The sequence below is a fragment of the Paenibacillus sp. EB106-05-06-XG162 genome, from assembly GCF_058791655.1.
Map to the genome: position 1 here is coordinate 115,344 of NZ_JBYTDT010000009.1, position 57,671 is coordinate 173,014.

General features: G+C 44.6%; 58 protein-coding genes and 1 riboswitch (2 of these 59 cut by a window edge). Of the genes, 50 read left to right on the top strand and 8 right to left on the bottom strand.

All coding sequences use genetic code 11. From position 1 onward, the window contains the following. The 3 genes from AC3WU2_RS19085 to AC3WU2_RS19095 all read left to right on the top strand — a co-directional run. Nucleotides 1-757, top strand: partial view of a DUF5704 domain-containing protein gene (locus tag AC3WU2_RS19085; protein ID WP_492456672.1) — the 3' end only. The gene continues 2,609 nt to the left of window position 1, outside the view; only the last 757 of its 3,366 coding nucleotides appear in the window; its start codon lies beyond the left edge, outside the window; it ends in the stop codon at nt 755-757. Between the two features lie 174 nt (nt 758-931). Further along, nucleotides 932-2,491 carry an ABC-F family ATP-binding cassette domain-containing protein gene (locus AC3WU2_RS19090; RefSeq protein WP_492456673.1) on the top strand — a complete coding sequence of 520 codons (1,560 nt, stop codon included), beginning with the start codon at nt 932-934 and terminating at the stop codon, nt 2,489-2,491. Nucleotides 2,492-2,600: 109 nt separating this feature from the next. After that, nucleotides 2,601-3,320 (top strand): response regulator transcription factor, encoded by a 720-nt coding sequence (locus AC3WU2_RS19095; protein ID WP_492456674.1) that lies wholly within the window; start codon nt 2,601-2,603, stop codon nt 3,318-3,320. A 49-nt stretch (nt 3,321-3,369) separates the two neighbouring features. Here AC3WU2_RS19095 and AC3WU2_RS19100 read toward each other — a convergent pair whose 3' ends face one another. Then, complete coding sequence (locus tag AC3WU2_RS19100) at nt 3,370-3,900, bottom strand: C40 family peptidase (RefSeq protein ID WP_492456675.1); 531 nt, start codon at nt 3,898-3,900, stop codon at nt 3,370-3,372. 358 nt (nt 3,901-4,258) lie between these two features. On the opposite strand from AC3WU2_RS19100, the gene AC3WU2_RS19105 reads away from it, so the two are divergent. After that, a complete protein-coding gene (locus tag AC3WU2_RS19105) occupies nt 4,259-4,714 on the top strand; it encodes a hypothetical protein (protein WP_492456676.1) in 456 nt (151 codons plus the stop codon). Nucleotides 4,715-4,779: 65 nt separating this feature from the next. Here the strand turns inward: AC3WU2_RS19105 and AC3WU2_RS19110 are convergent, their stop codons facing one another. Next, nucleotides 4,780-5,433, bottom strand: coding sequence for a thiamine diphosphokinase (locus tag AC3WU2_RS19110; RefSeq protein ID WP_492456677.1), 654 nt, complete (start codon nt 5,431-5,433; stop codon nt 4,780-4,782). Nucleotides 5,434-5,611: 178 nt separating this feature from the next. On the opposite strand from AC3WU2_RS19110, the gene AC3WU2_RS19115 reads away from it, so the two are divergent. Both AC3WU2_RS19115 and AC3WU2_RS19120 read left to right on the top strand, forming a co-directional pair. Further along, on the top strand, nt 5,612-6,250 hold the full coding sequence (locus AC3WU2_RS19115; protein ID WP_040674614.1) for a trimeric intracellular cation channel family protein: 639 nt from the start codon (nt 5,612-5,614) through the stop codon (nt 6,248-6,250). Between the two features lie 31 nt (nt 6,251-6,281). Next, the gene (locus tag AC3WU2_RS19120) at nt 6,282-6,758 is read left to right on the top strand and encodes a low molecular weight protein-tyrosine-phosphatase (RefSeq protein ID WP_492456678.1); all 477 of its coding nucleotides are present in this window, start codon (nt 6,282-6,284) and stop codon (nt 6,756-6,758) included. Nucleotides 6,759-6,847: 89 nt separating this feature from the next. On the opposite strand, the gene AC3WU2_RS19125 is transcribed toward AC3WU2_RS19120, so the two are convergent. Continuing rightward, a complete protein-coding gene (locus AC3WU2_RS19125; RefSeq protein WP_492456679.1) occupies nt 6,848-7,576 on the bottom strand; it encodes an alpha/beta hydrolase in 729 nt (242 codons plus the stop codon). A gap of 249 nt (nt 7,577-7,825) precedes the next feature. On the opposite strand from AC3WU2_RS19125, the gene pdhA reads away from it, so the two are divergent. The 10 genes from pdhA (at nt 7,826) to AC3WU2_RS19175 (ending at nt 19,215) form a co-directional block, all read left to right on the top strand. Continuing rightward, the gene (pdhA, locus tag AC3WU2_RS19130) at nt 7,826-8,893 is read left to right on the top strand and encodes a pyruvate dehydrogenase (acetyl-transferring) E1 component subunit alpha (RefSeq protein ID WP_492456680.1); all 1,068 of its coding nucleotides are present in this window, start codon (nt 7,826-7,828) and stop codon (nt 8,891-8,893) included. Between the two features lie 90 nt (nt 8,894-8,983). After that, the gene (locus tag AC3WU2_RS19135; protein ID WP_379347660.1) at nt 8,984-9,961 is read left to right on the top strand and encodes an alpha-ketoacid dehydrogenase subunit beta; all 978 of its coding nucleotides are present in this window, start codon (nt 8,984-8,986) and stop codon (nt 9,959-9,961) included. A gap of 34 nt (nt 9,962-9,995) precedes the next feature. Then, nucleotides 9,996-11,276: a dihydrolipoamide acetyltransferase family protein gene (locus tag AC3WU2_RS19140; protein WP_492456681.1), complete on the top strand. Its 1,281-nt coding sequence runs from the start codon at nt 9,996-9,998 to the stop codon at nt 11,274-11,276. Nucleotides 11,277-11,279: 3 nt separating this feature from the next. Further along, nucleotides 11,280-12,695, top strand: coding sequence for a dihydrolipoyl dehydrogenase (gene lpdA, locus AC3WU2_RS19145; protein WP_492456682.1), 1,416 nt, complete (start codon nt 11,280-11,282; stop codon nt 12,693-12,695). Nucleotides 12,696-12,797: 102 nt separating this feature from the next. Further along, nucleotides 12,798-13,271 carry an acyl-CoA thioesterase gene (locus AC3WU2_RS19150; RefSeq protein WP_018755649.1) on the top strand — a complete coding sequence of 158 codons (474 nt, stop codon included), beginning with the start codon at nt 12,798-12,800 and terminating at the stop codon, nt 13,269-13,271. 112 nt (nt 13,272-13,383) lie between these two features. Continuing rightward, nucleotides 13,384-14,178, top strand: a complete 795-nt coding sequence (thyA, locus tag AC3WU2_RS19155) for a thymidylate synthase (protein ID WP_492456683.1) — start codon at nt 13,384-13,386, stop codon at nt 14,176-14,178. Nucleotides 14,179-14,191: 13 nt separating this feature from the next. Further along, nucleotides 14,192-14,683, top strand: a complete 492-nt coding sequence (locus AC3WU2_RS19160; RefSeq protein WP_492456684.1) for a dihydrofolate reductase — start codon at nt 14,192-14,194, stop codon at nt 14,681-14,683. Nucleotides 14,684-14,801: 118 nt separating this feature from the next. Next, nucleotides 14,802-16,289 carry a glutamate synthase subunit beta gene (locus AC3WU2_RS19165; protein ID WP_492456685.1) on the top strand — a complete coding sequence of 496 codons (1,488 nt, stop codon included), beginning with the start codon at nt 14,802-14,804 and terminating at the stop codon, nt 16,287-16,289. Between the two features lie 129 nt (nt 16,290-16,418). After that, nucleotides 16,419-18,686, top strand: coding sequence for a type IA DNA topoisomerase (locus AC3WU2_RS19170; RefSeq protein ID WP_492456686.1), 2,268 nt, complete (start codon nt 16,419-16,421; stop codon nt 18,684-18,686). Between the two features lie 13 nt (nt 18,687-18,699). Further along, entirely contained in the window at nt 18,700-19,215 is a 516-nt protein-coding gene (locus tag AC3WU2_RS19175) for a DUF1648 domain-containing protein (protein ID WP_492456687.1), read from the top strand. A gap of 24 nt (nt 19,216-19,239) precedes the next feature. Here the strand turns inward: AC3WU2_RS19175 and AC3WU2_RS19180 are convergent, their stop codons facing one another. Both AC3WU2_RS19180 and AC3WU2_RS19185 read right to left on the bottom strand, forming a co-directional pair. Then, complete coding sequence (locus AC3WU2_RS19180) at nt 19,240-19,986, bottom strand: HAD family hydrolase (RefSeq protein WP_492456688.1); 747 nt, start codon at nt 19,984-19,986, stop codon at nt 19,240-19,242. A gap of 52 nt (nt 19,987-20,038) precedes the next feature. Further along, on the bottom strand, nt 20,039-20,953 hold the full coding sequence (locus AC3WU2_RS19185; RefSeq protein ID WP_492456689.1) for an ArsR/SmtB family transcription factor: 915 nt from the start codon (nt 20,951-20,953) through the stop codon (nt 20,039-20,041). A gap of 126 nt (nt 20,954-21,079) precedes the next feature. Here AC3WU2_RS19185 and AC3WU2_RS19190 point away from each other — a divergent pair, with 126 nt between their 5' ends. The 9 genes from AC3WU2_RS19190 to AC3WU2_RS19230 all read left to right on the top strand — a co-directional run bounded on the left by AC3WU2_RS19190 (nt 21,080) and on the right by AC3WU2_RS19230 (nt 31,663). Then, on the top strand, nt 21,080-21,808 hold the full coding sequence (locus AC3WU2_RS19190) for a phosphonate ABC transporter ATP-binding protein (RefSeq protein WP_492456690.1): 729 nt from the start codon (nt 21,080-21,082) through the stop codon (nt 21,806-21,808). Nucleotides 21,809-21,961: 153 nt separating this feature from the next. Further along, nucleotides 21,962-22,930: a polysaccharide deacetylase family protein gene (locus AC3WU2_RS19195; RefSeq protein WP_492456691.1), complete on the top strand. Its 969-nt coding sequence runs from the start codon at nt 21,962-21,964 to the stop codon at nt 22,928-22,930. Nucleotides 22,931-22,962: 32 nt separating this feature from the next. Beyond that, nucleotides 22,963-24,243, top strand: coding sequence for a hypothetical protein (locus tag AC3WU2_RS19200; protein WP_040674431.1), 1,281 nt, complete (start codon nt 22,963-22,965; stop codon nt 24,241-24,243). Nucleotides 24,244-24,249: 6 nt separating this feature from the next. After that, on the top strand, nt 24,250-24,951 hold the full coding sequence (locus AC3WU2_RS19205) for a response regulator transcription factor (protein ID WP_018755660.1): 702 nt from the start codon (nt 24,250-24,252) through the stop codon (nt 24,949-24,951). Continuing rightward, a complete protein-coding gene (locus AC3WU2_RS19210) occupies nt 24,944-26,383 on the top strand; it encodes a sensor histidine kinase (RefSeq protein WP_018755661.1) in 1,440 nt (479 codons plus the stop codon). Before AC3WU2_RS19205 ends, AC3WU2_RS19210 begins: the two co-directional genes overlap by 8 nt. A gap of 362 nt (nt 26,384-26,745) precedes the next feature. Continuing rightward, the gene (locus AC3WU2_RS19215; protein WP_492456692.1) at nt 26,746-28,191 is read left to right on the top strand and encodes an ABC transporter substrate-binding protein/permease; all 1,446 of its coding nucleotides are present in this window, start codon (nt 26,746-26,748) and stop codon (nt 28,189-28,191) included. Continuing rightward, entirely contained in the window at nt 28,184-28,906 is a 723-nt protein-coding gene (locus AC3WU2_RS19220; RefSeq protein ID WP_492456693.1) for an amino acid ABC transporter ATP-binding protein, read from the top strand. Before AC3WU2_RS19215 ends, AC3WU2_RS19220 begins: the two co-directional genes overlap by 8 nt. Before the next feature lie 331 nt (nt 28,907-29,237). Next, entirely contained in the window at nt 29,238-30,584 is a 1,347-nt protein-coding gene (locus AC3WU2_RS19225) for an Nramp family divalent metal transporter (RefSeq protein WP_492456777.1), read from the top strand. A 170-nt stretch (nt 30,585-30,754) separates the two neighbouring features. After that, a riboswitch (cyclic di-AMP (ydaO/yuaA leader) is annotated at nt 30,755-30,929 on the top strand. Between the two features lie 2 nt (nt 30,930-30,931). Beyond that, nucleotides 30,932-31,663, top strand: coding sequence for a 3D domain-containing protein (locus tag AC3WU2_RS19230; RefSeq protein WP_018755665.1), 732 nt, complete (start codon nt 30,932-30,934; stop codon nt 31,661-31,663). A 61-nt stretch (nt 31,664-31,724) separates the two neighbouring features. Here AC3WU2_RS19230 and AC3WU2_RS19235 read toward each other — a convergent pair whose 3' ends face one another. After that, nucleotides 31,725-32,612 (bottom strand): polysaccharide deacetylase family protein, encoded by an 888-nt coding sequence (locus tag AC3WU2_RS19235; protein WP_492456694.1) that lies wholly within the window; start codon nt 32,610-32,612, stop codon nt 31,725-31,727. Nucleotides 32,613-32,802: 190 nt separating this feature from the next. On the opposite strand from AC3WU2_RS19235, the gene AC3WU2_RS19240 reads away from it, so the two are divergent. From AC3WU2_RS19240 to AC3WU2_RS19265, 6 genes are all read left to right on the top strand, one after another. Continuing rightward, nucleotides 32,803-33,504: a dihydroorotate dehydrogenase electron transfer subunit gene (locus tag AC3WU2_RS19240; protein WP_492456695.1), complete on the top strand. Its 702-nt coding sequence runs from the start codon at nt 32,803-32,805 to the stop codon at nt 33,502-33,504. Further along, entirely contained in the window at nt 33,485-34,417 is a 933-nt protein-coding gene (locus AC3WU2_RS19245; protein ID WP_492456696.1) for a dihydroorotate dehydrogenase, read from the top strand. The genes AC3WU2_RS19240 and AC3WU2_RS19245 overlap by 20 nt, the downstream gene beginning before the upstream one ends. Nucleotides 34,418-34,671: 254 nt before the next feature. Continuing rightward, a complete protein-coding gene (locus AC3WU2_RS19250) occupies nt 34,672-35,340 on the top strand; it encodes a PspA/IM30 family protein (RefSeq protein WP_018755669.1) in 669 nt (222 codons plus the stop codon). 101 nt (nt 35,341-35,441) lie between these two features. Beyond that, entirely contained in the window at nt 35,442-35,846 is a 405-nt protein-coding gene (locus AC3WU2_RS19255; protein WP_492456778.1) for a DUF350 domain-containing protein, read from the top strand. 38 nt (nt 35,847-35,884) lie between these two features. Then, on the top strand, nt 35,885-36,391 hold the full coding sequence (locus tag AC3WU2_RS19260; RefSeq protein ID WP_018755671.1) for a DUF4178 domain-containing protein: 507 nt from the start codon (nt 35,885-35,887) through the stop codon (nt 36,389-36,391). A gap of 74 nt (nt 36,392-36,465) precedes the next feature. After that, nucleotides 36,466-37,206 (top strand): DUF4247 domain-containing protein, encoded by a 741-nt coding sequence (locus tag AC3WU2_RS19265; RefSeq protein ID WP_018755672.1) that lies wholly within the window; start codon nt 36,466-36,468, stop codon nt 37,204-37,206. A gap of 113 nt (nt 37,207-37,319) precedes the next feature. Here AC3WU2_RS19265 and xerS read toward each other — a convergent pair whose 3' ends face one another. After that, complete coding sequence (gene xerS, locus AC3WU2_RS19270) at nt 37,320-38,399, bottom strand: tyrosine recombinase XerS (protein WP_492456697.1); 1,080 nt, start codon at nt 38,397-38,399, stop codon at nt 37,320-37,322. A gap of 158 nt (nt 38,400-38,557) precedes the next feature. Here xerS and AC3WU2_RS19275 point away from each other — a divergent pair, with 158 nt between their 5' ends. From AC3WU2_RS19275 to AC3WU2_RS19305, 7 genes are all read left to right on the top strand, one after another. Further along, nucleotides 38,558-39,481 carry a Gfo/Idh/MocA family protein gene (locus tag AC3WU2_RS19275; RefSeq protein WP_492456698.1) on the top strand — a complete coding sequence of 308 codons (924 nt, stop codon included), beginning with the start codon at nt 38,558-38,560 and terminating at the stop codon, nt 39,479-39,481. 120 nt (nt 39,482-39,601) lie between these two features. Further along, nucleotides 39,602-40,120, top strand: a complete 519-nt coding sequence (locus AC3WU2_RS19280) for a hypothetical protein (RefSeq protein WP_492456699.1) — start codon at nt 39,602-39,604, stop codon at nt 40,118-40,120. Between the two features lie 116 nt (nt 40,121-40,236). Continuing rightward, the gene (locus tag AC3WU2_RS19285) at nt 40,237-40,854 is read left to right on the top strand and encodes a TetR/AcrR family transcriptional regulator (RefSeq protein ID WP_492456700.1); all 618 of its coding nucleotides are present in this window, start codon (nt 40,237-40,239) and stop codon (nt 40,852-40,854) included. A gap of 215 nt (nt 40,855-41,069) precedes the next feature. Beyond that, on the top strand, nt 41,070-41,552 hold the full coding sequence (locus tag AC3WU2_RS19290; RefSeq protein ID WP_018755678.1) for a glutathione peroxidase: 483 nt from the start codon (nt 41,070-41,072) through the stop codon (nt 41,550-41,552). A 180-nt stretch (nt 41,553-41,732) separates the two neighbouring features. Beyond that, nucleotides 41,733-44,012 carry a glycoside hydrolase family 3 C-terminal domain-containing protein gene (locus tag AC3WU2_RS19295; protein ID WP_492456701.1) on the top strand — a complete coding sequence of 760 codons (2,280 nt, stop codon included), beginning with the start codon at nt 41,733-41,735 and terminating at the stop codon, nt 44,010-44,012. Between the two features lie 238 nt (nt 44,013-44,250). Beyond that, nucleotides 44,251-45,087, top strand: a complete 837-nt coding sequence (locus AC3WU2_RS19300) for a sulfite exporter TauE/SafE family protein (protein ID WP_492456779.1) — start codon at nt 44,251-44,253, stop codon at nt 45,085-45,087. Next, nucleotides 45,084-45,470: a DUF1634 domain-containing protein gene (locus AC3WU2_RS19305; protein ID WP_492456702.1), complete on the top strand. Its 387-nt coding sequence runs from the start codon at nt 45,084-45,086 to the stop codon at nt 45,468-45,470. The genes AC3WU2_RS19300 and AC3WU2_RS19305 overlap by 4 nt, the downstream gene beginning before the upstream one ends. A 106-nt stretch (nt 45,471-45,576) precedes the next feature. Here AC3WU2_RS19305 and AC3WU2_RS19310 read toward each other — a convergent pair whose 3' ends face one another. Further along, nucleotides 45,577-46,494 (bottom strand): alpha/beta fold hydrolase, encoded by a 918-nt coding sequence (locus AC3WU2_RS19310; protein WP_492456703.1) that lies wholly within the window; start codon nt 46,492-46,494, stop codon nt 45,577-45,579. Between the two features lie 222 nt (nt 46,495-46,716). Here AC3WU2_RS19310 and AC3WU2_RS19315 point away from each other — a divergent pair, with 222 nt between their 5' ends. From AC3WU2_RS19315 to AC3WU2_RS19370, 12 genes are all read left to right on the top strand, one after another. After that, nucleotides 46,717-47,496 (top strand): tyrosine-protein phosphatase, encoded by a 780-nt coding sequence (locus AC3WU2_RS19315; RefSeq protein ID WP_492456704.1) that lies wholly within the window; start codon nt 46,717-46,719, stop codon nt 47,494-47,496. Between the two features lie 790 nt (nt 47,497-48,286). Beyond that, the gene (locus AC3WU2_RS19320) at nt 48,287-48,589 is read left to right on the top strand and encodes a hypothetical protein (RefSeq protein WP_018755684.1); all 303 of its coding nucleotides are present in this window, start codon (nt 48,287-48,289) and stop codon (nt 48,587-48,589) included. 238 nt (nt 48,590-48,827) lie between these two features. Further along, nucleotides 48,828-49,580, top strand: a complete 753-nt coding sequence (locus tag AC3WU2_RS19325; RefSeq protein WP_492456705.1) for a YveK family protein — start codon at nt 48,828-48,830, stop codon at nt 49,578-49,580. After that, entirely contained in the window at nt 49,561-50,244 is a 684-nt protein-coding gene (locus AC3WU2_RS19330; RefSeq protein ID WP_492456706.1) for a CpsD/CapB family tyrosine-protein kinase, read from the top strand. Before AC3WU2_RS19325 ends, AC3WU2_RS19330 begins: the two co-directional genes overlap by 20 nt. Before the next feature lie 288 nt (nt 50,245-50,532). After that, nucleotides 50,533-51,435 (top strand): UTP--glucose-1-phosphate uridylyltransferase GalU, encoded by a 903-nt coding sequence (gene galU, locus AC3WU2_RS19335; protein ID WP_018755687.1) that lies wholly within the window; start codon nt 50,533-50,535, stop codon nt 51,433-51,435. 2 nt (nt 51,436-51,437) lie between these two features. Further along, on the top strand, nt 51,438-52,127 hold the full coding sequence (locus AC3WU2_RS19340; protein ID WP_314591370.1) for a sugar transferase: 690 nt from the start codon (nt 51,438-51,440) through the stop codon (nt 52,125-52,127). A 21-nt stretch (nt 52,128-52,148) separates the two neighbouring features. Next, complete coding sequence (locus tag AC3WU2_RS19345; RefSeq protein WP_492456707.1) at nt 52,149-53,264, top strand: glycosyltransferase; 1,116 nt, start codon at nt 52,149-52,151, stop codon at nt 53,262-53,264. A 19-nt stretch (nt 53,265-53,283) separates the two neighbouring features. Continuing rightward, nucleotides 53,284-54,675: a hypothetical protein gene (locus AC3WU2_RS19350; RefSeq protein WP_492456708.1), complete on the top strand. Its 1,392-nt coding sequence runs from the start codon at nt 53,284-53,286 to the stop codon at nt 54,673-54,675. Beyond that, a complete protein-coding gene (locus AC3WU2_RS19355) occupies nt 54,672-55,847 on the top strand; it encodes a glycosyltransferase family 4 protein (RefSeq protein WP_492456709.1) in 1,176 nt (391 codons plus the stop codon). Before AC3WU2_RS19350 ends, AC3WU2_RS19355 begins: the two co-directional genes overlap by 4 nt. Next, nucleotides 55,840-56,961 carry a glycosyltransferase gene (locus AC3WU2_RS19360; protein ID WP_492456710.1) on the top strand — a complete coding sequence of 374 codons (1,122 nt, stop codon included), beginning with the start codon at nt 55,840-55,842 and terminating at the stop codon, nt 56,959-56,961. The genes AC3WU2_RS19355 and AC3WU2_RS19360 overlap by 8 nt, the downstream gene beginning before the upstream one ends. Before the next feature lie 4 nt (nt 56,962-56,965). Then, entirely contained in the window at nt 56,966-57,538 is a 573-nt protein-coding gene (locus tag AC3WU2_RS19365) for an LbetaH domain-containing protein (RefSeq protein WP_379347585.1), read from the top strand. Nucleotides 57,539-57,596: 58 nt separating this feature from the next. Continuing rightward, nucleotides 57,597-57,671, top strand: the 5' portion of a protein-coding gene (locus tag AC3WU2_RS19370; RefSeq protein WP_492456711.1) for a glycosyltransferase family 4 protein. The gene runs 957 nt beyond the window's last position; 75 of the gene's 1,032 nt are visible here — the first part of the coding sequence; the start codon lies at nt 57,597-57,599; its stop codon lies off the right edge, out of view.

Consider the following 57,671-nt stretch of genomic DNA (forward strand, 5'->3'; position numbering starts at 1 on the left):
TATGTTCGAAGGACAAGATACCATTCGAATTACCCCAACCTTCTATTTCGTCGATGCGAAAGGGAAGAATCGGCAAGAGGTTGATCTTTATTATCACACCAAGAACAAGTATTTCGTGAAAGTCGGCTCCAAGGACGATGTCTTTCCAATCAAATCCACTCTTGATACAAGGCTTCGAAATGTACCGCAAAACGAAATATCGATGACAGCAGGTACACTCTTCGATTTAGGTCTAGCACAAGGTAGTGTAAATGACCGCTCAGCGTTTATCCAAAGGTATTTACAATTGGCACAGCGAGAAGTGGGAATCGGTGGATTCCATGGATTAGATCTCACCCAACCCATGCGGACATTCTTCGGACCAATCCAAGTCCCGGCTGGCGTCAGTGTTCCTCGAGCTCATGCGGCGGAACAGAAATGGTATGGGGAGTACAGTGTTCCTACGAAATCGTACATTGTTCCGAAAGGGTTGAATGTATATCAACAAGGCCGTTTCAATGACAAAGCTTCGTTTTTCTTGAAAAACGGATATCTCATCGTGAACTTCAATATAGAGACGCTGCGTAAGGGCGATCGGAAAAATCCGCACTTGCAGTACATCTACGCACCACTTACGAATCAATGGAAACGTGAAGGGTTCAGATATACTGTAACGGATTCCTACGGTGGTATTTTCAAGCTTAAGGATGGGGACGTATTGTTCAATGATAGCGATAAATCGATGTTAGATGATTTCAAGTCTGCAGGCATTATGTAATATCCCCCGGTTCGGCTCCTAACAGGTTCCCTTTCTGTTAGGAGTTTTTTAATTTTCATTTTGTAGAATTGGGATAAAAAATAGCTATGGAAACACGACATGATATGTTACAATGTGTTGTTGTAATTTCAAGTAAATTTAGTATCGACCTGGATAAGGAGCTTTGATTCAAATATGAGTTTATTAACGGTTGAAGACGTTGCACATAATTTTGGAGGACGACAGCTATTTAAGAATGTGACATTCCGCCTGTTAGCTGGCGAGCATGTGGGACTTGTCGGCGCGAATGGCGTAGGGAAGTCAACACTCATGAATATTCTGACAGGTAAATTGTTGAAAGACGAAGGCCGCGTCGAGTGGATGCCAAAGGTGCGTTATGGGTACTTGGATCAGCATACGGTGTTAACACCAGGTAAGACCATTCGTGATGTGCTGAAGGATGCTTTTCTACCGCTTCTAGAACTAGAACAAGAAATGATGGCAATCACCGAGAAAATGTCGGATGCCAGTCCGGAAGAGCTTGAATTATTACTTGAGCAAATGGGCGAGATTCAAGAGCAGCTCGAAATCGGTGACTTCTATATGTTGGATGTTAAAGTGGAAGAGATGGCGAACGGCCTTGGCCTGGATGCGATTGGTCTAGAACGCGATGTCGCCGCACTCAGTGGGGGACAACGCACGAAGGTTCTTCTCGCCAAGTTATTGCTTGAGAAGCCAATGGTACTGCTGCTCGACGAGCCAACCAACTATTTGGATGTCGAACATATTAACTGGCTTACGAACTATCTTAAGGAATATCCGTATTCTTTTATGCTGATTTCCCATGATACGGAGTTCATGAATCAGGTCGTTAACGTGATCTATCACCTTGAGTTTGCAAAGCTAACACGCTATTCCGCGAACTACGAGAAGTTTTTGACCATGGCGGATATGAATAAGAACCAACATATCGAAGCCTATGAGAAGCAGCAAGAGTACATTAAGAAACAAGAGGATTTCATCCAACGGAATAAAGCGCGCTACTCCACCTCTAGTCGTGCGAAGAGCCGTGAGAAGCAGCTCGAACGGATTGAACGGATTGATCGTCCGGAAGAAGCGGTGAAGCCGACGTTCCAATTCAAGGAATCCCGAGCAAGTGGCCGAATCGTATTCGAGGGGATTGACTTTGAGATAGGATACTCTCACGCACTGCTGCCTAAAATGTCCATGACGATTGAGCGCGGTGAAAAGATTGCGATTGTTGGGTGCAATGGCGTTGGTAAATCAACGCTGCTTAAGACGATCCTTGGCAAAATTCCAGCGATCAGCGGGAAGACCTATTTAGGCGACTACTTGCAGCCTGCATATTTCGAACAAGAAGTTAAAGCGGGTAACTTAACGCCAATTGATGATGTATGGGATGAATTCCCTTCCATGAACCAACATGAAGTGCGTGCTGCCCTTGCCCGTTGCGGGTTGAAGAATGAGCACATCACAAGACCGCTAAGTATGCTGAGCGGGGGAGAGCAAGCAAAGGTTCGTCTCTGTAAATTACTAATGCGGGAGAGCAATTGGATTTTATTCGATGAGCCGACGAACCATTTGGATGTGGTGGCCAAGGAAGAACTCAAACGTGCCCTCACAGAATATAAAGGGACCGTCCTCCTCGTATCGCACGAGCCTGAATTCTATGAAGATTGGGTAACGAAAACGTGGAACGTGGAACAATGGTCTATGCATCCTACTTCTAAATAATACACATAGCCACTCTGATGCTCGATGCACGGGGTGGTTTTTGCATGCATGGAATGAAAATGAATATGACACACTATGGAAAACTACGGATTGACAGGTGGAGTCTCAGGTGTCGGAGCGGATATTAATTATTGAAGATGATCAAGATATTTCATCTTGTATTCAAGAGTTATTCACTTCAAGTGGTTACGAGGCGGAAGTGGCTAACGATGGAGAACAAGGATTATCGATCGCATTACAAGGAAATTGGCATTTGATTCTACTCGATTTGAGTTTGCCGGGTCTTAGTGGTCTTGAAGTCCTTGAAGCTTATAGAGCTCAAGGGAGGAAGACACCTGTCATTATTATTACGGCATTGGATCGGACAGAGAGCGTTGTTGAGAGTTTCCAGATTGGTGCCAATGATTATATCACGAAGCCCTTTCACTCCGATGTATTGCTTGTGCGTGTACGAAACCTGCTGGATATTTTCCGCCATGTTGGGTTGGAAGGGGCAGAGGATGCAACCATTATAATCGATGATTTACAAATTGAGCCCGATTCGCGAAAGGTGATACGAGGGGGCGATATGATTGATCTTACGCCCAAAGAATTCGATCTCCTCCTCTATCTAGCGAAGAATAAGAACAAAGTCTGTTCCCGTGAAAATATTCTAAATGCGGTGTGGGGTTACGATTTTATGGCGGATACGAACGTGATTGATGTATTTATCCGTTATGTACGTCAGAAAATTGATAAAGGACGTAAAAAGAAGTTGATTCAGACGATCCGAGGAATAGGGTATTCTCTGCAAGAGAGTGACCAGGACCCCATTGAGCGTGATGAATAGAGAAGGACAAGCCTTTAGATGGGTCCCAAAGGGCTTGTCCATTTTTTTATTACAAGACTCGCTTAGCAACGACATAACTACTCTTCCATATACCTGTGTTCATATTGGAATATGTTACACCGGGTGATCCATAAGTATGAAGGAGTCGACCATTCCCTGCATAAATCGCAACATGGTTTACTTTCCCTTTGCCGTTCCGATTCGTTGTCGAGAAGAATACCAAATCTCCGGGTTTCAAATTCGATTTGGATACCGTTTTGCCAACTTTAGATTGATTGATCGAAGTCCTAGGCAGATTAACGCCGTATTGTTTATATAAGTAGAGTGTGAAGGATGAGCAATCAAATGTTCTGGTCGAAGTGGTTGGTGCGCCAAATTGATATTTGCGTCCCATAAACTTCTCACCTTGTTTAATGATGTTTGCAGCCTTCGCACTTGAAGATAGTGCAGATGTATTGGCAGTGCTTGTCTCTGCTGCATAGGCATGATTCGTTGGTTGGATTGTCAGTGATCCAGCCAATCCGATGGTGGCGCATAGTCCAAGTACGATTATTTTGTTGATGAATTTGTTGTTTTTCATTGTGACCTCCGTCATGACGTAGTGGTGTTGTCTGGCATGACCGGAGTATAGCACTATATGGATTGCCTAATATTTACCTCATACGGTATAAATCTAGGTCTGGTAAGGCTTTCCGCCCAATTATTAAAAAATGATGAAAATTCAGTCATAATTTCTTTCTTGACAACGATTACAAGGTTGCAAATCATCTTTAAGTCATTGATGTATAAGGTTTTTTCGCGTTCTGATTGATGACAGAATTGTCATTATATTTTTATCTTTTTTTAAGCTTGTACTCATATTAATTTCTTCACATTGGTCGACACTGATAATGTCAGTGTGCATGAAGCACACAAGAGATGAAGGAGGTTGACAGGTAGTGAAGAAAAATTGGATTCGAGTGGCTGTGTTCACGATGTTCGTGCTCGCCGTTCCAGCAAGTGCATATGCATCCGCGGGACAAGAGTCAGAAGCGAATAGCGATGAACCGACGGTAATACAATCAGCATTAATCGCACATCCGCATGAGGGGCATTCCAAACGGGGACATCGATTACAGAAATCCGTTAGTGAAAAGCTGTTAACACTGCTCAAGCTTGATGAGAAGACATTCCGCCAAAAGTTGAAGGAAGGAAAGACGTTAGCTCAGATTGCCGCTGCGCAAGGGGTTTCGCGTGATGAACTGAAGAAGACGATGATCGAGGCGCATAGTGAAGCATTGGATAAAATGAAGAAAAACTTTGCGGATCATATTGATCAAATGATTGATTCGCAGCGGAAAGATATGCGTCAAGTTAAAGCCTTACATAAGACGCTAATCACCCAATCAGAGTAGCATCCACGTGATACGCCAAATAAAAAAGGTTGCCGAAGGAAGCTTCGACAACCTTTTTCTATGAACTAGTCTCTTGTCAACATCACTAACAGCAACCCATCCGTGATGGTTATGGTCCCTACCTCTTGCTCCAGTTCATTGCTAACAGAGAGGGACTTCCCAATCGTCAAGGTTGCTTGGTGAAGCGGGTACCTGAATCCTTCTAATGTCACGCCAGTCACTTGCAGGGATAATGGAAGCAAGGATACATATGTAAATGATGTTTTCTTTACATGATAAGGACGACTCGCATCCATGATACAAATTTCATTATGTGGATCGATAAGTGTACAATGGACTCCGGCTTCGAGCGTTCTACGCAAGAGGTGGATGTTCGAGAGCGAATGATCTATGCGTGTCCCAAGAGCACCATGAATCACGATCTCGCTTCGATTCTGCTCAAGCGCAAGCTCCAAAGCCATCTCTGTATCCGTCAAGTCTTTGTAGATGGGATCACAATCGATAAATCGTTCACTGTATAATGCAATCTGATCCTTTACTTCCTTCGTAACCGAATCGAAATCGCCAACGGCAATATGCATGGGGATCTGGTGTTCCATGAGAAATGCCGCTCCTCGGTCCACACCTATTATGAAATCTCCCGGCTTGATATCATTTAGAGCAGTTGGAGTAAGTTCTCCGCCTGAGAAAATTATAATTCTAGATTGATGATCTAACATAGCGATCGTTTGCCTCCGATTCTTCTAACAATTCACCCAAAAAGTACATGGGACTAGCTTACCAATCTCACTCCATTATCGCAATATTCTATGGTTGTATTTTGCTTATTTTATTTGTTGGCATTTGTCAAATTAGCATATAAAATAGGGAATGCGCAATTATGAAATTTCATCATCGATGGAGAGAGGATGCTTGACGTTGGATTTGGAAGTGTTTGAACTATTCAGCATTATCGGTACGATTGCATTTGCGATGAGCGGCGCAGTTGTAGCAATGGAAGAGAAGTATGATATTCTTGGTGTGTTCATCCTTGCTCTTGTCACCGCATTTGGTGGTGGAGTCATTAGGAATGTATTGATCGGTATCCCTGTGGCGACGCTCTGGAATCAAGGACTTTTCTTGAAAATCGGTGTCATCGCAGCAGCTGTTGCGTTCATCCTTCCTCTGAAATGGATTCGCCATTGGCGAAGAATGGAAGCATTTTTTGATGCAATCGGCTTGTCCGCCTTTGCGATCCAAGGTGCACTCTATGCAACACATATGAATCACCCGGTTACTGTCGTTATGGTCGCTGCATGTCTTACAGGAATGGGAGGCGGGATGATTCGAGACCTGCTTGCAGGTCGCAAGCCACTTGTCCTTCATGATGAAATCTATGCGGTCTGGGCGATGCTCGCCGGATTGGTAATTGGTCTTGGGTGGTTTACATCCTCAATCGAATTGTTAGCTTTGTTCTTTATCGTCATTATTCTAAGAATGTTCTCGGTTTATTATAAATGGAAGCTGCCACGTCGCACGCTGCAGAAAATGAACTGATCTATTGGTCTATAGAAGAGGAGAGGAAAATATGAGTCAAATTAAAGTAGAGTTTGTTTGTCTTGGGAATATCTGTCGTTCACCGATGGCGGAAGCGGTCTTCCGTCATATGGTGAATGCAAGAGGGTATAGCAATAAGATCGTTATTGATTCATCGGGAACGGGGGATTGGCATATTGGTCGTCCGCCGCATGAAGGGACAAGACGCATTCTAGATACGAATCATATTTCGTATGAAGGAATGGTGGCACGTCAGTTCACGGAACAAGATTTCGAGAACTTTGACTATATTGTCTGCATGGACTCGAACAATCTTCGCGACGTACATGCACTACCAGGCAGCGATCAGCATTCCAAAGTCATACGGTTTATGGACTTACTGCCGGATGAGAAAGAAGAGAATGTACCCGATCCGTATTATACCGGCAATTTTGAAGAAGTATATCGCTTAGTTCAGGCCGGCTGTAATGCCTTGTTGGATCGTATTGAACGAGAAGAATTAATATAGAAGAGTATTTCTTAATGAAGAAAAGCGACATCCGTCATGGCATGTCGCTTTCATTTTGGCTACTTTAGATAAAGTGATGCGTGGTCCACTTACTTCAAGAAATGTTTCAATCCATCAGGGATATATTGCTGCCAGAAACCCCAAACGTGCTGGCCGTCGCGCTCTAAATAATGGACATTAGACGATTTTGCGAGGAAGATGTCTCTTGTATCGCGGTTGAACGTTACAAAGTCGAATGTACCGTGATCTGTAACGACTACATCTTCTTGAAGTCCAACGATCATGTAAAGCCGCAGCCAAGATAAATCTGATTCAGTTGCAATAATGGATTGAGAATCGGGATAATAAGCACCTGATAAAGAAATGACGTTCTGGAATAAGTTCGGGTATTGTAGTGCAATATGAACGGAGACACTACCACCGAGGGAGTCGCCCGCCAGAATTCTGGAATCCAGATCCGAACGAATCGGATATTTACCTTCTATATAAGGAATCAATTCATGAGCGAAAAATTGTACATATAACTGATGCCGCTCGCCAACGGGAGAATATTCCGAAGTCCTCACTTTTTTATCCACTTCAACGCCTACAATAATGAAGGGCTCTAGCTCCTCATCAAGAATGAGTTGATTTGCGAGCGTTGCGACCCTTCCGAAGTTAAAGAAATCTTCGCCGTCTTGGCAGTAGACGACCGGATAGCTGATCCAAGCTTGATAACCCGGAGGTAGGTACACGCGCAGCGTTCTTTTTTCATTTAAGTAGTTACTTTCAATTTCTTCTTTGACGATCGTTCTTTTCAAATATCTGGCATCTGTCATGGAGAATCACCTTTTTCGTAGTAGTATGCAACTAATTTGTAAATAATAGGGGTGTATGGGTAAAGATTTTTACAAAATATTCACGATTGTATTAATCTGTACTATAAAAATTATTCAACTGTTATACATACAAAACAACAAAATATGTCGTTATTAGCGATATTTTTTGACCAAACACATATAACAGGTGTATAATAAATTCTATAACAGAGGAAAATGATTTTCAAACTTTTTGTTGAGGTGAAGAAAATGAGTAAGCTTTCTTTCGAAGTAAAGTCAGAAGATGTTCAAGCATTATCTGTACTTTCTCCTGATGGTGAAATTATTAACGAAGAAATGATGCCTTCTCTTACAGATGAGCAGTTAAAAGAAATTATGTACCGTATGGTATTTACTCGTACTTGGGACGAGCGTGCAGTTAACCTTGGTCGTCAAGGACGCCTTGGATTCTATGCTCCAGTATCCGGTCAAGAAGCTTCGATGGTAGGTAGTGTATACCCATTGCAAAAAGAAGACTTCGTTGTACCAGCATATCGTGATATGCCGCAAATCGTATGGCACGGTCTTCCGCTATACCAAGCATTCCTATATTCCCGTGGTCATCAACACGGTGGTCAAATCCCAGCTGGCGTTAACGTATTAATGCCGCAAATCATCATCGGTGCGCAAATTTTGCATGCGATGGGTATTGCTATGGGCTACAAATTGAAAAAACAACCACAAGTTGCAATCACGTACACAGGTGACGGCGGTTCGTCGGAAGGTGACTTCTACGAAGGTCTGAACTATGCAGGTGCATTCAAATTGCCGGTTATTTTCTTCGTGCAAAACAATGGCTATGCAATCACAACACCATTTGCGAAGCAAACTGCAGCACAATCGATCGCGCACAAAGCGCTTGCAGCGGGTATCCACGGTTTGCAAGTTGACGGTATGGACGTTCTTGCTGTTATCAAAGCGGTTCAACTCTCCGCTGAACGTGCTCGTCAAGGCGAAGGCGCAACATTGATCGAAGCATTAACTTACCGTTTCCGTCCGCATTCCATGGCGGATGATACGACGAAATATCGTACTAAAGAAGAAGAAGCTGAATGGGCTATTAAAGATCCGCTCGTTCGTTTCGGTAAATACCTTGAGAAAAAAGGTCTTTGGAACGATGAAGAAACAGCTCGCGTGAAAGAAGAAGCAAAAGCAAAAGTAAACGAAGAAATCAAACGCGCAGAGCAAACCGAAAAAATGACGGTTTCGGGCTTGATCGACAGCATGTTCGAGACAACGCCACAGCACTTGGAAGAGCAAAAAGCTGATTTCCAATAAACTCGATTGAAATGATTCGACATATAGAACGCATGACAACCAAGTTCTCGGCAAATTGCTGCGAACACGTTTAAGGGAGGAAACGAAGCAATGGCACAGATGAATATGAAAGAAGCAATTCGCGACGCGATTCGCGTTGAGTTAAAACGTGACCCGAATGTGTTAGTATTCGGTGAGGACGTAGGTCATGTTGGCGGCGTGTTCCGTACAACAGAAGGATTACAAAAAGAGTTCGGTGAAGAACGTGTATTCGATACACCGCTGGCTGAATCCGCAATCGGCGGTATGGCTGTAGGTCTTGGTATCCAAGGTTTCCGTCCAGTCGCAGAAATCCAATTCGTTGGATTTATCTATGAAGCACTCGATCAAATCTGCGTTCAAGCAGCGCGCATGCGTTTCCGTTCTGGCGGCCGTTACAACTCGCCAATCGTATTCCGTACACCATTTGGTGGCGGCGTTAAGGCAGCTGAACTTCACACGGATTCCCTAGAAGGTTTGCTCGTTCAAACGCCTGGTATCAAAGTGGTTGTTCCTTCGAACCCTTACGATGCTAAAGGTCTTATGATCGCGGCAATCCGTGACAATGACCCTGTATTCTACATGGAACACTTGAACCTCTACCATGCATTCCGTGACGAAGTGCCTGAAGGTGAATACACGGTTGAGCTTGGTAAAGCGAACGTCGTTCGTGAAGGTAAAGACGTAACAATTATTGCTTACGGTTTAATGGTTCGTACAGCGATGAAAGCTGCGGAAGAGCTTGAGAAATCCGGCATCTCTGCTGAAATCATCGACTTGCGCACATTAATGCCGCTTGATATCGATACGATCGTGGCATCCATTAAGAAAACAAACCGTGCGATTGTGGTTCAAGAAGCACAAAAAACTTCCGGTGTAGCCGCTGAAGTTATCGCGCAAATCAACGAAAAAGCTATTCTGCACTTGGAAGCTCCGGTTCTCCGCATTTCTGGTCCGGATACTGTATTCCCATTTGCACAAATCGAAGATCAATGGCTTCCTAACCCAGCGCGTATTATCGCAGGTGTAAATAACGTACTTAACTTTTAACTAACGTAGAAGATCGATAAGGGAGGTTTCTCGCGTGGCTAGATTTGAATATTTGTTCCCAGAATTGGGCGAAGGCTTACACGAAGGCGAAATTATTAAAATGCACATTAAACCAGGTGATACCATCACAGATGAAGATATCATCATGGAAGTTCAGAACGATAAAGCAATTGTAGAAGTACCAAGCCCGGTTAACGGTAAAGTACTTGAAGTTCTTACTAAAGACGGTCAAGTATGCCACATGGGTCAAGTGGTAGCAATCATCGATGCAGAAGGGGATATCCCTGAGCAAGCGGCTCCAGCTGAATCTGCAGCAGCACCTGCACCGGTAGCAGCTGAATCTGCAGCAGCAGCGGCACCTCAAGCGGCAGCAGCTCCTGTAGCGGCGCCAAATAAAGAAGTTCTTGCAACACCTAGCGTTCGCAAGTTCGCTCGTGAGCAAGGTGTTGACATTGCAACAGTAAACGGAACAGGTAAGAACGGCAAAGTGTCACGTGAAGATGTTCAAGCATTTGCAAACGGTGGAGCACCTGCAGCAGCTCCAGCGGCAGCGGCGGCAACAGAAGCAGCGGCACCAGCGGCTGCAGCAGCTAATGTAGCTGTAACAGCAAACGGCGAAGAAGAGCGCGTACCATTCAAAGGTATCCGTAAAGCAATCTCGAATGCGATGGTTAAATCGGCTTACACAGCTCCGCACGTTACGATCATGGACGAAGTGGACGTTACTGAATTGGTTGCATTCCGTACTCGCATGAAACCAGTCTTTGAGAAGAAAGGCGTTAAAGTAACTTACTTGCCATTCATCGTGAAGGCTCTAGTTGCAGCTTGCCGTCAGTTCCCAGCGATGAACGCAATGATCGACGAAGCGAACAACGAAATCGTCTACAAAAAATACTACAACATCGGTATCGCAACAGATACAGACAATGGCTTGATCGTGCCTGTCATCAAAGACGCAGATCGTCGCAACATCTGGACTGTAGCTAGCGACATTAAAGACCTTGCAACACGCGGTCGTGACGGTAAATTGGGTCCGAACGAGTTGAAAGGCAGCACAATTACAATTACGAACATCGGTTCCGCTGGCGGTATGTTCTTCACACCGATCATCAACTTCCCAGAAGTTGCGATCCTTGGTACTGGACGTATTTCCGATAAAGCCGTTGTTAAAAATGGAGAAATCGTTGCTGCACCAGTGATGGCGTTGTCCTTAAGCTTCGACCATCGTCTAATTGACGGAGCGACAGCACAAAACTTCATGAACTACATCAAGATGTTGCTCGCTAACCCAGATCTATTAGTTATGGAGGTGTAATCAATGGTAGTAGGAGATGCTTCTTTAGAAATTGATACAGTCGTAATCGGTGCAGGTCCTGGTGGTTATGTTGCTGCGATTCGCGCGGCACAATTAGGACAAAGCGTATTGATCGTGGATAAATCCGAGTGGGGCGGCGTGTGCTTGAACCGTGGATGTATTCCTTCCAAAGCGTTGATCTCTGCAGCGCATCAATATGAGACCGTTCAAAATGCTTCTTCCATGGGTATCACAATGGAAAATGTAAAAGTGGACTACTCGAAAGTTCAAGAATTCAAACGCGGTGTCGTTAGTAAACTGACTGGCGGCGTAGCAGGACTTCTAAAAGGTAACAAAGTACAAATGTTCAAAGGTGAAGCAATGTTCATCAATGAGAACGAAGTACGCGTGTTCAACGATCAAGAAGCTCCACGTTACAAATTCAAGAACTGTATTATTGCAACAGGTTCCCGTCCAATCGAGCTTAAGCCATTCCCTTACGGTGGCCGCATCTTGTCTTCGACAGAAGCGTTGGAATTGCCTGAAATTCCAAAAAGCTTGATCGTTATCGGCGGTGGGTACATCGGTGCTGAGCTTAGCCAAATGTTCTCGAAATTCGGTACGAAAGTAACGATCGTCGAGGGTGCAGACATGGTATTGCCTGGCTTCGATAAAGACTTGACGCAACTTGTGTCGAAGAACATGAAGAAACACGGTTTCGAAATCTTCACAAAAGCACAAGCACAAAGCGCAACGCAAACAGACAATGACGTAACTGTGAAATTCACAGTGGATGGTAAAGAACAAGAAGTTACAGCTGACTACTTGCTTGTTACCGTGGGACGTCGTCCAAATACAGACGGAGAGCTTGGCCTTGACATGATCGGCGTGAAAATGACAGATCGTGGCTTGATCGAAGTTGACCACCAAGGTCGCACAAGCGTTCCTCACATCTTCGCAATCGGGGACATCGTTCCTGGCTTAGCTCTTGCGCACAAAGCTTCTTATGAAGGTAAAGTGGCAGCTGAAGCGATCGCTGGATTGCCTAGCGTTGTGGATTACAAATGTATCCCAGCGGTATGTTTCACAGATCCAGAATGCTCCAGCGTTGGATACAACGAAACAGAAGCAAAAGAAAAAGGCTACAACGTTAAAGTTGGTAAATTCGCGTATGCGGGTAACGGCCGTGCATTGTCCTTGAATGGTGCAGAAGGTTTCGTTAAAATCGTTGCGGATGCTGAGACAGGTCTTGTTCTTGGCGGACAAATCGTTGGTATTGAAGCTTCGAACTTGATCTCGGAAGTTGCGCTTGCAATCGAGAACGCATTGACGCTTGAAGATATCGCTCTTACAATCCATGCGCACCCTACACTTGGTGAGCTTGTGATGGAAGCAGCAGAAGTGGCACTTGGCCACCCAATCCACTCCATCGTTCGCTAATATTGCTAGAACGAGGATTGTCATCATATCATAAGGAAGAGGCTTGTCGCTCATAGCGCGAGCCTCTTTTTTTCAACAATATAGGATGGAGGAAAAAAATAAATGGAACCCAAATATGTCCGTGAATCACGTTCAATCCTTACACAACTGGTATTTCCCTCTGACACGAATATGCATGGGACGATGTTCGGAGGCATTGTCATGGAATATATCGATAAGATCAGCGCCACCGCGAGTATGCGCCATGCCCGTAAACCTGCAGTGACGGCATCCAGTGATAGTCTTGATTTTTTGGCCCCTATACGCGTGGGAGAAGCGATTGAATTAGAAGCCTTCGTTACGTGGACACATAAAAGTTCGATGGAAGTGTATGTGAAGGTCATCGCGGAGAACCTAATGACGGGGGAACGCAAATTGACGGTAACATCCTTCATGACCTTCGTTGCTGTAGATGAGAACGGGAAAGCGACGCCTGTTCCGCCTATTATTCCAGAGACCGAGGAAGAGAAGAGACTGTTCGAAACCGCACAAGAACGGTATGATCAACGCAAACTTAGAAGACATAAGTCGTTGTAGATTGAATAGAAATTGTATGTCAGGTGAGAGAAAATCTATATCAACAGCGTAGTTATTCTATGCTAAACTAGAGGAAGTATTTTTACTGATGCTTGGAAAAGAGGTGTTTCGTTTGAGAAACTATTTAGACTTACTACAAGATATTCTAGATCATGGTGAGAAGAAAGAAGACCGTACGGGCACAGGAACGATCTCCGTGTTCGGTCGTCAACTTCGCTTCGATTTGTCGCAGGGATTTCCGCTCATGACAACGAAAAAACTTCATCTTAAATCGATTGTGCATGAACTCCTATGGTTCTTGAAAGGTGATACCAACATTCAATATTTGAAAGAAAATGGCGTTACGATCTGGGATGAATGGGCGGATGAGGAAGGTAATCTAGGTCCTGTCTATGGTTCACAGTGGCGCAATTGGGAAGCAAAAGATGGTCGTACAATTGACCAAATTGCGAATGTTATTCATCAGATTAAGAACAATCCAGATTCACGTCGTATTCTCGTTAGCGCGTGGAACGTAGGCGAAATTGACAACATGAAGCTGCCTCCGTGTCATTTGTTGTTCCAGTTCTATGTAGCGAACGGGAAGCTATCTTGCATGCTCACGATGCGTTCGGTTGATACGTTCTTGGGACTTCCATTTAATATTGCGAGCTATGCGTTATTAACCCATATGATCGCTCAGCAATGTGACCTAGAAGTTGGGGAGTTCGTATGGTCCGGCGGCGATGTGCATATTTACTCGAACCACTTCGAACAAGTAGAACGCCAGTTATCGCGTGAGCCGTTCGAACTGCCGAAGCTTGTCATCAAGCGCAAGCCAGATTCGATCTTTGAATATACGTACGATGACTTTGAATTCGAGGGCTATCAGCATCATCCTGGGATCAAAGCGCCGGTAGCGATCTAGGAGGTTCATTCCAATGGGATTATCTTTTGTATGGGCAATGGGCCAGAATCGCGTGATCGGGGTCGATAACAAGCTGCCGTGGCGTCTACCTTCCGATATGGCTTATTTCAGATGCGTGACGACAGGGAAAACCGTGCTGATGGGACGTAAGACGTACGAGTCTATTGGCAAGCCGCTACCGAATCGTCGCAACGTTATTTTGACAAGAAATACGGATTTTGAAGCGCCAGGGTGTGAAGTGATTCATTCGTTCGATGAAGTCGTACGCCTCGCTGAGAACGAAGAGATCATGGTGATCGGTGGTGCCGAAATTTACAAGCAACTGCTCCCTATAGCCGATCGTCTGCATGTGACAGAGATTGGGGCGTCATTCGAAGGGGATGCGTTCTTTCCCGTGTTTCCTATGGAGGAATGGAAGGTCGTCGAGCGTACGAAGGGCATTGTGGATGAGAAAAGTATCTATCCGCACGAGTTCGTGGTCTATGAAAGATTGTCCAAATCATAGGTAAATAGTACAAATTGTTATCTTGAAAATCCATTTCAAGAACGGAATGCCGGATGATACGATAATGAGAAATTCTTTTGGGATTGTAGAGATACAAAGATCGGATGGGGGAACGAACATGTCAACACCGACAGGATTTATGGAGATTACAAGGCAGCTTCCGGCAGATCGTGATCCGGTTGAACGGATTAAAGACTGGGAAGAATTTCATTTGCACTTATCAGACGAAGAACTGCGCAGTCAAGGCGCACGCTGTATGGACTGCGGAACGCCGTATTGTCATACAGGCATGGAACTGAGCGGCGGGACTTCGGGTTGTCCGGTGAACAATTTGATACCTGAGTGGAATAACTTAATTTACCGCGATCAATGGAGAGACGCACTCGATCGCTTGCATAAGACGAATAACTTTCCAGAGTTCACAGGTCGTGTGTGCCCAGCACCTTGTGAAGGGGCGTGTACGGTAGGACTCATCGGAAGTCCGGTGACGATTAAGAATATTGAGAACAGCATTATCGAACGCGGATTTGACGAGGGCTGGGTTGTACCGCAACCTCCGCTAGAGCGAACAGGGAAGCGTGTGGCGATCGTAGGATCGGGTCCTGCTGGCTTAGCTGCTGCAGCGCAGTTGAACAAAGCAGGCCATGAAGTGACGGTGTATGAGCGTGCGGATCGTATTGGCGGCCTTCTGATGTATGGTATACCGACGATGAAGCTGGACAAGAAGGTTGTGGAGCGTCGCGTTCAGATCTTGGAAGCGGAAGGCGTGAAGTTCGTAACCAATACAGAGATCGGCAAAGATATTCCTTCGCAGCAGCTTGTCGATGAATTCGATGCCGTTGTGCTCTGCGGTGGTGCAACGAAACCACGCGAATTCAATATCGAAGGTCGCGAGCTGAAGGGCGTTCACTATGCGATGGACTACTTGAACGGAACGATCAAGAGCTATCTAGATTCCAATCTAGAAGACGGTAACTACATTTCTGCAAAAGATCAAGATGTTATCGTCATCGGTGGCGGTGATACAGGAACGGACTGTGTAGCGACAGCATTAAGACATGGATGCCGCAGTGTAACACAATTCGGTACGCATGCGAAGGCTCCGCTGACACGTGATTCCATCGCGAATCCTTGGCCGCAATTCCCGAACGTGTATACACTCGATTATGCACAAGAGGAAGCGAAAGCATTATACGGCAACGATCCACGCGAATTCTCGATCATGACGACGAAGTTCGCCTCGGATGAGGAAGGCAACGTGAAGGAACTGCATACGGTTCAAATCGAGCGGATTGTCGATGAGACAGGTCGCAAAATCTATCAGCCGATTCCAGGTACAGAACGTGTATTCCCGGCCTCGCTTGTATTAATCGCAATTGGGTTTGATGGTCCGGAATCGACGCTCGTTGATCAATTGAAATTAGAGCAAGACCGCCGTTCCAATGTGAAAGCGGAATATGGCAAATACCAGACAAGCGCGGAGAAAGTATTCGCTGCCGGCGATATGCGCCGTGGTCAGAGTTTGGTCGTCTGGGCGATCAACGAAGGACGCGAAGCTGCACGTGAAGTCGACAAATTCTTGATGGGCTCTTCCCTTTTGCCTTAAATTCAGTCATAATTAGATCATGTACGTAAGTATGGAGCTGCGCAGGGCGCGGCTCTTTTTGTCCGTTATCGACCTTGCCGGAACAAGAGAGCAAGTGAAAGGCGGATTGAAAAGGGGAGGCGCTGAACCGTGAAGACGTTAGTCATTGCCGAGAAGCCGGATATGGGGCGGACGATTGCCGCCGTCATCGAGCCGAAGGGCAAGAACAACCGAACGTATATTGAAGGGGAGAGATATATTATTACGTGGGCAATCGGGCATCTCGTGGGACTTGCAGAGCCTGATTTGTATGATGATAAATATAAGAAATGGAATTTTTCTGATCTGCCGATTATACCGGATCATTTCAAAATCATCGCCAATGCGAAGACGAAAGATCAATTGAAGGTGATTGGTGAGCTTGCTAAGCGATGCAACCACCTGGTTAACGCATGCGATGCTGGGCGAGAAGGGCAGTATATTTTTGCGTTAATTCAGCAGTACTTAAAGCTTCACCAGCCAGTCGAACGACTCTGGATATCGGATTTAACGGCGGAGACGATTCGCGACGGCTTTGCATCCCTTCGTGCTGGCGCGGATTTCGAGAATCTGACACTCGCTGCAAGATCGCGGAGTGAAGCAGACTGGCTTATTGGGATGAATGCATCGCGTGCATTTACAACCAAGCATCGGAATCTGTTGTCTGTAGGGCGTGTACAGACCCCTGTTCTGGCATTGATCTATGATCGACAGAAGGAGATTGAAGCCTTTGATTCTCTAACCTTCTACGATTGCATCGCGGATTTCGCTCAACCAGAATCGACTTATCAAGGGATTTGGCAAGGCGAACGAATGACCTCGAAGGAGGTCGCTGATGCGCTCGCAGCAAAGGTAAAGGACAAGCCGGCGACCGTGGCAAGTTATGACGTGAAAGAAACGAAGGAATACCCATACAAGCTGTATGATTTAACGTTATTGCAACGGGATGCGAATGCGAAATTCGGCTTCTCTGCGAAGAAGACATTAGACTTGGCACAGGCGCTGTATGAGAAGCATAAAGTGATCTCGTACCCAAGAACAAATTCGAACTATGTCACCGAACAGAATATCGAACCGATGCATAAGACGCTACATATGCTCAAATCGACGGCGTACAAGGAATATGCAGAAGGTGCGAAGCCTTCTCTCGTGCATGTGAATAATAAATCCGTCTGTAATCCGAGTAAAGTCGAAGATCACCATGCGATTCTTCCGACCTTGAAGCGACCGGGCACATTAGCGCCTGATGAGCAGAAGATCTATGATTTGGTTGTTCGTCGATTCCTCACGCAGTTCTATCCACCTGCTGAATATAAGCAGCATACATTGCTTACAGAGGTCGAAGGGGAGACGTTCAAGACGAATGTGAAGGAACTCCTCTTCATCGGTTGGAAAGCTGTCGTCTCAGACGAGCCCAAGGGTAAGGCGGGAGGCAAGTCGAAAGGTAAAGGACCGGCAGGGAAAGACGGTGAAGAGGAAGAACCAGAGGAATTAACGACGGAGCCTTTCCAGGTCAATCCTGATGCGGAGACGAAGTGCATCGAGGCTACGATTAAAGAAAAGAACACACAGCCTCCCAAAGCTTATACCGAAGGGACATTGCTGAAGGCGATGGAAAGCGCGGGCAAGCAGATTGAGAATGAAGAACTGCGGGATGCAATGAAGGATGCAGGACTAGGCACACCAGCAACTCGCGCGGCTACGATTGAACGACTGAAGCATGTCGGCTACATCGTGATGCAAGGCAAGCGAATAACCGTCACCCAGAAAGGCAGAATGGCTATCGAGCTCATTCGTCACGCAGGGGTTGATCTTCTGACTTCGCCGGATATGACAGGTCAGTGGGAACGACGATTGAATCAAATATCGAAAGGCGAAGCATCGAATGAACGATTTATGGAGAACGTGAAGAAATTTACGATGTTCATTGTTGATAAAGTTCGAGTGCAGCGCCCAGTCTCGAAGGAAGCTTTCGGTGACCCGAATGACCATGCGAAGCCGACGAAGGGAAAATCAACGCAAAAGACGGAGCGCAAGGCTTTAACTGCAGCATCCAAGCCCGAATCATCGACCAAGGATTCGAATACAGCTACTGCATTGACGCTTGAACCAATTGGGCCTTGCCCGCGAACAGGCTGTGACGGCTCCATTATTATGGGCCGGAAAGGATATGGCTGCAATCACTTCAAGGAAGGCTGCAAGTTCGTTATCTGGAAGTCGAGCCTAGGCAAGACGGTGACAGATACGATGATTCGATCCCTGCTTAGTAAAGGGAGCACACAACCGCTGTCTTTCAAAGAGGAAGATGGAACGACGTACAAGGCACGAATGATACTCTCGAACCCTGAGACAGGGGAGCTGAAGTTAGAACGAACATGAGGAGGATAGTGCCGTGGCTTCACAGCGTATTCGTATTTCCATTCCTAAGACGTATTCTGAAATATGGCATGACACGATTTCCATTGCGGTCTTATGTGTCATTATTCTTTACATCGGCTTATTATGGAATAGTCTGCCGAGTCAAGTGCCAATCCACTTTAATGCAGAAGGGGACGCTGATGGATGGGGGAGCAGAACCATTCTACTGCTCTTGCCGGGAGTCAGCCTCATCTTGTACATTGCATTTTCAATTGTGAGCCGTTATCCGCATCGATTCAATTATCCCGTTGTCATTACGGCTGAGAATGTACAAGAGAAGTACACATTATCAAGACTCCTTGTCAGCTGGCTGAAGCTTGAGACGATCCTTGTGCTTAGTTATATCGAATGGAGTATGCTGCAGACCGCTGTAGGGGAAAATCACGGGGTTAGCTTCTGGCTATTCCCTGTCTGTATAGCTGTGATGCTGTGTACAATCGGGTGGTGTCTGTTCCTCATGTTGCGTAACTCCAAAAAGCCTCTAGCGTAGCGAACTACGTTAGAGGCTTTTTGTTTAAGATAGTAAGTGCTGATTCAGCACCTCTGGTATTTCATTTAATGACGTGACGGTGTACAAAGTAGCGTCTGGGTCAAGCGTGTAGTCCACCATATTGTATTTCCACTCATTTTGCTGCTTGAGGTAGATGACGCTGAGTCCGGCTTCAAGTGCAGGGGTGACATCCGTCCGCAACGAGTTCCCAATCATCCAAGTCTTCTGCCGATCGAATTGACCTTCGTACAAGATCGATTCGAGTGCTTCTCGATTCTTATGCTGACGAATGTAGATACGATCATGGAAGAACTCTTTCAGCTTCATCTCATCGATTTTTCGCTGTTGGATGAGGATCTCTCCGCCAGTATAGAGGGAGAGTGTATGTCCTTCTTCACGGAGATGCGACAATGTCTCGAACATCCCAGGGTAAGGCTCAACAGGCTGCTCATATACACTGCGCCCGAGCTGCATTAGCTGCTCTTCTTCCTTCGGATGCACAGGTCTTCCGTGTAGAACACTGAAATAGCGGTACGTATCAACGAAGGACTCGGGGAAATGCTCGCTAACGAATCCGTCTCGATTTACGCGTTCGAGATCAATATCGATTTGCTTTTTCTTGATGTGTTCCGTCCTGATATCATACGTGTGAAACCACGTCTCCATAAGATCTAAGAATTGTTCGATGATGAGGTAGAAGTATTTGTTGCAATAAATAAGCGTATCGTCGAGATCGAAGATAATATTCTGCTGTGTTGTTTGCTGTGTCATCGTGATTTCACTCCTTTCTTTAAGCAGTTGCTTCTTTGATGAACGTTGATGGCTAGAGGCGCAGATACGACTCAAGGAAGAGCTGCATCTCAGCAATCCCATCTGCACGGATACTGTATTTCTCATTCTCATCATTAAGATGTGTGCGCAGCAAGCCTGCGACGCGTAGGATTCGAATATGTGAGCCGACAGCTTCGGGAGTCATCTGCATAATCTCAGCGACTTCGGATGTTGACCGCAGCTCTTGCGCAAGGTAACGCAATATCAACAAACGTTTTGGGTCAGATAGTGCACGCGTGAAGCGAGCGAGACCAATGGGAACTTGATGCTCATTCGTCTCTGGCAAGTCAATCGCATATTGAATCAGCAGCATCCCGTTCAATTTTACATAATAGTTCACAGGGCGGCTATGAATCATAGGCATGAGTATGATCGTATGTAAGTGATCTAGGGGCTCAACGACGACACCATTCGTCGCATATTCGACAAGGTCGATCGGATCCATCTTGGAGATCAGCTGCTGCTTCTCCTTCGCATCTTCTTCAAGAAACGGTATTATTGTATGCTCAATCTCGGCAAAATATTGCTCGTACCATGCTTTGATTAACGGTGTATAAGAGTCGCGAATGCGTGCAACGTCCTCTTTGGCCACATGATCGACATAAGGGGTTGTCTGTGCGTACAGCTCGTCCAAATCGCAAGTCTCTAGATAATGAAGACATGATGGGATATCCGTCTTCGGCTCACGTTGGATTGTCCACAAATAGAGGATATCGTAGTCTATCATTTCCGATGAACGAAATGTATCGATTTGCTCGACAATGGTTGGATCGAGTCGACAGGATACGTCATCAATCCACTCCTGACCCCAATCTAAATCATCAGTCCACTTCCGTGTCGTATATATCAAGAAGCTGCACAATAGTTCATACATTGAAGAATGATAGACTTTGATCTGATAACTCATGATACAAATTCCTCCCATACAAGTCACAGTCCGAAGAACTGCTCTTGTTATTATGGCTTGTTTTACAACCAATTGTCCACTATTATGTTCAGTATAACGATAGATCCGCAGAAGGAGAATAACGTGATGATGAAAGTTGATAAATTGTTGAAAAAAATACCCGAATCGACAATCCTTGATCATATTAGTCTAGAAGTAGAAGAAGGGGAGTTTATCGCAATTATTGGTCCGAGCGGCAGTGGTAAATCAACCTTTCTGAAATGCCTTGCTATGCGTGAGAAATGGACATCGGGAAAGTACATGGTTGATGATATGGATATTTTCGCGAACAAGTTCGCAGGAACACGTAAAATTCGACGGGAGTGCGCATATATCGAGCAGAGTCCGACGCTGCATCCGAAGAAAACGGCACTTAAGAACGTCTTGATCGGACAATATCATCAAACGCCGCTCTGGCGTATGGCGACGGGGATGGTCCGTTCTGATGATTATATGGGTGCAATGGATACGATTGAGCAAGTAGGGCTGCTAGATAAAGCGAAGCTTAAGATTGAACAATTAAGCGGCGGTGAACGTCAGCGTGTTGCGTTGGCGCGTGCGCTTGTGCACGGGGCGAAAGTTATTCTGGCCGATGAGCCTGTATTAGGTCTCGACCCGAAATCCGTGGATTCGGTCATGCAGCAGCTTCAGAAGTTATGTCGTGAGCAACGGATTACGGTTATTGCCGTTATTCAACAGGTTGAATTAGCAGAACGTTATGCGAGTCGATTGATTGGACTCTCACAAGGGAAGATTGTGGTCGATGTGAAGGGACGCCGTCTGATGCAGGCGGAGAAAAATAAAATATTCAATTAATATGATTGATAGATTATGATGAATATTTATGTCGAAAGAGTGATCGAATTGACGAGCATTGTAATGTCTTTGTCACTCTTTTTTTGCTGTGCTACTCTATAATTTGAGAAGTGTAGTGATAGAGTAGATTACATAGAATAGGATGAGATCAATATGAAAAACAAGACGAAAATTGCGTTAGTAATCATGCTGATCGCGTGTGCCTATGTTATTTTTCAAATGACTGTTTTGGGAGATTCATCAAAGGTTCAGGTGAAAAGCAATTTAACGGAGGCGCCATCGCCGACCGTAACAACTTCTACGTATAATCCTGGTGATGCTATGGAGCCTTCTGAGCCTTCGACACCGCAGAAGGATAGCGAGAAGAATAAAGAGGGTTCGAAAGTTCAGCCTCCGCGTTCGAAAGAGGACAAACCCGATACGAAGAAGCCGACGGATAAATCAGATCAACAGAAAGAATCTGATAAGCCGAAACAACCAGAAATGAAGCAGCCTAACAAAGCGACGAAACCACTTGTCGGTAAAATAGCATATATAACATTTGATGATGGAGCGAGTCCGCATACGATGGGATTACTCGACGTGCTTAAAGAGTATGATGTCGAAGCAACCTTTTTCATGTTAGAACCGAATATGCGCAAGTACCCGGATGCTGTGAAGCGTCTAGTCAAAGAGGGACATATGCCAGCGATGCATGGTGTATCGCATCAAGTGAAGAAATATTATGCATCCAGGACATCAGTTGTTAGTGAGATGTCAGCAGGGCAGAAGACAATTCAGAAATTGACAGGAGAAGAGACTTGGCTTATCCGCACGCCGTATGGTAGTGCGCCATATATGACGAAAGACTATATGAAGGCTGTCAAAGATGCTGGATTTACACTATGGGATTGGAATGTCGATAGCCTTGACTGGAAATACCGGGATGCACGTTACGTGGATACCGTGAAGAAAGAAGTACTGGGACTCGAGAAGAAGAATATTTCGCCTGTTATCCTAATGCATGACCGAAAGGAAACGCTCAAGTACTTACCGCAAGTGTTGAAGTTCTTGAAAGATCGCGGATATCAATTCAAGACGCTAAACGAGACGCTTAAACCGATTCAATTCAGTAAAGGCTAAGGGCAAGGTGAAATAAGGGAGTGTGATCAAGGTTGAAATGTAGGTTGTCCGTTATTCTCCTATTTAGCTGCCTGATGATCGTGCTGAGCGGCTGTGAAATTACGAAGGATCCTCGGGCATTAATGAGCATCCCTCGCTTGCCTGAAGATAAGGCAAATCTGTATAGCCTGATTATGGAAGATCTTCCCGAAGGGGGCTCCATCATCCGGCCGACGAATATTAATGATACGAGTGCCATTCGCATTACGGATCTTAATCATGATGGGATCAGCGAAGCTGTAGTATTCTATCGAACTCCAGATCAACCGGTTCGAATTCATGGCATGATCTGGGAGAATAATGGAGATACATGGCGTAAAAAATTGGATTTCGATGGAGAAGGCTTTGAACTCGATTCCTTTGATCTGGTTGATGTAACCCATGACGGGACTATCGAGATGATCGTCGGCTATTCAAGTGGTGATACAGAAGTACAGAAAGGCCTTATTGTCTATTCTTACAAAGATAATCAAATGGTTAAAATGTTAGAAAAATCATATTCCTCGTATGTCATTAATGATTTGAACGGGGATGGAAAGTTCGAGATTAGTCTCTTGAACTTCAAGCAGGGCCAGACAGCCGAGCTGACTTCGATTCAGTACAATGAAATTACAGGGAAGTTCGAACCGTTAAGTTCACTGAAGTTGGATCCAACCGTCAATACGTATTACAACGTCGTGACCGGGAAAGTATCTGAAGATGTGCAAGGGATCGTGCTCGATGCTTCCGTAGGTGCACATTCCGCGTATACGGACGTCATTATAATGAAGGATAATAAGCTTACAAAGGTGCTCTCATCGGAACAGACATATAAACCTTATGCAACTTATAGCTCCGATGAAGATAAGGACGGTATTCTGGAGATTGCCATGCTGGAGACGCCATATGGTTGGGAAGATGAGGGTCTCGCAGGTATTCCATGGTTCATAACATATCATAAATGGGATGGAGATCATGGGCTGAAGTTCGTTCTTGAGCAGTATCGGGATTTACAAGATCGGTTCTACTTCAATTTCCCGCCGGAATGGCATCATAAAGTAACGATTTCTCGAAGATCCAAATTGGAAGAATACCTCAATTTCATCAATATCGATACAGGCGAGACGATGGCAGAGATCCGATTCTTCTCGTTATCTGCATGGGAGAAGAACCATACAGGATGGAAAATGCTTGCGAGAACCGAAGAGCATATTATTGGTCTTCGCAGCAGTTATGATTTGAGTTCAGGGAAAGGCAATGTTGAACTCACGCCAATTGAAATAACAAAGAGGTGACATTTCATGAGTAAAGTTCTAATTCTTGAAGATGAAGAATCCATTCGCAGTTTTATCGTGATTAATTTAAAACGAAATGGACTAGAGGTTGTTGAAGCGGCGACCGGAGAAGAAGCGCTTGAGAAATTCAACGCCGACCCGACATTCGATATTGCACTACTCGACGTAATGGTGCCAGGCATTGACGGATTTGAGGTCTGTCGTAAAATTCGGGAGACGAACGAGCGGATCGGTATTATTTTCTTGACGGCTAAGGTTCAGGAACAGGATAAAGTCTATGCACTCTCCGTTGGTGCTGACGACCATGTGAGCAAACCATTCAGTCCAACAGAATTAATCGCTCGGATTCAATCCTTGTTGCGACGGGTCAATGTGCATAGTGAGTCCGGTGCGAAGATTAGCTTCGAATCAGGACCATTCACACTTGATCTGATCGCCAAACAATTCAAGAAAAATCATCAAATTATCGAGTTGACGCCAACGGAGTTCTCCTTGATTCAATTATTCCTGGAGCGCGAGGATGTGCCGCTTAGCCGCGATGTCTTGCTGGATCATGTCTGGGGCAAGGATTACATGGGGGATCCCAAAATTGTGGATGTAAATATTCGAAGATTGCGTCAGAAGCTGGAAGATGACCCGTCCACACCGATGTTCATTGAAACCGTATGGGGTCATGGATACAAGTGGAAGGGAAGCCGACATGTTTAAAAAAGGATTGCGGCGATCCGTCGTCATGCATTATTTCATCGTCGTATTCTTGACGATTATGATCGTCGAGGTGATCTTCATGATCTCGATCCAGTCCTATTATTACAATACAATATCGAACTACATGTCGAATCATGCGAATCAAGCCACATCGTATTACCAGAAATTCGTCGGTGTGTCCTATGCATCGGAGAATGACCCGAATTACTTGCCAGATATTCTGAAAATGTTCAATCTAGAGAATACCGAGCTGCAAGTCTTAAATACGCGGGGCGATGTGCTGATTAGTTCGTCAGGGTTCCAAGTGGAGAAAGGAATACAGACTTCCGACATCGCGCAAGCAGTCCATGGCAAACAAGAAACGTGGATTGGAAGTCAGGTCGGCACGGGCGAGCATGTGATGGCTGTTTCGACACCGCTTAAGGATCAAGGCCAGACGTTGTATATTCTGAGATACGTGACGTCGCTCGAAGCCATCAACAATAAAATATCGAACATTATACTCATTTCAGTCGCTGTGGGCATCGTCGTACTCGCGGTGGTTCTGCTGATCAGTTTTGGTCTTGCGAATTCGATCGTCAAACCGATCAACAACATTACGGCGTTCTCTGCGCAGATGGCGAAGGGACGGTTTGATGTGCGAGTCGAAGGGGAGTACAGGTATGAGCTAGGTGAATTAGCCTCATCACTGAACTATATGGCTGAAGAAATCGTTCGCAGCGATCAGGTGAAGAATGATTTCGTATCTTCGATTTCCCACGAGCTCCGCACACCGTTGACAGGAATCAAAGGATGGACGGAAACGCTCGTATCTGGCAATTTCTCTGATCCTGAAGAGACGAAGCTGGGGATGACGATTATTGCTAAGGAGACAGATCGATTGATTGGGCTTGTTGAAGAGCTGTTGGATTTCTCAAGATTGCAGCAGAAAGAAGTGAAGCTGCATCAAGATCCTGTTGATATAATAGGGCTCCTGACAGAGACGAAGCTTCAAGTTCGGACCAAAGCGGAACAGAAGCAGGTACGGCTTACGATTAATGTGAGCGGCGTACCGGAACCGATCATTGGTGATTTCAATCGATTGAAGCAAGTATTCTTAAATATCATCGATAATGCCCTTAAGTTCTCGCATGTCCAATCGAACATCTTCATTCATATCGAATATGAGCCGAAGGAATGTATCGTAACGGTTCGTGATACAGGTATAGGAATTACTCAAGATCACATCACCAAAGTGACGGAGAAGTTCTACCAGGTGAATCCGTTAGGCGGGGGCACAGGACTTGGTCTCGCGATTACGAGAGAATTGGTCGAGCAGCATGGAGGGACACTAACCATCACGAGTATTTCGGGGGAAGGAACGTCCGTCATCGTATCTTTGCCGAAATGCGATAAAATGCATGAGATCATTCAGGACGAGTCTGATGTGTAATCGATAACGCGTAGAAATGAATCATATACCTTATATGAAAGGCGATACTTATAATTATCGCCTTTTTGGCATGCTATGGAAATTCTGCAACGGCAGTACTCACCTATTTGGCGGGGAAGCTGGGGTTCTCTAATATCACTGCCTGTTGAGTTAGCGCATGTCTTTGTCGCTGAAGGGCATCCTAAAATGACGAAGATAACCTGAGTATTCCATCTTTTCGGAAATTGACCAACGCTATATTTGATTAATAAGGAAAATTTTGGATTTATCGAATTTTGTCGAAAATAATGGTTGTATATTCATGCATGATAACGTATAATTCTCCTTGCGCCATGATAATAAGACATAAGAGGATTGATCGAATGAAAAGAATTAACGCATTGCTAGCATGTTTATTAACGATCATGTTGATTGCCGGTTGTAGTGGAGTGAATTCCGATGCGTCTGGACAATCAACCAATAGTAAAAAATTGGTACTTGGAACAAGTGCAGATTACCCTCCGTATGAGTTTCATAAGAAAATCAACGGTACGGATGAAATTGTAGGATTTGATATTGAGATCGCGAAAGAGCTCGCGAAAGATATGGGTGCAGAACTCGTCATTGAAGATATGAAATTTGACAGTCTACTGCTCGCGTTAAACTCCGGTAAGATTGATATCGCCATGGCGGCCATGAATCCAACGGAAGAACGTAAGAAGAATGTAGACTTTTCATCGATCTACTATACATCGGATCAAGCCGTCTTGGTACGTGCTGAAGACAAAGATAAGTATAAGACGATGGATGATTTGATCGGGAAGAGTATTGGGGCTCAGAAGTCGACGATTTACGAAGATATTGCCCGTGCTATTCCGAATGCCAAGGTTGATGCGCTGAGTAAAATGTCAGATATCCTGCTTAGCCTTGAATCCAAACGCGTGGATGCCTTAATCGTCGAGCTGCCAGTTGCAGAATCTTACGAGAAGAACCGTTCAACACTCGCTATTGCAGACGCACGACCGAAGTCAGAGGATAATGGTTATGCAGTTGCCGTGAAGAAGGGCCGCGAAGATCTTGTGAGTCAAATGAATAAGACCATTGATCGCTTGATGAGCGAAGATAAGGTGAAGAAATATGTAACAGATGCAACGAAGCTTGCTGAAGAAGGCGATTCCAACATATGGACGATCCTCATGCAGTACAAGTCTACATACCTTAATGGGGTATGGTGGACGTTACTCTTATCGCTTGTTACCGTTGTGTTCGGCTTCATTCTTGGTGTTATTCTAGTTCTGATGCGCTGTTCTCGAATCAAGCCATTCAAGTGGTTGGCTATAGCCTATATTGAGTTTTTACGCGGGACACCGCTTATGGTTCAGTTGTTCATTATTTACTTCGGATTACCTTCTATTGGTATTGAGTTCCCGAAATTCATTGCAGGTGCGATAGCATTATCCCTCAATAGTGCGGCATATCTTGCGGAGATCTTCCGTGCAGGTATTGAGTCTGTTGACAAAGGACAGCTAGAAGCTGCACGTTCACTTGGGATGGGCCAAAGCATGGCGATGCGTTACATTATTCTCCCGCAAGCTCTGAAGCAAGTGCTTCCGGCGATTGGTAATGAGTTCGTTGTTATTATTAAAGAATCGTCCATTGTTTCCCTGATCGGGATTACAGATATTATGTTCCAAGAAGAAGTTGTACGTGGAAGCACTTATGCAGGGTTACCACCGCTTATCATTGCGGCTGTGCTGTACTTCATTCTTACATTTACGTGCTCTAAGCTACTTGGAGTCGCAGAACGGAGGCTGAAGGCAAGTGATTAAGGTTACAGACCTGCACAAACATTTCGGCAAGCTCGAAATTCTTAAAGGTATTGATATGAATATCGAAAAAGGGGAAGTTGTCGTTGTGATCGGTCCAAGTGGATCGGGGAAAAGCACATTTCTACGCTGTCTCAACCTGCTAGAAACTCCAACCAAGGGCACAATCCAATTCGAAGGGAATTTGATTACCGATAAGTCGCATAACATCAATGCCACACGTGAGAAAATGGGCATGGTGTTCCAACAGTTTAATTTATTCCCTCATATGACTGTGCTAGATAATATTACATTGGCGCCGATCAAGGTATTGAAGATGGATAAAGCTTCAGCCGTGAATATTGCTCTGGATTTGCTGCGGCAAGTGGGGCTCGAAGATAAGAAGAACGCTTATCCTTCGCAATTATCCGGTGGGCAGAAGCAGCGTATTGCGATCGCTCGTGCGCTTGCTATGCAGCCGCATGTGATGTTGTTCGATGAGCCGACATCAGCGCTTGATCCAGAAATGGTCGGGGAAGTGCTGGATGTCATGAAGTCCCTCGCAGCACAAGGGATGACGATGGTGATCGTCACGCATGAGATGGGATTTGCCCGCGAAGTCGGTGATCGAATCGTGTTCATGGATGGCGGGAATATTGTGGAGGAAGGCGATCCGGAGACGGTATTCAGTCATCCGAAGCATCCGCGTACGCAAGAATTTCTTAGCAAAGTACTCTAATAGATCGATTCTTACAATCCTCCGTCCAAGCAAGGACGGGGGATTTTTGCATAAGAATCCTAAGATGAAGACAGTCGTGACACGGGTATTTTGATCAATTGTTGGTGGGGTGCCGAAATTTAGGCATTGACAAAAAAAGTTTCCCTAGTACAATTTAATGAGTAGAACATTTATGATTCCTCTGAATAAGATACATTGAAGTGGCTTTTATTTTTACCCTAAAAGTTGCACTAAGGAAAAATATTTTGTCCAATACACAATTGACATAGACAGGTATGAGGGAAGTACCACCAGTTAGATAGGAGTGATCGTTGTGGAGAACAATGTAGAAATGAAACCATTGAGTGAACCAGCTTTTGCGAAGAAGGCATGGCGACAAGAACGAGATCAGCATTCTTTACCTGAAGTTTATCGTTCCATGAAAATTCCTAAGACAGGTTCATGGCTCAAGAAGTTTTTAGCATTTGCAGGCCCAGGTTATCTTGTTGCCGTAGGTTACATGGATCCGGGGAACTGGGCGACGAGTATTGCCGGAGGTTCGATGTTCGGCTATACGCTACTGTCTGTTATCTTCATTTCCAACTTGATGGCGATGTTACTGCAGGCACTTGCTGGCAAACTAGGGATCGTAACGGGGCGTGATCTTGCGCAAGCTTGCCGAGATCATTATACGAAACCAGTGAATTTCGTATTGTGGGTGCTGTGTGAGCTGGCGATAGCCGCTTGTGATTTGGCCGAAGTCATCGGGTCAGCGATAGCGTTAAATTTGTTATTCGGGATTCCACTTGTATATGGCGTATTAATCACCGCAGTGGATGTCCTCATCGTTCTGCTTCTTCAGAACAAAGGGTTTCGATATATCGAGATATTAGTCATTTTATTGATCGTAACGATTGGCGGCTGTTTTGCGGTTGAATATTTCTTATCCAGACCGGATCTTGGTGGAATTGCACGTGGATTCATTCCTAGTGCTGAGATCATTACGAACCCAACGATGTTGTATATTGGGATCGGAATTCTAGGGGCCACCGTCATGCCTCATAATTTGTATCTGCACTCATCCATTGTACAGACCCGGGGCTACGACGAGAACTCGGCAGGGAAACGCCAAGCTATTAAATACTCGACTTGGGATTCATCCATCGCCCTATTATTCGCGTTATTCATCAATGCATCGATTTTGATCATTGCATCTGCCACCTTCCATGAAGCGGGCATGACGAGCATTGCGGATATCGGAGATGCCTATCATATGTTGACACCACTACTCGGCACAACACTAGGCAGTATCGTTTTCGGGGTCGCTCTACTCGCATCGGGCCAGAACTCGACGTTAACAGGAACGTTAGCAGGACAGATCGTCATGGAAGGCTTCCTGAATATTCGACTCAAACCATGGCTGCGCCGCTTAATTACGCGGATGATCGCTATTATTCCAGCGGTTATCGTAACGGTAATGTATGGTGAGAAGGGTGTTAGTGATTTGCTCATCCTGAGTCAAGTGATTCTCTCGCTCCAGCTGTCCTTTGCAGTCGTACCACTCGTTAAATTTACAAGCGATCCTGCGAAAATGGGTGAGTTTGTCAATAAGTCTTGGATCAAATGGACGGCATGGTTCGTAACCATCGTCATCATTGTATTGAATGCATATCTGTTATACAGTACCTTTTTTGGCTAAATAAAAGTCGTTTTTTCATCGGAAGACCTATTCGATTCGAGCCTCAAAACTCGAAGAATAGGTCTTTTTGCTGTAATTGTATCAAAAAATTAATCACAAAAAATGCTGATATACCGCGCGGTTGCACGATTTGTTAAAATTTGCTTGCGCACTGGTTACAAAGTTGTGATATATTGATTGAGCCGAAACTTCGCTTGTTGAAGTGCGGGGGATGATTCACAGCTGAACGGATAATACCAAAATCCACAAGAATCGATTCAGCTAGGGGTGAAGCGCCGTGAGCGTAGGGTTGTATCCTCAACCCAAACCCGACAACTAACCTCGTAGGCGTATGAAAAGGAGGAATTATGAAAATTTTTAATCTGAAGAAATTGTCCATTACGTTGTTTACTGCATTCTTAGCTATTCAATCGATTACTGTTGTTGCAGCAGCGCCTTATTACGCGAAAGACGGAGATACGTTCTTCAAAATCGCAAAGACGAACAGCATCGATATGAATGATCTCATGAAGGCGAATCCGAACGTCGATCCCCTCAATATCTATCAAGGATTAAAGATTGAACTTCCTGGAGCCAAAGAAACAAAAGCTGAGGTTGCCTCAGCACCGCCTGTGGCAGATTCGAAGGTGACTGCAAAATCTGCATCGGAACCTGCTGTGATTAAAGAAGAGAAACCAGCACCGAAGAAAAAGGAAGCAGCAGTGTCTGCATCTGCATCGTCGGATAATGTGGTCCATATCTCTGGAGAACCTACAAGCTACAAGAAATCCTTAAATGTGAAAGCGACAGCCTATACTGCAGCTGCTAGTGAGAATGGATCATGGGCAGGAAAAGATTATTTCGGTAATCAATTAACGCATGGTACCATTGCTGTAGACCCTGATATGATTCCGCTAGGTACTAAAGTATTCGTAACGGGTTATTCATTCAACGGTCTGCCAGCCGGTGGGTTCGTCGGTAGAGCCAATGACATTGGCGGCAGCATAAAAGGGAATCGCATTGATATCTTCGTAGATACAACGCAATCGAGTGCAAGTAAATTCGGCATTCAAAATGTAAAAGTATTTGTATTATCCTAAATGCGAAAAACGCTTCCCATCCTTGAACAAGGATGCAGGAAGCGTTTCTGCGTTCATCGCGTTATGCATTGTTCTTACGCACATGAAACATATCGGTGAGTGTGACGAATTGATAACGCTTATTTTTTAATCGTTCAATCACGCGAGGCAGAGCTTCCAACGTTCCATTCAAGACGCCCCCAACATTCCCTCCAGCGTGCTGCAAAATGATCGAACCCGGCCGGGTTGTCGTTAAGATATTGCTCATGACCCTTTGAGCGCTAAGACCTCGCCAATCCTGCGAATCAACATTCCAATTGACAATGATATACCCTTGGCTCCCAGCCCACCTTACTTGCTGCTCATTGATCTCCCCATAAGGGGGGCGAATGAACTTGGGGTGATACCCGATAATTCGATGCAGTATAGCGTCCGTCCGCAAGATTTGCTGTTTGAATTTGACCATGGACAATTTCGTGAGCAGAGGATGATTGTAGGTATGGTTGCCAACGAGATGTCCTTCTCGCACCATACGTCTTATGATATCAGGATGTTTTTCTGCTCGGTAACCCATAACGAAAAATGTCGCTTTCACGTTATATTCTTTTAACACATCTAGCACTTTACCTGTGAATTCATCAGGCACGTCATCGAAAGTTAAGGATACACGTCTGGAATAGGAAGCTCCGCTATTCTTGAAGATCGCAGGGTACTTGTGGCGCAAAGCGGATAATGCTCGATAGCTTTCTTCAGCACGAGATTGTCGTTTAGACTTGGTGCGCTCAGATTTCTTGCGATGTGAGACCGTTTGTCTTGTCGTACCTGGTTCAGGCTTATTATCCGTTTCTTCGGAATGAAGTGTAACGGGGGATGTCTCTAGTGCCTTGGGAAGCGGTGAGGAATTTGAAGAATTTGAACAACCGCCACAGAGAACCAGCAGGACTAGGAACAATATACAACACGAACGCAAGCGAATCCCCTCCCTTCATACTCTAATATGCACATTCGGAATCCGTCTCCTTGTTATGTCCTTTTCAATGGTGAATTATGCGAATGTTACCAACGGAGTAAAGCTCCAATGTGAACATTGTCACAGCTTCTGCTAGCATCGCAAGTCATAGTATAAGGAGGCCAAAACCCTGTATATTAGGAGGGCGCATGTGAATATTGTTAAATCGAATGTCAAGATCGCAAAAGACGTATACCTGATGAAAATCGAAGGGCAGTTTGAAGGGCGAATGGGGCAATTCTACATGCTTCGGGCGTGGTCAGATTACCCTGTGCTTTCCAGACCTATCAGTATTTATGATCTCAGTAAGAATGAGATTAGTTTCTTATATCACGTCATTGGGGAAGGGACAGAACGGTTTAAGCAGCTTGAAGCGGGGGACTCAATTCAACTAGAAGGCCCGTATGGCAATGGCTTCCCAGAGGCTCAAGGCAAGGTGGCGCTCGTCGGTGGGGGAATCGGTATCGCGCCATTATATCTAGCTGCGAAGCAGCTGCATCAACCCGATATATATCTTGGGTTTAGCCGAGAATCGTATCTGGTCGATGAATTTAGGCCCTTCGCAGGCGACGTTGTCTGTGATGTGGGCGGAATTATTGTGAATCAAATCAATTACGCAAAGTATGACACGATTATCACGTGCGGACCGCATATCATGATGCAAGCTTTGGTGGAACGTGCGCAAGGATCGGGTGCAGAAGTCTATGTTTCGCTGGAGAAGCGGATGGCTTGTGGGATTGGTGCATGTCTTGTATGCAGCGTCATGTGCCAAGGTGGAAATCGAAAGGCATGTGTAGATGGGCCGGTATTTGCTGCGGAGGAGGTTCGATTTGATGCAGAACATGGCGTGTAAAATTGCGGGTGTACCTTTTAAGAATCCAATTGTGATGGCGTCAGGTACGTTTGGTTTCGGTAAAGAATATGCCAAGCTCTATGATATCAATCGACTTGGCGGTATTTCAGGTAAAGGGTTGACCCTTGCTCCGAAGGCAGGAAATCCAGGTGTTCGTGTCTGGGAGACCCCTTCTGGTATGCTGAATAGTGTCGGCCTCGAGAATCCGGGGATTGAATATTTTCTGAAAGAAGAAGCCCCTTATTGGGAGACGTTGGATACGGCACGGATCGTCAACCTAGGCGGGGGTTGTATAGAGGATTATCGGATCGGTGCAGAGCTGATTACGGCGCATGAGAAGAAGCTGAGAGAAGTTGGACGCTGTTCCATCGATATCATCGAGTTGAATATTTCATGTCCGAACGTGAAGGAAGGCGGGATCGCCTACGGCGTTCAGACGGAGACAGCACGACAGGTTGTTCGAGAAGTTCGTCAAGCGACATCATTGCCGCTCGTCGTGAAATTATCGCCCAACGCTGAGAACATTGCAGAGATGGCGTATATGTGTGAAGTAGAAGGGGCGGACGGGGTATCACTCATTAACACGATATCCGGAATGAAGATTGATACGCGTCTTCGCAAGAGTGTCTTCCACAACCTCTATGCAGGCTTGTCAGGTCCTGCAATTAAGCCAATAGCCTTACGCATGGTACACCAAGTGGCTCAGCATGTGAAGATTCCGATTATGGGCATGGGCGGGATTACGACTGCGAGTGATGTCATCGAGTTTATTATGGCGGGGGCTTCGGTAATCCAGATCGGCACGTACAACTTTATGAACCCACGTGCAGGCGAACAGATGACAGAAGGTATCAAGAAATGGATGGAACAAGAGAAGGTCTCTACGCTGGAAGAAATTCGTGGGATCTTATAATGAACATAATCAACACAGGGAGAGTAGATTCCCTGTGTTTTTTTTTCTTAATAACGGAGTTCGAATAGAATACATTCCAATGCGTGAACAATATCGTGTAATTTATTCGAGGTATATCCAGGTTTCAAGGCATGTCTGCGCACTTTATGAATGATTTTATTTAGGTTATGAAAAAAATTCGAAACCGGATTCCAAATGACGACGTAATACAGTAACATAAACATAATAACAGATCCATTGAGGAGGAGTACCACATGTCTATTTTCAAAAGATTACGCGACCTAACTCTATCGAATGTCTATGCTCTCATTGAGAAAGCTGAAGATCCAGTGAAATTGACGGATCAATATATTCGTGACATGACGGAAGACTTGGAAGATGCCGAGAAAGCCGTTGCACAACAAATCGCGATTGAGAAGAAGTTCAAGCAGCAATATGAAGAGCAAGTAGCGCTCGTGAAGAAGCGTGAAGAGCAAGCACACATGGCGGCGCAAGCGCAAAACATTGATCTGGCCCGCCGTGCATTGGAAGAGAAGAGATCTGCTGAGCAGAAGATGAACGAGTTCAAAATTGGTTACGATCAGAACAAAGCTGCAGCAGATAACCTTCGCGGTAAGCTTGAAGAAATGCGCAAGCAATTAACCGAGATGAAGAACAAACGTGAGACGCTGATTGCTCGTTACAACGCGGCGAAAGCGCAAAATGAAATCAATAAAGCGATGACTGGCTTTGGTTCTGATACAGCAGCAGCGGGCTTAAAACGGATGGAAGAGAAAATGCTGCAAATGGAAGCACAGGCTGAAGCAAGTAATGAGATGGCTTCCAAAGACAAATCGCTCGATGATGAATTTGCGGCACTGAACAAAGACAAAGTAGTTGATGATGAGCTTGCAGCGCTTATGAAACAATACGAGAATAAATAAATAAGATAAGTACGATGGTTGTAGGAAGGAAGGGGAGCGCGAGGGCGTTTTTCTTCCTTTCCCAATGAATGGAACCTTTTTGGAGGAGGCTTAACATGACAATCGCATTTCAGGATATTCTGCGAATTCTTGTCTGGACGGGGATGGGCACGGTTCTACTCTGTGTCATTATGTTCGTGGACTCACTGTTTACACCGTATAAAGATATGGAAGAGATCAAGAAGGGGAATACAGCCGTAACAACTCGTTTCGTCATGAAGCTGCTCGCGCAAGGTTATATCCTGTCCTCATCGATCGCAAAGACGGATAGTCTCTGGGATGGGCTTGTCATCTCGGTCGTATCCTTTATCATCCTGCTCGTGCTTGAGTGGATTGTTCGCTTGGTATTGCGTGGAAGCTTCGGTCTAAAGCTGGATGAAGGCACGAAGGAAGGCTTTATGCCGCATGCATTATTCGCAGGTTCTCTGCATATTGTCGGAGCATTGATCATCTCCGCTTGTCTGTAATGAAATCGACGGTATCTAAGATTGAAGGAGCGTAAGACATGAGTATATTCAATCGTATCAAGAACATACTAGCGAAGCCTGAGCCGCCCAAAGCGGAGCGGAGCATCCTGCAGCTTGGGCCTGGTGATGCTGTAGAAGTATCATTAGTCACTTATCAAATTACAGGAAGAACGAATAACCGTCAACGGAATGCCGTTGTCTTGACATTGCAGGATGGGAATACGATTCGTTATTTGCATATTGAGGAACGTGAGCAAGTCGTCTATGCTTTGTACGAGCCAATTGATGGCCGACTCGATGAACCGGATGAAGTTCCGACGACCATCGAAATGGAAGACCGCACGTATTACATGGAAGAGCAATATTCCGGTAATGTGCTCGTAACGGGCAAGACGCCATTCATGCAAGCAGGGGAGCAATATGTATGGCAGTATCAATCGGATGATTATAAGCTGCTGCGCATCGAGTGGCAGAATGGCAGATTCATGTTATATGAGGGCGACAAAGTGATTTCTGGAGATGTGCAGGTCCTAAGAGGAACGTAATCGCTAGAATTGAGAGGTCAACAAGTCGGCGATGATTTTTTGAACAACCGCTAGAAGCAAGGAGCGTGAACCAAGTGTCGAAATGGCTGCAGTATATTATTAAAAGTGTACTCGTCGTTGCGTTAATGGCTTCGGTTCTGACGGGTTGCGGTTCTCCGAATGTTAGCGATACGTATCCGCTCGAATCTGTGAATAAGTCGGGTTCAGAGACCTCGTATATCTATCGTGCAGAAGGGAAGACCGTTCCGGCTGTAGCGTCGGAGCTGTCCGACCAGCAGAAACCGGAGCAGAAATCGAAGGAAGATCCGGATCATATGTTCCTTGTCTACTCGGACAAGTGGATTCATGTGATGAAGGACGAGAAGAAGCCTGAGGATTCTCTCATTGAGGTTGACTCGAAAGAATACGTCCAGCGCAATTATAACCCAAGCTTTTTGGAAGCTTATCTGATTGGTAGTCTTGTAAGCGATCTATTTGATTCTTTCGGCGGCAAGAAATATGGTAATTATCGCGGTTATACGAGCTATGAGAAGTATAAGCCGAATAAACAATACCATGCACCTAGCACCAATGAGAAAAAATCGATTCCTCCAATGACGGTGGAACGAAAAGGCTCTATTTTCAAACGGGGAAGCTCAAGCAGCAGTTCTTCGAAATCGGATGATTCGGGCGGACTGTTCAGCAAGAAGAAGTCTTCAGGCAGTATCTCCAAGAATAAGAGCAGCGGATCGGGTTCGTTCTTCTCTCCTTCGAAATCGAAGGCGCCAAGGACGAAGTCAGGAAGCGGTAGAATCTCCAAGCGAGGCAGGCGATAAGCTAACGCATCGCAGGTTGAGACTGAGAAAAACCTTTGCATGTCAGCCAAGATTAGGCTGCGGTAGCAAAGGTTTTTTTGGTAAGTATTCGGGGACGCCGAAGGCGTTTATGCTTATGTAATCCGGCGCTCAATCGCATCGGACATCGTCTTATCGGTGAGATGCGCGTAGACCTCGGTGGTCTCTGTCGAGGCGTGCCCAAGCTGCTCCTTGGTCTTATAAATATCATTTTGTAAGTAATAATCGGTTGCAAAGGAGTGGCGGAGCTTATGGATCGTCAAGTAGGGCTTCCCGAACCGTTTGGCATATTTGATGATCATCTCCTGCATGGCCCGCTTCGTCATACGTTTCCCTTCCTGCTGCCCATTTGGGATTGCGAGAAATAGAGCCTTCTCTTTACGTGGTGCACTATAGCGTACAGGCCGCATCTCCATGTAGGTGATTAGGTCAGGCTTCGCCTCCTCGCGAAAGTATACGGGGGCTTTAAAGGTCTCATCGTGATTCCCTTTGCGATAGACATAGACAAGTTTGTTATTGAGGTCGACATCTTCCATGTTCAAATTCACGACTTCGGATACCCGCAAGCCAGAGTTTAGAATCAAGCTGGTGATACATGCATCGCGCTGCTTGTTCAGTTCATAGGCATAGAGTGCTTGTTTGTTGTTCGCAACATCTTGCCCATAACCTTCTTGTATGTATTGAATGAATGCGGCGAGTTCATGTTCTTCGAGCAGTTTTCCTTTGAGCTTGGATGCGGTATCTTTTGGTTTATGTATGCGCTTGATCTCAACTTTGGCCATAATATTGCGCTTTAACAAGGGATAGAATTGCTCGTCCTCGGCAATTTGGCTTAGATAATGAAATATCGAACGAAGGGAGGAGAGTTTCCTCGAAATGGTGATTTTTGCGTTCCTATTCTCCTTAAATGTGGACAGGAAAATTCGATAGTTCACGATCGATTCCATATGTAATACTTCAAGGTCTTGTAAAGTAATGTCCTTCATTAGTTGAGCTGTTGTGAGTCCTTCGGCCATAAGCCAGGAGAAGAAGATCTCATAGTCACGCGTATATTCTAAGAGGGTGGATGGCGACAGGTCCGGCAGCTTATAATCGATAAACTGCTGAACGTACCAAGGGAATCGTGGCACCTTCTGTTCCAGCTCTTGTCGGTCTTTTATTTTCTGGATGTTCAACGGATTCACTTCTTTCGCTATGGTCTTCTTATGATGATTATAGTGGATTTCGAAGGTTTATCCTAGGGCGGGAACCAAGATGGCTTGTTCGATCGGGAAGGTTCCTGTACTCTAGATAAGAGAGATGTGCTGAATGTAGAGGAAGGAATGGGAATGGAATGACACTACGAATTGGAATGATCGGTCTAGGAGACATTGCACAGAAGGTATATTTGCCGCTTCTGTCTGTAAATAAAGATGTTGAGATTGCAGGTGTGATGAGCACGACGCAAGCGACAGTGGATCGGATGATGCGCCAGTACCGGCTGCCCTTCGGCACAACACGCTTTGAGGAATTAATAGATCGCGGTTTGGACGCTGTATTCATCCATAGTCCAACGGAATCGCACTATGAACTTGTTACAGCGTGCTTGAATCGAGGGATTCCCGTATATGTCGATAAGCCGCTGTCGTACCATCTAGCAGAATCCGTTGCGATGGCTTCACGAGCCGAGGAGAAGGGAGTATTACTCGCTGTGGGCTTTAATCGAAGATTCGCGCCGCAGTATGTACAGGCCAAGCAGTGGCTTGAAGAACAAGGCGGCATCGAGTACCTCGCAGTACAGAAGCATCGGACACGATTACAGTCTCACAATGCTAAAATGACGATATACGATGATCTCATTCATATGTTAGATATGATGATCTGGCTTGGCGGAGCGAACTATGAGGTGAGTACCAAATCACTTCGTATCAATGAAGAAGGAAAGATGCTGAGCGCATCGGGCATGCTTCATTTTGATCATTCGGATGCTTCCTACAGCATGGTGCGGCTTGCAGGGGCTGATCTGGAGAAGCTGGAGCTGCACGGGCATGGACGTTCCGCGGAAGTGACAAATATGGAACAAGCTATTATGGCTGAGAAAGGCAACGCGCCAACCCACCACACCTTCGGTAGTTGGGATACGGTACTACGACGTCGAGGTTTCGAAGGCGCTGTGCATCATTTCCTATCGACATTGAAAACACCGGAACAATGCAGCATTCGCGCAGATCAGGTCTTGGAAAGTCATCAATTAGCCGAACAGATAAGCATCATTTGAACATGTATCAATAATTCATTCTAATGCGCTGGGCAGATGATTGACAGCAGAATCTTAGTATGTTGGAAGAGCTCTCCACATATGATGTTCTATTGACATCATGAAAGGGTGAGTAGTTCCATGAAGAAAGAAAGGATGTGGGGAGTGATCGTGCTCAGCAGCATGATGGTCCTCTCCGCATGCGGACGTTCAGAGTCAACGACAATCAAGACGGATCAGGGCACGATGACAGTCACAGGCGATCAGAACGGGGATAGCGTGTCCATTACCGGCAAGACTAGTGATGGGGAAGAAATCAAGTCTGAATACTCTACAACTGAAATGCCCAAGGATTTCCCACAAGACGCTCCGATTCCGGAAGGGTTTCAATTGAAGGGCTCAGCCAGGTCGGAACAAAACGGCGATATCTCTGTGATGGTCACCTGCAGCGGCGAAGCGAAGGTCGATGCGGTGGTTCAGCAGATTACAGATTATTTGAACGCTGGTGGATTTAAAGACATTAGCAGCTTTGCTGTGGATGCATCAGCAACGCTTGGTGGTAAGAAAGACGGAACGGATTTCTCAGCCATTATCGCAAGAGATGAGAGCACGGGAACAGTGGATCTCATCATCACTTACGTATTGAAAAGCAACCCATAACCTAGACAATGAGCCGCCCTCAAGCAGAAGGCGGCTTTTTAATTATACAATTTTACCCATTTGTGATGCGATTTTATCCGTTGACATTCCTAGATTAGCTATCTATAGTACTAGTTATGATGACGACAAATATTTCCAAAAAGTCCAACCGTCAGAAAGCAGTGGAAGCTGCAGCCGAATTGTTCTTGCACAAAGGGTATCATGATTCGAGTATGGATGAGGTCGTGGGGATAAGCGGCGTGTCCAAGTCTAATATCTACTATCACTTCAAGAGCAAGGAGGAATTGACGTTAGAGGTTATTGCGTGGCGCATTGCAAGATATGAACTGCTGATCGATGAATTAAATAGGCTGCAGCTAGGGGTTGCGAATAAGATCTATATCTTATTCGAGATGTTATATCGCGAAATCAACGAACGGAATTGTGTTGGGGGGAACCCGTTCATTTCGCTATGGAATCAAGTATCGATAGATGCACGATTAATTCGAACACAAATTCATGATTTTTTTGAACGCAAATCACTGGTATTTCGATCCTTGATCATGCAAGGGACGGAAGAAGGGACATGGTCGGCCCATCTTCCGATTGAATCGACGACGGTGCTGCTGGTCTCATCCCTTGAAGGAGCGCTCGTCCTTGCAGAAGTCCATCAAAATGCTGCGGTGCTGCTGGAAGTGAAAAGCGCTTTTTTACAGATCATGCACGGATATAACCGGAAGGTTGATGGGGCATAGGTCTTATCAAGAATGACGTGTGTTTTTATCTTTATCATCACCTTGATCATCCTGTTCTTCGTGTTCTTCCTTCTCGACGTCCATTAAAAGCTCCTTTGCTAATTGAGATTGTAATACATACGGTCGAGATGGAGAGTCGTTTCATTGTGTTGACATCAAACAGGTGGCTTCGCTATAGTGAAGGAACGATTAGTTCAGGAAAAGGAGGAATCAAGGTGACTTCGATCTATGATTATTCTGCAGCACGTATTACGGGCGAAGAGAAAGCGCTTGTCGATTATACCGGGAAGGTACTGCTCATTGTGAATACAGCGAGCAAATGTGGGTTCACGCCGCAATATGAAGGGCTTGAGTCATTGTATCGTACCTACCGGGATCAAGGATTTGAAGTGTTAGGCTTTCCAACGAACCAATTCATGTCGCAAGAGCCAGGTACAAATGAGGAAATCGAATCGTTCTGTCAATTGAATTATGGTGTTACATTTCCCATGTTCGCCAAGATTCATGTTAATGGGAGCTCGGCACATCCGCTGTACAAGTTCTTGAAGAAGGAAGCGAAGGGTGTGCTCATTAACGATATCAAATGGAATTTTACGAAATTCCTTGTTGATCGGAGTGGGCAGGTTGTTCGTCGATATGCTCCAACAGTTGAGCCGAAAAATATCGAGGATGATATTCGGGCATTATTAGCACAATAGAATGCTATCGGAAGTGGGTTATTCATGAACCATGAGTAATCCGCTTTTTTTGTTGTCTAAAAATCCTAAATACATTGAAAAAATACCATATAAATAATTGAGAATCGAATAAGATGAGAGCTATAACATTATTGTAAGCGCTCTATCGATAGGAATTAAAACAATGAAAGGGTGATTGTGATGCGTAGAGAGATCACTGCACTAATCGAACAAATGACATTGGAAGAAAAAGCGGGGTTATGCTCGGGACTTAATTTCTGGCATACAAAACCTGTTGAACGTCTTGGCATTCCATCCATTATGGTAACGGACGGGCCGCATGGCCTACGCAAACAGGATGGGAATAGCGATCATTTGGGGCTGCTGAATAGCGTTCCTGCAACATGCTTCCCTTCAGCAGCAGGTATGGCCTGTTCTTGGGACCGCGATTTGATGTATCAAGTCGGTGTTGCGCTCGGTGAGGAGTGTCAGGCTGAGAACGTTGGGGTACTGCTCGGCCCGGGTGTGAACTTGAAGCGCTCACCACTCTGTGGACGGAATTTCGAATATTTTTCGGAAGATCCATACCTCACTTCAGAAATGGCAACGGAACACATTCTAGGGGTACAGAGCCAAGGCGTGGGTACGTCGTTGAAACATTTTGCTGTGAATAATCAAGAGCATCGCCGCATGTCGGTCAATGCCGTCGTCGATGAGCGCACGATGCGTGAATTGTATCTGACTTGTTTCGAGACCCCTGTGAAGAAAGGCAAGCCGTGGACCGTCATGTGTTCTTACAACCAAGTGAACGGTGAGTTTGCATCACAGAATGAATACTTGCTTACAGAAATTCTGAAGAAAGAATGGGGTCATGATGGTTTCGTTGTCTCAGACTGGGGGGCGGTAGTGGATCGTGTGAAAGGGTTAGCAGCAGGTCTTGAGCTTGAAATGCCGTCGACGAACGGATATTCAGACCGCAAGATCGTGCACGCCGTTCAAAATGGAGAACTTGCTGAAGAGGTCTTGAATGATGCGGTAGCAAGATTGTTAGAAATTATATTCAAAGCAGCAGACAACGCGAACCCAGATGCGAAAGTGGATCTGGAAGCCCACCATCGACTTGCGATGGAGGTGGCGCAAGAAAGTATGGTGCTGCTGAAGAATGAGGATGCGATTCTACCGCTTCATGCAGAGGGAAAATTTGCAATTATTGGGGCCTTCGCACAAAATCCACGTTATCAAGGTGGAGGCAGCTCGCATATCAATCCGACGAAACTCGATAACGTCTACGATGAGATTTGCAAACTTGCTGGCGCAAGTGCGCAGATCACCTATGCTCCAGGCTATAACTTAGACAACGATGATATCGATGCTGCGGCCGTGCAAGAAGCGAAAGTAGCAGCCATGGGGGCCGATGTTGCTGTGGTATTCGCAGGATTGCCTGATCGTTATGAGTCGGAAGGCTATGATCGCAAACATCTTAAGATCCCGGCCAACCAGCGGCAGCTCATCGAAGCGATTGCTGAGGTGCAGCCGAATATCGTTGTGGTGCTCATGAACGGATCAGCGATTGAGATGCCATGGATCCAATCCGTGAAAGCTGTGCTTGAAGGGCATTTGGGCGGGCAAGCGTTAGGTGGTGCCATCGCGAACCTGCTCTTTGGACTTGTGAATCCATCCGGTAAACTCGCGGAGACTTTCCCGATGCAGTTGGAGCATAACCCTTCCTATTTGAACTTCCCAGGGGTTGGCGATATCGTAGAATATAAAGAAGGGCTATTCGTCGGTTATCGCTATTACGATGCGAAGCATATTGAGCCGTTGTTCCCGTTCGGATATGGTCTTAGCTATACGACCTTCGAATATTCGAACATGGTTGTGGATCGTGCGTCGATGACGGATCAAGATACGGTTACGGTTCAAGTGAATGTGAAGAATACGGGCAGTATCGCAGGGAAGGAAATCGTTCAGCTCTATGTTCACGATGTCGAATCGAAGGTGATTCGTCCGCAGAAAGAACTGAAAGGATTTGTTAAGGTTGATCTCGGGCCTGGGGAAGAGAAAGTCGTAAGCTTCTCACTCGACCGCAGAGCCTTTGCATATTATAACGTTGAGCTAAAAGATTGGCATGTTGAGACCGGTGAATTCGATATCTTGATTGGCAAGTCGTCGCAGCAAATCGAGCTTCAGCAGCGGGTTCATGTGGAATCTACTGTAGAACTGAAGCGCAGCTTCACCCGGAACTCGACGTTCGGTGATATTATGAGAGATCCATTTGGAGCGCAGATTGCAGAACCATTGCTTCGGAAGTTCCGAGAGCAATCAGGGCTTGGTGAGGGTCTAGAAAATGAGGCGCCAGAAATGATGCTGGCGATGATGAATGATATGCCAATTCGTGCATTGCTCGCTTTTGCACAAGGGGCGTTTACAGATGAAATGCTCGATGGTCTGCTTATGCAGCTAAATGGAGCAAATGCTTAAATAACAGATTACTCGATGAGCAGAACTGGGGTCTTGCCTAAATGGCAGGTACCCCGGTTTTTTTCGCATGTACAGTCTATATGATCGCTGATAGGGTGATGGGTAGATGGTAATACTGGGGAGGGGATCTTGCTACGGCTGTGCTAAATTAAATGTGGAATGTGGTTGTTCATTAAGGCGGTTCGGGCTACAATGGAGCATGCATAATAATTAGCAAACGGAGGCGAAAAAATTGTCCATGATGGTGATCGAAATTTTCGGTATTGCCATATTAGCAGGTATTGTCGGATCCGTCCTTGGGCTTGGAGGCGGGATCGTCGTAACACCAGCACTGACGATGCTATTCGGGGTCGATATTAAGCATGCTATTGGCGCGAGCATTATATCTGTCATTGCGACTTCAAGCGGTTCAGCGATTGCGTACATAAGAGATCGGATTACAAATTTACGCGTTGGGATGTTCCTGGAGGTTGCAACGACGGTCGGGGCGATTACAGGTGCATTTATCGGAGGATTGTTGGCTCCGAGTGTTCTTTATATTATTTTCGGTGTATTACTGATGTATTCTGCGTACGCGATGGTGAAGAAGACGAAGCAGGAGCTGCCCCAGGAGGTACCGCTTCATCCGGCAGCTGCCCGCTTAAATTTACAAGGGGAGTATTATGATAAGGCGCTTCAAAAGTCCGTTTCGTATAATGTGGATCGCGTATACAGTGGATTTGGTGTCATGTATGGAGCTGGCGTTATTTCTGGACTACTCGGCATTGGAAGCGGCAGCTTCAAGGTGATGGCGATGGATGTGTTTATGAAGCTGCCGCTCAAAGTATCCAGTGCAACGAGCAACTTCATGATGGGCGTAACCGGAGCGGCTAGTGCGGGAGTGTATCTGTTCCGAGGCGAAATCAATCCATTCTACGCCGCACCGGTAGCGCTCGGTGTATTAATTGGGGCAACGGTCGGTGCGAGAATTATGCAGCGAATGAAAAGTCGTACGATTCGCAAAATCTTCATCCCGGTGATGGCCTATGTTGCGATTCAAATGATACTGCAAGGATTGGGGATCAAATTATTATGAGTGAAGAACGAATGAAAAATCAAGGAAGTGAAGAGAAAATCATCTCAGCCGAAATTGTCGTTAGCAAAGTGCTGCGTATTGGTGTACTCGTAAGCGGCTTCGTCATCCTGCTGGGACTCATCTTATATCTTGCTGCTGGAGATAGCGGCTATCCTGCAGATACGTATCCAACGACGCTAATTGGAATCTTGCAGGGGACAGGAAGCTTGAAACCTGCCGCTGTGATCCTATTCGGGTTGTTCCTTCTTATTTTGACTCCTGTGCTTCGCGTAGGCATTACGATTCTTGTATTTGTAAAGGCGAAGGATTATCTGTATGTCGGCATTACAAGTCTTGTCTTTATTATTCTGATTATCAGTCTGCTCCTCGGCAAAGTTGGTTAATGGCCAGCTTAAATGGCAAAAAAATAATACTAATTCGTTTAGGTATAGAAAAAGACCGCAAAATGTGGTCTTTTTATGCTTATTATTTGTTGTAAAGCTGTCCTATCTAACTTAAGAATTCTACTACTACTTTTTTGAATTTGTCTGGTTCTTCATAATGTGGAGTATGTCCACTATGTTCAAAAACATGAATTTCTCCATTGAGAGCGTCATTTTTAAAGACTTCAATGTGGTTATCACACGTTACAGCGTCATATTTTCCGATAGCTAACAACATAGGGTTAGCAACATTTTTGATTTTTGGAAGTAATGATTCAAAAATCTTTCCTTCTTCTCTCAAAAGGTTATAGTGGAGGTCTGATCTTTCATAAAAATCATCCCATTCTTCAGCTGAATAATATGAATAATAATCTGTTGGATTATTATGGTTATGTCTATAAGTTTCCATTCTATTTTCTCCTAGCTCGTCACTCAGATCCATATATTTCTCTGTCAGTTCACGGATAGGTATATTACTTTCTGCTAGAAGTAAACCTTTATCGTGTAATTCAGGTTTACCGTGGTTCTTTAGTAACTTTGCTGTTTTTCTAATTAGACTTCTCGAAGTTAGTTCGAAATCAAAGGTGGGACCTTCAAAAATAACTTTGTCAATGGAGTTAGGATATTGTGAAACATATAATAGTGAAAGAAATCCACCAAAAGAATGTCCAATAACAGACCATTTTTCAATATTAAAATGCATTCTTAATGCTTCACAATCTTCTATTAGATCTTCTAATCCAAACTCTTCGTTTACGTGAATAACATCGGAGCGACAAACGCCTCTTTGATCAATTGCAATCAACCTAAAGTGCTCACCTAATCTTATGGATTGATGATATGAAAAATCGTGACAACTTTCTCCAGGACCGCCGTGAAGATAAAGAACAGGTGGTTTATCTTTCGATCCATAACATTCTACGTAAAGTTTTTTACCTCTGATTTCTATTAATTCTCCATTTATCTCGGGTAATTTTCCATTCATTCGTTGTAGTCCCCTTTTTTTATTTGTATAATTTCTAGCTATTTTTAATTATACAAAAATTTCCTTATATGTGTACATAAAGAAGGGAATTCTACAGACCGTATGAGCATCAAAGGGGTACATTATTATCGCAAGCTGACGATCTAACAATCGTGTGATAGAATATTCACTAGCTTGCCCTCGGGTAAGTTGAAAACTATCGTTCTAGGAAGTGATACCAAGATGATTGATATACATACGCACATACTCCCTGGAGTAGATGATGGGGCAGCGAATTGGAACGATGCGATGAATATGGCTAGAGCGGCTGTAGCAGAAGGCATAACGACGATCATTGCAACGCCACATCATGCAAATGGAAGATACACGAATACCGCATCGGAAGTCTTAGAGCACGTACTTCATATGAACGAGCATTTCAAAGAGATGGGTGTTCCTCTAACGATTCGCTCAGGACAAGAAATTCGGTTACATAGGGATCTATTAGATGCTTGGTTTAGAAAGGAATTACTTCCACTGGCCGAATCACGTTATGTGCTGATTGAGTTGCCTTCCTCAAGTATTCCGAAGGAGATGGTTGAGTTGATTCATGAGCTAAACATCATGCAGCTAAAACCCATTATTGCTCATCCTGAACGAAATGCGGAAATTGTGAGGTATCCAGATCGACTGGCGCAGCTGATTGAAGTAGGCGCTTACGCACAGGTGACAACACATTCATTACTTGGTGGCTTTGGAAGACAAATTGAGAAAACGGCTTGGCTACTTTGCAGAAGAGGCCTTATTCATATCGTTTCTTCGGATGCCCATCATGTGGAACGTAGAGGATTTCGATTGCGTGAAGCCTACGAAGTTATTCGTGAGCGGATGGGGCAGCCATGGGAGAAGTATTTCCTTAATAATGCGCAGTGTATTATTGAAGACTTGCCTTTTGATAGCAAGCCAGAGGAAGAACCTTTTTCGGAAGGTATCATGCAACGAATACGTTCCTATTTTCGATAGGTATAGGACGGCTGCACTGCTTTAAATGGATAAAATGGGAATAGAGTAACGATAGGATAGCCGTTTTATATTACTGAAGTTGCGAATTTATCCTGGTTTTTGCGCAATTATCCTGATTCGTGATTCCTTGGTAAGGAAGTGTGACTAAGAAAACAGAAATTACAGGATTTTAATGAATATTTGTAACCCAAGCACCTCCATGATCTCATGGAAAAGCTTGGTTTTTTTGTTTTTCTGAAATAGTTAAGCGTTTTCATAAAGTTTTTTTAATCAATATGTTGTTGCAAAACTTGTCGAAATTTACTTTTTGTCCTGTTTTTATAGGACGGTGACCAATAGTCCCTAGTTCCGAACAAAATGAGAGGAATTTTCTGTACATATTCAAAAATATTCTATCTGATTCATAGACGAAATCCCTTATCTCATAAGGGAAAGATGTGGTAACTAGCTACCCACAAATAAATCCCAAAACAGCAATAATCATTCAACTTAAAAACCGGATTTTTATGACAAAATTCTAAGTTTTTGTACTAAATTGTTAAAAAAGTTGTTAGTTTTTTAAATAAATTAGGAGCGCTTAACCATGTCTTTATCCCCTCAAGAAAAGTTATCATTTGTGGCATACTAGTAATCAAAGGATATTCAATCTTGGCATCATCCTAACTAAAGTTGTTTACAAAATTGTAATAATTAAAGGTTTGCTACGATCTAGCGTGGTAGAACTGAATAGTGAATCTCCATTATTCAATGTAAATGAACGTATAACTGGATGAATGGAGGAAGTAAAGTGATGAATGGTTCGGATCGGGAGCAGAAGCGAGTAAGGCTGAAGCAATTTTTGAAGATACTATCCGAAGATCCTTCTCTACGAAATCAAAATGGACAAAAAGATATGAGACCGTTATCAGAGCTTCTAATGGTCTCAGGTTATCGGCAATGCGATGATTCGATTGATATGGCTCAATTGTTATCCTTGCTGCTAAGAAAGATAGGACATGCATCTGGATCAGAAGATATGATGGAGTACATCATGCGTGGTGGAAAGGTCGAAGACTTCATGAATAATGAGACATCGTCACGATTTCAGGGATAGTTTGTACCAATAGATTTGAATCATCCGGTGTAACTATGCCTGAAAGTACGCGAAATGAATAAAGTTGTGCGTTTGCAATTCAAAACGAATGATTATCATAAAGTCGTTCGTTTTTACGGATAAATCACACCTAAAAGGTCGCGTTTCGAATAATAATATAAAAATAGTAATTCAAAAAGAACTATTATCTTATCTAACTTATAAGAGACATCACCTAACTAGCAACGGAGGGAACCATTTGGAACTGAAACAATATTGGTTAATTGTCAAAAGAAGGCTGTTATTGATCGCATTGATTATCGCAGTAAGCTGCTTATCGATCGGGATCTACTCCAATTATTTCATCACGCCACAATATGAAGCTTCTGCGAAGTTAATTGTCAATCAGTACAAGGACAGCGGTTCATTGTTACCGAGCATAGATCTTGGATCCATTAATTCAACAATTGGACTGATCAAAACATATAAAGAAATCATTAAAACACCGCGAATGATGAAAATTGTCGTCAAAGAGTATCCAGATTTAGATGTGACCTATGGTGAGCTTATCGGAAAAGTCAGTGTAAGCTCCGTGAATGAAACGCAAGTCATGTCCATATCCGTCCGGGATGATTCCTATGCGAAGGCAGCCAATATTGCCAATGCGGTAGCCGTCGTTTTCCAGAAGACGATTCCTAGTTTGATGAAGGTGGACAATGTTTCTGTTCTGGATAAAGCCGACCCACAAGAAAAGCACAATCCGGTTGCTCCAAATCCGAAGATGAATATTGCTGTTGCCTTCATGCTGGCTTTGATGCTCGGCGTAGGTATTGCATTCCTGCTCGATTACTTGGATGACACGATCAAGACGGAAGAAGATATTGAGAATGTGTTAGGGATGCCGGTATTGACTTCCATACCGAAGTTTACAGCAAGAGATATCGATCAAATTCATAAAGAACCGCTAACGCCAACAGTTGGGAGGGATGTAAATGTCTCGCTTGATGCCTAAAAAACTCATTACGGAAAGCAATCCGAAATCACCGATCTCTGAAGGGTATCGGATGCTGCGAACAAACATCGAATTCTCGACGATCGACCAGAAACTACAAGTCATCATGGTAACCTCGTCCAAGCCAAATGAAGGAAAGAGCACGACCTGCGCGAATATGGCGGTTGCTTTTGCTCAAGCGAACAAACGTGTACTCCTGATCGATGCAGATTTAAGAAAACCATCACAACATCATATCTTCGGTACATCGAATCGGATCGGATTAACGTCGGCTTTGTTTAAGCAGAAATTGCTACAGGAAGTGATTCAGTCTACGAATACGAAGAACCTATCGATTATTCATGCTGGGCCTACACCGCCTAACCCATCAGAGTTACTCTCGTCCAATCAAATGGCTGGTCTGCTATCAACGACAAGAGGATTGTACGATGTCATTATCATCGATACGCCACCGATTTTGTCCGTCACAGACGCTCAAATTGTAGCTACCTATAGTGATGGAGTCGTGCTTGTCGTTGATTCGGGAACGGTGAAGAAAGATATCGCCTTGAAAGCAAAAGCTTCTCTAGAGCACGTGAACGCCAAGATTATTGGTGCTGTCCTCAATAACATTAATCGAAATCAATCAGATTCCTACTCTTATTCCTACTATTACGGAGAATGAAAAGACGAATCGTCTGATTTTTTATCTAAAAAGCAAGGAATGAAGAAGGTAATGTCTCCTGCACCTCTATCACCGGAGGCACTCGGTCACACTGTGGGTCAACTGACCTTAGACGCTCGTCGTCAAGGGTGTGATGTGAGGTAGGGTTCAATGCCCTTGTTTTTAGTAACACCTCGGATTTGGTATCTGAAAGTCCGAGCTATGCTTTCCATCGTAAGGAGGGCATAGCTCGCATTTTTAGCATCGCGTTACAATGCGAATAAAAAAAATAGGATAGGGTGATTCCAAATGAAAAAAGTAAAAAAAGCCATTATCCCCGCTGCAGGACTAGGTACTCGTTTTTTACCAGCAACGAAAGCGATGCCCAAAGAGATGCTTCCCATCGTCGATAAGCCAACCATCCAGTATATCGTGGAGGAAGCGATTGAATCTGGCGTCGAAGATATCATCGTTGTAACAGGTAAAGGTAAACGGGCGATTGAAGACCATTTTGATATCGCATTTGAGTTAGAACACACGTTAGAGGAAAAAGGAAAACTAGACATTTTGGAGAAAGTGCGTAAGTCGTCCAATGTAAATCTTCATTATATTCGGCAAAAAGAGCCTAAAGGTCTTGGACACGCCGTGTGGTGTGCACGTAATTTTATCGGAAACGAGCCGTTCGCCGTACTGCTTGGAGATGATATCGTCGAAGCAGATGTCCCATGCACGAGGCAGCTGATTGAACAATATGAGCGTACGGGACGTTCAGTCATTGGTGTTCAGACGGTAGGGGCAGATCAAACGCATCGTTATGGAATCGTAGATCCAGGTGAGAGAATGGCTAACCTCTATCAGGTTAATCGTTTCGTAGAGAAGCCGCCGCAAGGACAAGCCCCTTCGAATCTAGCGATTATGGGACGATATGTTCTGACACCTGACATATTTGAGTATCTAGGCAGGCACGAGCTTGGTGCGGGCGGTGAGATTCAACTTACGGATGCGATCCAGAGATTAAACGTGGATCAAGGGGTATATGCTTATGATTTCCAAGGGATTCGTTATGATGTGGGAGAGAAAATCGGGTTTATTATGACGTCGATCGACTTCGCGCTTCGGAATAATGAGCTTAGACCGCAACTCATGGCGGGGCTCGAGGAGATCATGGAGAGGGAGCTTAGTAAGGCATTAATGACGGGAGGGAGAGTTTAAGGATGAGGTATTCACAATATCGGGAAGAAGCGATTGTAGGCATTGTGGATTATTATTCAAATACAAGAACGAGAGAAGAGGGGATGAATTTATATTCGGTTCTTAAGCGGACCATTGATATCGTCGGTTCATTGGCGGGGTTAATTCTACTAAGCCCACTGCTTCTGCTAGTTGCTTTACTTATCAAATTGGAGGATCCATCAGGGTCAGTCCTATTCTATCAGACGAGAGTAGGGAAGAATGAGAGACTATTCCGGATGTACAAGCTCCGTTCCATGTATACCGATGCGGAAGATAAGTTGAAGGATCTACTCGATAAGAACGAGATCAGTGGAGCGATGTTCAAGATGAAAGACGACCCGCGCGTGACAAAGGTTGGGAAATTCATACGGAAAACGAGCATTGATGAGCTTCCGCAATTATTTAATGTTCTTCGGGGGGAAATGTCCTTGGTAGGACCAAGACCACCTCTTAAACGAGAAGTTGCAGAATATACGAGATATGATAAGCAGCGTTTGTCCGTCACGCCTGGATGCACGGGGCTATGGCAGGTTAGTGGAAGAAGTAATCTTAACTTCAAACAAATGGTTGAACTCGATCTAACGTATATTGAGAAAAAATGCATTCTGTTCGACATTCGCATTATGTTGCAGACCGTGAAGACGATGCTTGGTTCTAAAGATGCGTTTTAATGAAAAGATGGAGGGGAGATCATGGTAAGAGTCCTTCATGTATCGGAATTTACAAAGGGGGGTATTGAAACCCATCTTAATGAAGTATTGAAGTATCAATCGGAGAAACACGATATTTATCTCTTAGCATCGGAACAAAACTCTAACAGCAAAACGTTACAGATTAGTTCAGATCGATTGGAACTGTATCCTTATAAGAGGAGCCCGCAATATTTCTTCAAAGCGATGCAATCGATTCATAGGAAGATCAAAGAAATAAATCCGGATATCGTGCATGTCCATGGAACGTTCGCAGGCTTCTTCCTGCGGACGTTACTTTTTTTCAAGAAGAAACGTCCCGTCGTGATTTATTGTTCGCATGGTTGGGCGTTTCTCATGGACACGCAGTCGTGGAAGAGAAGAGTGTTCGCGAGTGTAGAGAAATTATTGTCGCTGCGGACGGATTTCATTATTAACATTTCAAAACATGAATATCAGATGTCGCTGAACTATGGGTTGTCTGCCAAGAAATCGGTCGTTGTGTATAACGGGGTATCGAATGCGCCGTCTTCGAATGCATTATCTTTCGATGTGAAGAAAGACAAGATTAATCTACTCTATGTAGGTCGCTTCGATCGACAAAAAGGCTTTGATTTGCTCCTTGAAGTGTTTCGTGAGAATCCATTTACAGATGTTAATCTCTATTTAGTAGGCGATACGGTCTTGAAAGATTTTGAATACGATTTTCCAAGTAATGCGGTCAAAATCGGATGGGTAGACAATTCGGAAATCGATCGTTATATGAAAGCCTGCGACGCTGTCATTGTTCCATCCCGTTGGGAAGGGTTCGGTATCGTTGCGATCGAGGCGTTACGGAATAAGAAGCCTGTCATTGCAAGTAATCGTGGCGCGCTGCCAGAGATTGTACAGGATGGAGTCAATGGATATATCTTTGATTTCGACAAGAAAGAAGAGTTGGTTAACATCATTCAGGGGCTATCGAAGAATAAGCTCGAATGGATGGGCGAGAACGGTGAGGAAATATTTAATGAGAAATTCCATTCCGATCAAATGAACAAGCAAATCGAGCGACTATACGAGGATGCCTTGAAGAAACAAGGTGATCGATATTCCGTAACTGTCAAAAAATACGTCTAGATTTACGGGGTTGAAAGAGATGATGAACGTAGCCTTACACAGCAATCCTCCGATAAATGAAGAACTAGCCGAGCAGCAGTCAGGCAAGGGACAGTACTTTTTGGCGTTTTATCTTGGTATCTTGCTGGTGCTGACTGCCTACCAGGACTTCCCTCTTGTTAACAAGATCGGAGAGATTGGCAGATCGCCTATTATCCTGCTGCTTCCTTTGTTTGTTTTTTGTGAGATTGCGATGCTTGCTAAATATAAGCGATTTATGGATGCGCCTAAGCTGCAGAAATACTTGTTCGCTTTTATTGTTTATTTAACTTTTGTCACCTTAGGATACATTCTTGTTCAATTCATGCAGGGGAGTTATAGCTTCTGGTCTGAGGGCCTACTCGGTAAAGGGTTTAAGGTCTTAATTTATTTCGCATTAATTCTGCTGTATATCAGGCACTTGCAATTGGTGTTCTCCAAAATAAAAAGCTATAAGCTCCTGTATGCAAGTTTTTTTGCCGCGGTGAGTCTATTGCTTGTGATTATGATTGTTGAATTAGTTACGATGCCCAATGCGTTCACTTTCCTGCATTCAGGGAGTCAGCCCTACTGGAGGGTGAGGCTGCTTACTTCAGAAAGTAGTACGACGGGAACCATTGTTGTGGCGTATTCTGCGATTCTAGTCTATTTGAGCCAATATTTAAAACGTGTTGCCATGATTCTATCGAACATCTATGTCGCTATTTTTTTTCTATTCTATTTATCGGTTACGGGATCAAAAGGGTTCCTAATCGTATGTTTATTGACGTTAATTGTAACGATGATGAAATTTATGGATTTCAGGAAGAAGAGAAACTTTATTGTGCTCATCGGCGTGGTGGTAGCCATGTATATGTTTATTACGTATTTCTCAGCAGGGTTGATCAGCTCATTCAGTAACGATATCGAGAACTATACCTCGTCATATACGAGGATGGGAACGATTATTATCGCGATCATAACTGTTTTTCATCACCCGTTCGGGGTAGGAACAGGCGCTTACTTAATGTATTTCGATGACTATTTAAATGACTCGATTAACTTCATGAGTAGGTTCTATTACAACACCTTCGGAATAAGCCAGATCAATGCAGGAGAATTGCTCCAATACACGGGAACGGCTAAGAATTTAGGTGTCAAATCAGGGTTCTTCCAATGGTTTATGTTTGGGGGGATCTTCTCACTATTATTTTTCTATCTGTTAGCCAAAAACTTGATTGTCAAAGTGAAATCAAGCATCATTCTGTTCTTGGCACTTATTTTCATGCTGTTCTCATTACTCGTTGTGACACTTGAGATTAAATATGAGATATGGATGTTGTTCGCATTTATCAGTTCTTTTCTAGGAGAGAAGGAAATAAATCATTCCAATATGTCGGGGGTATCTAAATGAAAATACTTGTTGTATGCAGTGATTTTCCTTATCCCGCCGATCATGGCGGCAGAGTCGATACGTGGGGTCGAATTAAGGTGCTTGCCGAGCTCGGATGGACGATCCATCTTGTCGTATGCGGCAAACAAATGCCTACCCCATCGGATATGAATGTGGTCTATCGCTACGTGGAAGATATCAAGCTGTGTGAGCGAAGAAGTAAGCTTAAGGATCTACTATATCGGGTTCCCATGCAAGTGCAATCGCGAAATGAGCTGCGATACGTGAATATTGATGAGGATTATGATTATGTGTTGCTGGAAGGCGACTACGTGTATCCCATCCTAAAGAATCCACTAATCAAACATGCGAATGCCATTTTGAGAGTTCATAACGATGAAGCGGTGTACTTCAAGGCACTGGCTAGAAGCACAACCAATCGGATTCATAAACTTTATTATCATATGGAGAGCAGCAAGTTCAGGATACTGCAGAAGAAAATGCTGAAGAAGGTAGATAAGTATCTATTTATCTCAAATAAGGAGTTTGAAACGTTCCAAACCCTTCACCCTACAACAAAAAGCCTATTTCTACCACCTCCTGTCACGAAGGAGACTTTTCTTACGAGCTCATTTGAGAGCAAACATGTTGTATTTATCGGGTCCTTATTTATGCCGAATAATCGTGAAGCGATTCAGTGGTATTTGGAACATATTCATCCCTTAATGCTCAAGGAACCCGAGTACAAGTTTATTGTAGCTGGAAATAGTAGAAAACAAGGTTTGAGCTGGCTTGAAGGTTACGATATGACGAACGTTATCGTGCATGATACGCCTGAAGATCTGGATGACATTTACAAACAGGGATATCTGTTCGTGAATCCGATGCAGAACGGAGCGGGTGTAAAGCTAAAGACGATCGAAGCGATTCAGAACGGATTGCCTGTCGTCTCGACCTCTATCGGATGCGAGGGCACTGGACTCGTGGATAACGAGCACATCATGGTCGCTGACAGTCCGGAGGAATTCTATCTTAGAATAAAGCTGCTGTTTGACCATCCGCCAAGAGCGAGAAAACTACTAGCGTCGTCACAGCGGTATATTCGCACGCATTATGATCATAAAGAGGTATTGCAACGCTACATCAATTCGCTACAGCCACGTTATCATGAAGCAGGTGCTATGAATGGATAAAAGAAAAATAAATGTCATGTTTATAACCCATGCAGATAAAAAGGGAGGTGCCGAGCAAAGTCTGATTCATTTGATCAATTATTTGGATACTTCAAAATATCGGATCTTCCTATTAGCTCCTAGAAATGCGGAGTATCTAGGCGAGATTCGAACGGAGTACCAACACTTTCCGCTCCGCCTCAATAGCATTAAGAAGAAATTTGGCTTCGGGTATTTGGAAACCGTGTTTCGGATCAAGTCGTTTGTGAGAAAAAATCACATTGATATTATCCATGCCAATGGCTGGCGAGCACCGTGGTACACAGCACCGCTCAAATTCCTAACGAAATGCAAATTAGTCTGGCATCACCGGGATTATACGCATTTGAAAATGTTCAATCGTGTCCTGCCGCGATTCTTCGACCAGGTGATCTGTATTTCACACTTTGTTGCCAACTCGATTCAAGGTGATAATAAGACGATCATCTATAATGGAGTCGATCCAGAGCTTGCTCTTACCATGAAGACTCGGCGGTTTATGGAGGATGATACGCTCGTTATTGGAACGTTTGGGCGGATCGTAGAGTGGAAGAGATATCATCTGATGATTGAGGCCGTCAAGAAGTTGGCTGATAATCAGAAGAATAATTGGAAGCTGCTGATCGTTGGAGATACATCCGTCGATGGTTCGGAGGGCTATTTCAATGATATGATCCAGCAGGTTATCGAATATGGCTTGGAAGAAAAGATTATTTTCTGTGGATATAGCAAAAAGCCGCTTGAATTGATGAAGGAATGCGATCTGACCATTAACTTCTCGTTAAATGAGCCATTTGGGAGAGTCATTATTGAATCGATGTTGGTACAGACACCTGTTATCGTATCCGACTCCGGCGGTGCCCCTGAGATTATTCACCAGACAAAGGGAGGGTTTATCGTCAAGGATGGGGATGTTGAAGAGTTGTATCAGACCATTCAGCGCGTTTACGATCACCATGTCAACTACCAGGAACTTTCGATCCAAGGCCATACCAGTGTCATGAATGATTTCAACATGAACACGATTGCCCGTAAGGTAGAGAACACCTACCACTTGTTATTGGTTAATCGCTTGAAGTCGGAAACGGCGGGATGAGCGCATGAGTATCACAATCAAGCAATTCAGTCTAGGGAAATTATTAGCCGTGCTGAAGGGAGCTGTGATCCTTCCATTCAAGACCAACGCCGTGGGGCGATTGGGCAGAATAACAGGTCGTTTGACGATCAAGAACAGAGGTGAATTCGTAGTCGGAAAAAATGTGTCATTTCATTCGAAGCCGTTTCAGTCATCGATTACCGTGAGTAAGCAAGCCACATTGTTGGTGGGAGATAATGTGTTTTTTAACTACGGTTTAGATATTGGATGCACGAAATCGATTCGAATCGGCAGTAATACGATTATAGGTCCCATGGTGAACATGATAGATACCAACTTTCACCCGGTGGATGTGAATGATCGTTCAGAGAGCAAAGATATCGTTATTTCGGAAAATGTCTGGATTGGTCGAGGCGTACTTATATTGCCTGGGGTAACGATCGGACGTAATTCTGTCATTGCTGCAGGAAGCGTCGTAACACGTGATATTCCATCCAATGTGATGGCTGGTGGTACGCCTGCCAAGGTCATTCGAGCGATTGATGTTCCTAATGAGTGGATTCGAAGATATAACTAAAACGATTGGTAATGGGCCGTAGTTGCTGCAGGTTACGTCGTTTAGGGAGAGTATTGCGATGAAAGTATGGATGTGGCCAAAATCGAGCGAGTTGAACTTCTATAATGATTTATTAACAGATTCGTTATGTGGT

Coding starts and splice junctions, on each gene's coding strand:
- AC3WU2_RS19315 (WP_492456704.1), top strand. CDS start 46,717: ATGATTGATATACATACGCACATACTCCCTGGAGTAGATGATGGGGCA.
- AC3WU2_RS19250 (WP_018755669.1), top strand. CDS start 34,672: ATGTCTATTTTCAAAAGATTACGCGACCTAACTCTATCGAATGTCTAT.
- AC3WU2_RS19350 (WP_492456708.1), top strand. CDS start 53,284: ATGATGAACGTAGCCTTACACAGCAATCCTCCGATAAATGAAGAACTA.
- AC3WU2_RS19345 (WP_492456707.1), top strand. CDS start 52,149: ATGGTAAGAGTCCTTCATGTATCGGAATTTACAAAGGGGGGTATTGAA.
- AC3WU2_RS19165 (WP_492456685.1), top strand. CDS start 14,802: ATGTCAACACCGACAGGATTTATGGAGATTACAAGGCAGCTTCCGGCA.
- AC3WU2_RS19365 (WP_379347585.1), top strand. CDS start 56,966: ATGAGTATCACAATCAAGCAATTCAGTCTAGGGAAATTATTAGCCGTG.
- AC3WU2_RS19115 (WP_040674614.1), top strand. CDS start 5,612: ATGGAGAGAGGATGCTTGACGTTGGATTTGGAAGTGTTTGAACTATTC.
- AC3WU2_RS19355 (WP_492456709.1), top strand. CDS start 54,672: ATGAAAATACTTGTTGTATGCAGTGATTTTCCTTATCCCGCCGATCAT.
- AC3WU2_RS19305 (WP_492456702.1), top strand. CDS start 45,084: ATGAGTGAAGAACGAATGAAAAATCAAGGAAGTGAAGAGAAAATCATC.
- AC3WU2_RS19190 (WP_492456690.1), top strand. CDS start 21,080: ATGATGAAAGTTGATAAATTGTTGAAAAAAATACCCGAATCGACAATC.
- AC3WU2_RS19280 (WP_492456699.1), top strand. CDS start 39,602: ATGAAGAAAGAAAGGATGTGGGGAGTGATCGTGCTCAGCAGCATGATG.
- AC3WU2_RS19185 (WP_492456689.1), bottom strand. CDS start 20,953: ATGAGTTATCAGATCAAAGTCTATCATTCTTCAATGTATGAACTATTG.
- AC3WU2_RS19160 (WP_492456684.1), top strand. CDS start 14,192: ATGGGATTATCTTTTGTATGGGCAATGGGCCAGAATCGCGTGATCGGG.
- AC3WU2_RS19260 (WP_018755671.1), top strand. CDS start 35,885: ATGAGTATATTCAATCGTATCAAGAACATACTAGCGAAGCCTGAGCCG.
- AC3WU2_RS19300 (WP_492456779.1), top strand. CDS start 44,251: ATGATGGTGATCGAAATTTTCGGTATTGCCATATTAGCAGGTATTGTC.
- AC3WU2_RS19150 (WP_018755649.1), top strand. CDS start 12,798: ATGGAACCCAAATATGTCCGTGAATCACGTTCAATCCTTACACAACTG.
- AC3WU2_RS19295 (WP_492456701.1), top strand. CDS start 41,733: ATGCGTAGAGAGATCACTGCACTAATCGAACAAATGACATTGGAAGAA.
- AC3WU2_RS19125 (WP_492456679.1), bottom strand. CDS start 7,576: ATGACAGATGCCAGATATTTGAAAAGAACGATCGTCAAAGAAGAAATT.
- AC3WU2_RS19100 (WP_492456675.1), bottom strand. CDS start 3,900: ATGAAAAACAACAAATTCATCAACAAAATAATCGTACTTGGACTATGC.
- AC3WU2_RS19230 (WP_018755665.1), top strand. CDS start 30,932: ATGAAAATTTTTAATCTGAAGAAATTGTCCATTACGTTGTTTACTGCA.
- AC3WU2_RS19275 (WP_492456698.1), top strand. CDS start 38,558: ATGACACTACGAATTGGAATGATCGGTCTAGGAGACATTGCACAGAAG.
- galU (WP_018755687.1), top strand. CDS start 50,533: ATGAAAAAAGTAAAAAAAGCCATTATCCCCGCTGCAGGACTAGGTACT.
- AC3WU2_RS19320 (WP_018755684.1), top strand. CDS start 48,287: ATGAATGGTTCGGATCGGGAGCAGAAGCGAGTAAGGCTGAAGCAATTT.
- AC3WU2_RS19330 (WP_492456706.1), top strand. CDS start 49,561: ATGTCTCGCTTGATGCCTAAAAAACTCATTACGGAAAGCAATCCGAAA.
- AC3WU2_RS19285 (WP_492456700.1), top strand. CDS start 40,237: ATGATGACGACAAATATTTCCAAAAAGTCCAACCGTCAGAAAGCAGTG.
- AC3WU2_RS19340 (WP_314591370.1), top strand. CDS start 51,438: ATGAGGTATTCACAATATCGGGAAGAAGCGATTGTAGGCATTGTGGAT.
- AC3WU2_RS19120 (WP_492456678.1), top strand. CDS start 6,282: ATGAGTCAAATTAAAGTAGAGTTTGTTTGTCTTGGGAATATCTGTCGT.
- AC3WU2_RS19195 (WP_492456691.1), top strand. CDS start 21,962: ATGAAAAACAAGACGAAAATTGCGTTAGTAATCATGCTGATCGCGTGT.
- AC3WU2_RS19225 (WP_492456777.1), top strand. CDS start 29,238: ATGAAACCATTGAGTGAACCAGCTTTTGCGAAGAAGGCATGGCGACAA.
- AC3WU2_RS19110 (WP_492456677.1), bottom strand. CDS start 5,433: ATGTTAGATCATCAATCTAGAATTATAATTTTCTCAGGCGGAGAACTT.
- AC3WU2_RS19360 (WP_492456710.1), top strand. CDS start 55,840: ATGGATAAAAGAAAAATAAATGTCATGTTTATAACCCATGCAGATAAA.
- AC3WU2_RS19205 (WP_018755660.1), top strand. CDS start 24,250: ATGAGTAAAGTTCTAATTCTTGAAGATGAAGAATCCATTCGCAGTTTT.
- AC3WU2_RS19310 (WP_492456703.1), bottom strand. CDS start 46,494: ATGAATGGAAAATTACCCGAGATAAATGGAGAATTAATAGAAATCAGA.
- AC3WU2_RS19090 (WP_492456673.1), top strand. CDS start 932: ATGAGTTTATTAACGGTTGAAGACGTTGCACATAATTTTGGAGGACGA.
- AC3WU2_RS19245 (WP_492456696.1), top strand. CDS start 33,485: ATGCAGAACATGGCGTGTAAAATTGCGGGTGTACCTTTTAAGAATCCA.
- lpdA (WP_492456682.1), top strand. CDS start 11,280: ATGGTAGTAGGAGATGCTTCTTTAGAAATTGATACAGTCGTAATCGGT.
- AC3WU2_RS19135 (WP_379347660.1), top strand. CDS start 8,984: ATGGCACAGATGAATATGAAAGAAGCAATTCGCGACGCGATTCGCGTT.
- pdhA (WP_492456680.1), top strand. CDS start 7,826: ATGAGTAAGCTTTCTTTCGAAGTAAAGTCAGAAGATGTTCAAGCATTA.
- AC3WU2_RS19180 (WP_492456688.1), bottom strand. CDS start 19,986: ATGACACAGCAAACAACACAGCAGAATATTATCTTCGATCTCGACGAT.
- AC3WU2_RS19215 (WP_492456692.1), top strand. CDS start 26,746: ATGAAAAGAATTAACGCATTGCTAGCATGTTTATTAACGATCATGTTG.
- AC3WU2_RS19210 (WP_018755661.1), top strand. CDS start 24,944: ATGTTTAAAAAAGGATTGCGGCGATCCGTCGTCATGCATTATTTCATC.